Here is a 57671-nt window from a genome sequence, read left to right as displayed (position 1 = left end):
CCTCCACCGCGATGATCAGGCCGGCGCGGCGGCTGCCGGCGGCCGGTTCCGGGCGCACGCTCAGCAGCACCCGCCGGCGCGCCCACTTGAACGCGTTCTCCAGCAGGTTGCCGAGCAGTTCCTGCAGGTCGCCGGGTTCGCCGTGGAAGCGCGCGCTCGGCTCGATGTCGAACTCGCACAGCACGCCCTTGGCCGCGTAGACCTTCTCCAGGCCGCGCACGATCTCCTCGGCGTTGGGCTCGATCGGCAGCGGCGCGGCGAACAGCTTGTGGCCGCTGGAGGCGGCGCGGGCCAACTGGTAGGACACCAGGTTGTTCATGCGCCGCAGCTGCACGTCCAGCTCTTCACGCAGCTCCGGCCCCTGCGCGCCGCTGTCGAGCTGGGTGCGCAGCACCGCCAGCGGCGTCTTCAGGCTGTGCGCCAGGTCGGCCAGGGTGTTGCGCTGGCGGTCCAGGTTCTCGCGCTCGCTCTCGATGAAGGCGTTGATGCTGTCGGTCAGCGGTTCCAGCTCGCGCGGATGGCGATCGCCCATGCGCACCGCTTCGCCGCGCTGCACCTTGGTCAGTTCGTTGATCACCCGCCGCAGCGGGCGCAGGCTCCATTGCAGGATGAAGGCCTGCAGCACCAGCAGGATCAGGCCGGCTCCGCCGAGGTTGAACCACACCCGGCCGCGGAACACACGCAGCTGCGCGCCCAGCGCGCGGGTGTCCTCCATGATGTAGATGGTGACCGGGGTTTCCTTGTCGCGGCGCACGTAGGCCAGGCCGATGCCATAGCGGTAGACCTCGCCTTCGCTGCCGTCGATCTGGGTCATCGGCCAGGGCCCGTCGAAGGTTTCCTGGCGCGGTTCGAGCATGCCGCCGCGCGGCGGCAGCGGGCCTTCGCTGGACATCGAGATCCAGCGCTCGTTGGGCATCACGATCTGCGCGTACAGGCCACTGCCGGGCCGGTCGAAATGCGGGTCCGGCGGCGGCTTGTCGTTGTTGATGTACAGCGAACCATCGCGGGCGACGTCGATGTTGTTGGCGTAGGCCGTGGCGTAGCTCTTCAGGCGCTCGCGCAGGTTGCTCAACGCGGTGTCGGCGAAGGCCTGGTCCAGTGCATAACCTGCGGCGGCCAGGAACGCCAGCAGACTGAGGCTGGCGGCGAGCAGCTGGCGCGCCTGCAACGAACGCGGGCGCCAGCGCTTGTACCACCTGGGTCGTGCCGCCACGCGGTCGCTTCCTCGGTGTGCTCGCCGGCGCCTGCGATCAGCCTTCGGTGCGCGGAATCGCGAACCGGTAGCCGCGGCCGCGCACGGTCTCGATCGGCTTCAACTCGCCGTCCGGGTCCAGCTTCTTGCGCAGGCGGCCGATGAAGACTTCGAGCACGTTGGAGTCGCGGTCGAAATCCTGCTGGTAGATGTGCTCGGTCAGGTCGGCCTTGGAGACCAGTTCGCCGGCGTGCATCATCAGGTACTCGAGCACCTTGTACTCGTAGCTGGTCAGGTCCACGTTGCTGCCACTGACGCTGACGGTCTGCGCCGCCAGGTCCAGCGCGACCGGACCGCATTCCAGGGTCGGCTTGCTCCAGCCGGCGGCGCGGCGCAGCAGCGCGTTGACGCGCGCCAGCAGCTCTTCGACGTGGAACGGCTTGACCAGGTAGTCGTCGGCGCCCTGCTTGAGGCCTTCGACCTTGTCCTGCCAGCTGGAACGCGCGGTCAGGATCAGCACCGGAAACTTCTTGCCTTCGTCGCGCAGCGCCTTGATCAGCTCCATGCCCGACATCTTCGGCAGGCCGAGATCGATGATGCCCACGTCGAAGGGCACTTCGCGGCCCATGTACAGGCCTTCCTCGCCGTCCTGCGCCGCATCCACCGCAAAGCCTTCGCGCTTCAGGCGAGCGGCCAGGGTCTCTCGCAGCGGAGCTTCGTCTTCGACCAGAAGGATACGCATGAACTCTCCCTAGTAACTTACAGGTGGCCGGTGGCCGGGGCGGTGTGTGGAACCTGAACCGAACTATCCGGACTCACGGGTGATCGTCGCGTGGTGGCTCGGGAGGCTCGCCCGAGCGCGGCGCCCGCGGCGGCGCCGTACGGCCAGGCTGCGGGTCGTCCATATAGCGTACCCGCCCGCGGCCATCCATGTACTTGACGCGGTTGATGTCGCGCCCGTCGAACGGCACGCGCTCGGCACCGAGGATCTGCCCACCGGTGGAACGCTGCACCCGGCGCACCGCGTCGGACAGCGAGCTGCCGGCATAGTCGCGGTTGCGGCCCGCATCGCGCTCCGGCGGCGCCATCACCCCCGGCATGGGCGGCTGCTGCGCACGGCCGTGCCCAGCCGCGACCGACGCCAGCGCGAGCGCGAGGACAGCGGCAAAGCGGTAGTGGCGGGAAGCGGAAGAAGTCACGACGGGCATCCTAACGGACTGATCGGAAACGTTCAAAACTTGTGAAGCGCGACACCTCTCGGGAATGAAGACGACCTCGAGAAATCGAGGCAAATTCTTGATTTTTCGGGGTGAATCCGGTCTGAACTTTTCCGGGCGCCACGGGCGACATTCAGTCAAATAAACCTGCGGCGAGCCGATGCAAAGGCCGCGCCAACGGTCTGGAGAGGCCTTCGGCAGGTGCTTCGCGGCGTCTCCCGACGGCTAGAGACTCGTCGCAAGATCCTGAACGGAATCCCTGAACGAGATGCAGAAAGCGGGAGACGAGTCCATCGCCGGTGACGCCTGTGCCGCTCCCGGCCCACCCATAAGGAGACGACGGCGATCGGCCGCCGAGCAGGGCAAACGCGTCCCGCGGCATTCCGGCTGAGCGCCCGCCGGACAGGTCAGGCCGCCGCGCGCGCCGCCCCTTCGGTGACCGCCAACGCCCGCTCCAGCAGCGCCCAGTCCGCGCCCGGCCGGTGCGCGCCTTCGCTGAGCACCTGGCGGAAGGCGCGGCCGCCCGGCTGGCCGTGGAACAGGCCGAGCAGGTGCCGGGTGATGTGCTTGAGCGCCAGACCGTCGGCCAGGCGCGCCTCGACGTAGGGGCGCAGCGCGCGCAGCAGTTCCGCGCGCGGGCGCAGCGCCGCACCGGTCAGGGCCGCGTCCAGGCGGTGCAGGACGTAGGGATCGTGGTAGGCGGCGCGACCCAGCATCACCCCGTCCACCGCCTGCAATTGCGCCTGCGCCGTCTCCACGTCGGCCAGGCCGCCGTTGAGCACCACCTGCAACTGCGGCCGCTCGCGCTTGAGCCGGTGCGCCCAGTCGTAGCGCAGCGGCGGCACTTCGCGGTTCTCCTTCGGCGAGAGGCCCTGCAACCAGGCGTTACGCGCATGCACCACGAACAGCCCGCAGCCGGCCGCGGCGACCTGGTCGACGAACGCCAGGAACACCGCATAGTCGTCGTCCTGGTCCACGCCCAGGCGGCATTTCACCGTCACCGGGATGTCCACCGCCGCGACCATCGCCGCCACGCATTCGGCGACCAGCGCCGGCTCGCGCATCAGGCAGGCACCGAAGCGCCCGGCCTGCACCCGGTCGGACGGGCAGCCGCAATTGAGGTTGATCTCGTCGTAGCCCCAGTCCTGGCCGATCCGCGCCGCCTGCGCCAGCAGCGCCGGCTCGCTGCCGCCGAGCTGCAGGGCAAGCGGATGCTCGGACGCAGCGAAATCCAGCAACCGTGCGCGATCGCCCAGCAACACCGCATTGGCGTGCGCCATCTCGGTGTACAGCCGCGCCGACGGCGCCAGCAGCCGGTGGAACACCCGGCAGTGGCGGTCGGTCCAGTCCATCATCGGGGCAACGGACAGGCGCAGCGAGGCGGCGTAGCGCGCGGGGAAGTCGGCGGCGGGGAGCGGAAGCGTCATCGGCACGGCGGGCTGGCGCCGCCGGCCGTCGGCCACAGCGCCAGGTCATTGGCTTAGGGATCAATAGCTTACACCGTCGCCATGAACGCTGCCGGGATCTGCCGACAAAAACGCCCTGGCGCTTGACCCGCCGCCCCATCCGGCCTATCGTGCGCTCGCCGAAGGTATTTATCGCTTCATTCGGATGAAGGGATGAATTTAAACGGGAATCCGGTGACGGCCGGCGCCACAAGCGCCTGCCCATTCCGGAGCTGCCCCGCAGCGGTGAATGGAAACGACCTCCGTCAATGGCACTGGGCCTGCGCATGCCGGCCTGGGAAGCGACGGACAGTAGGTGCGCAGCCGGCACGGTGCGCGTGTCCATCAGCCCGAATACCGGCCCCGGCCGGAGGACCGTGCGTCCTCCGATTCGACCTGGCGCCTCCGCGGGGAGGCGGCCGGACCGCGACCCGGCCTTGCGCCGCGCCGCGCCGTCCGCCTGCCCGCGCGGTACCGGTTCGCCCGCGGGGGCGAAGGTCGCTGGCGTGGCGGGCGGTCCGTGCGAACGGGACGCGCGGCGCGCGGTTCCTTCGTTCCTCAATGCCCTTGAACGCAATGAGGAAACGCAACATGACGATCGTGACCAACCTGGGCTTCCCGCGCATCGGTGCGCGGCGCGAGCTCAAGCAGGCGCTGGAACGCTACTGGCGCCGCGACATCGACGGCGCGCAACTGCAGGACACCGCACGCGAGCTGCGCCTGCGCCACTGGCAGCTGCAACGCGAGGCCGGGGTGGACGTGCCGCCCAGCAACGACTTCAGCCTGTACGACGCGATGCTCGACACCGCGTTCCTGTTCGATGCCATCCCGCAACGCTACCGCGCGCTGGCCGATGCCGATCCGCTGGCCGGCTATTTCGCGATGGCGCGCGGCACGCAGGAACACGGCCTGGACCTGCACGCGCTGGAAATGACCAAGTGGTTCGACACCAACTACCACTACCTGGTGCCGGAGCTGGCGCGGCGCCAGCACTTCCGCCTGCGCGGCGACAAGCCGGTGGTGGAGTTCCTGGAAGCCAAGGCGCAGGGCATCCAGACCCGGCCGGTGCTGATCGGGCCGGTGACCTTCCTGGCGCTGTCCAAGACCGTGGACGGCAGCGACCGCTGGGCCCTGCTGGACAGCCTGCTGCCGGTGTACGCCGAACTGCTGCAACGCCTGCATGCGGCCGGCGCCGGCTGGGTGCAACTCGACGAACCGGCGCTGGTGCTGGACCTGGACGAGGCCGCACGCGCCGCCTATCGCCGCGCGTATGACGTCCTGGCGCAGGCGCCGCGGCCGAAGCTGCTGCTGACCAGCTACTTCGGCGAGTTGGGCGACAACCTGGAGCTGGCGATGGCGCTGCCGGTGGATGGCGTGCACGTGGACCTGGTGCGCGGCGTGGCGCAACTGGACGCGGTGCTGCAGGCCCTGCCGGCCGGGCGCGTGCTCTCGGCGGGCCTGGTCAACGGCCGCAACGTGTGGCGCACGCCGCTGGACAACGCGCTGACCCTGGCCCGCTACGCCGCCGGCCATGTCGGCCGCGAGCGGCTGTGGCTGGCGCCCTCGTGCTCGCTGCTGCACGTGCCGGTGGATCTGCAGCAGGAGACCAAGCTGGATCGCGAACTGGTGGGCTGGCTGGCGTTCGCCAGGCAGAAGCTGCAGGAACTACGCACCCTGGCCGATGCGCTGGACGATCAGCCGCAGGCGCAGGCGGGGCTGGATGCGGCGCGCGATGCGCTGGCCAGCCGGCGCGCCTCGGCCCGCGTGCACCGCGCCGAGGTGGCGCGGCGGGTGGAAGCGCTGACCGACGACGCCGGCCGCCGGCAGTCGCCTTATGCGCAGCGTCGCCAGGCACAGCAGGCGGCGCTGCGGCTGCCGCTGTATCCGACCACCACCATCGGCTCGTTCCCGCAGACCGAGCAGGTGCGGCAGGCGCGCGCGCAGCACAAGGCCGGCAAGCTCGACGATGCCGCCTACGACGCGTTCCTGGCCGCCGAGACCGAACGCTGCGTGCGTGCGCAGGAGCAACTGGGGCTGGACGTGCTGGTGCACGGCGAGTTCGAGCGCAACGACATGGTCGAGTACTTCGGCGAGCAGCTCGACGGCTTCGCCTTCACCCGGCACGGCTGGGTGCAGAGCTACGGCTCGCGCTGCGTGAAGCCGCCGATCATCTACGGCGACGTGCAGCGCCCGGCGCCGATGACCCTGCGCTGGACCCAGTACGCGCAGTCGCTGACCGAGCGGCCGATGAAGGGCATGCTGACCGGGCCGGTGACGGTGCTGCAGTGGTCGTTCGTGCGCGACGACCAGGAACGCGCGCAGACCTGCCGGCAGATCGCGCTGGCGCTGCGCGACGAGGTGCGCGACCTGGAGGCGGCCGGCATCGGCGTGATCCAGATCGACGAGCCGGCGATCCGCGAAGGCCTGCCGCTGCGCCGCGCCGACTGGCAGGCGTATCTGGACTGGGCGGTGCAGTGCTTCCGCATCGCCGCGGCCGGCGTGCGCGATGCCACGCAGATCCATACCCACATGTGCTACTCGGAGTTCAACGACATCATCGAGGCGGTGGCGGCGATGGACGCGGACGTGATCTCGATCGAGACCTCGCGCTCGCGCATGGAACTGCTTGATGCCTTCGTGCGCTTCCGCTACCCGAACGCGATCGGGCCAGGCGTGTACGACATCCACTCGCCGCGCGTGCCCAGCACGCAGGAGATGGTGGAGTTGCTGGAGAAGGCGCGTGCGGTGCTGGATCCGCAGCAACTGTGGGTCAACCCGGATTGCGGGCTGAAGACCCGCGGCTGGGCGGAAACCCGCAATGCGTTGCAGGCGATGGTGGCGGCCGCGCAGCAGTTGCGCAATCAGCACGCCCAGGCGGCGTGACCCGGCGATGCCCGGCGCCACGTGCGCCGGGCATCACGGCACTCCCGGCATGTCCGGCATCCCAGTTCGGCGTGCATTGCTGCATTGCGTCTTTGTCCGGCAATGTGCGCTGGCTATAACCGCAGGCGAACGCGTGGCGAGGGGGCGCTGCGTCCTCGCCGACGTGCTGCCGGCGGCGCACCGCGCCGCGGTCTTCGGTATGCGCGTGGGCTTCCCAGCACCGCCACGGAGAGCGCGTCATGCCGAAGCTGTCGAACCTGTCCGCCGTCTGCGTCCTGTCTCTCGTCGTCCCCGCCGCCGCGCTGCACGCGGCCGAACTGATTCCCAAACAACTGGCCGGACCGCCGGAGGAGTTCGCGCAGATGCGCGCACCCGCCCCGGCGGAAGCGGCGATCCTGTCCAAGAGCGCGCTGCTTCCGGTGGAATTCTCCGCCGCGCGCAGCGGTGGCCCGGCGCAATGGCAGACCACGCTGCCGGTGGAGAACGGCAAGCTGCGCTTCGTGGTGCTGTCCGGTGAGCACGACTGGCAGCCGCGCCTGAGCGCACCGGCCACGGCCAGCGCACGCGCGGGCACCGCCGCCGCGACGCCGATGCTCGCGCCCAGCGCCAAGGCCACCCAGTTAGGCGCCGGCGGCGCCGCACTGCCGGCCCGCGAGTACCGCGTGGACAGCGCCGCCAACGGCGACTGGACCCTGACCCTGCAGGCAGACGGCAGCCGCACGCCGCAACGTGGCTACGTCCTGATGGAAGGCGATCCGCGCACGCAACTGGCGTCCTATCCCAGCGACCGTGCGCAACTGCAGCGCGGCCAGCGCATCGGCCTGACCGCAATGCTCGGCGGCATCGATGCACAGGGCAACGTGAGCCTGGCACGCAGCGCCGGCAGCGGCCGCATCGACACCGCGCAGCTGCGGGTGATCGCGCCGGACGGCTCCATCCGCCAGTGGCCGATGGCCGACGACGGCCGCCACGGCGACGGCGCCGCGGGCGACGGCGTGTATGCCGGCGACTTCCCGGCGACCGCCACCGGGACCTACATCGCGCAGGTGGTGGTGCACGGCCACGACGCCGGCGGCCAGGCCTTCGTGCGCACCAGCGAGCACGTGCTGCCGGTGCTGGACACCACCTTGCGCATCAACGCCGATGCGGTCGCCGCCAGCGCCCAGCCCGGCACCCGCCTGACCCTGCCGATCCCGGTGCGCATCGGCGGCGGCCAGGCGCCGGCGCATTACCGCGTGCTCGGCGAACTGTGGGGCACCGGCCGCGACGGCAGCGCGGTGCCGGTGGCCTGGCTCGGCGGCATGCTTGCGCCGCAGGATGGGCGCCTGCCGCTGAGCGTGGACGAACGCTGGATCGTCCGCGCCGGCGCGCGTGCGCCGTTCAACCTGCGCAATCTGCGCGTGGAGGATCCGGACAACTTCGTGCCGCTGGCCACGCGCGCGACGCTGCCGCTGACCCTGCCGGCATTGCGCCGCAGCAGCGTGGCGCGCAGCACCGGCGCGATCGACGAGAGCATGCGCATGGGCGAGCGCCCGGCGCAGCTGAGCGCAGCCGCCACCACCGACATGCAGGCGCAGGCCACCGGCAAGCGCCTGGTGCTGGTGCACGGCTACTGCTCGGGCGGGGTGTGGCCGGTGGCGCAGTTCACCAACGCCTCCGCGTTCCTGGACGTCAACCAGAACCGCAGCAACGACCAGTTCGCGCAGCGCCTGGCGCAGTTCGGCAGCCAGTGGAACTCGTTCGGCACCGTGGCGCACAGCCAGGGCGGCATGGCCGCGCTGCATCTGTACGTGTACTACTGGAGCGGCCTGGACAACGCCAGCGGCGGGCGCGTGATGCAGTCGGTGGGCACCCCGTACCAGGGCACCAACCTGGCCGGCATCCTGGCCGCGGTGGGCTCGTGGTTCGGCGTGGGCTGCGGCACCAACAACGACCTCACCTACGACGGCGCCAAGGCCTGGCTGGCCGGCATCCCCAACTCGGCGCGGGCGCTGGTGAACTACTACACCACCTCCTTCGCCAAGACCAACTGGTACACCAACGACTACTGCAACGCGGCCTCGGACCTGGTGCTGAGCGACCCGGAGGACGGCACCGTGGAGCAGGTCAACGGCCAACTGCCCGGCGGCGTCAACCGCGGCCACACCACCGGCGAGTGCCACACCACCGGCATGCGCGATCCGGCGCAGTACCTGGACGCCAGCCGCAACGCGACGATGAACGCCAACGCGGCGCGCTGAGGGGCGGGGATTGGGGAGTCGGGATTGGGGATTGGGGAAGCGCTGCCCGGGCATGTCCGCCTCGTGCAGCGCCGATCTCTCCCCAGTGCCGACGCCGCGGCTGGTGCAATTCGCTCGGCATGCGGTTGTTGTAGGAGCGGCTGAAGCCGTTCCTACGGTGGTGCGGGGAATACGCTAACGCGCCGCATCCGCCACAGACTCGCCGCTCTGCGCATCGGCGCCGCCGCCGAGCACCTTGTACAGGGTGACGCGGTTGCCGGCCTCGGTCAGCCGCAACGTGATCAGGTCCTGCTGTGCCGAATACAGCGAACGCTGCGCGTCCAGCGCGTCCAGATAGCTGTCCACGCCATTGCGATAGCGGGCCTGCGCCAGGTCGTAACTGCGCTGGGTGACCGCGACCAGGGCGCGCTGCGCGTCCATGCGCTCGTCCAGCTGCGCGCGCGTGGCCAGCGCATCGGCCACCTCGCTGAAGGCGCTCTGGATGGCCTGCTCGTAGTTGGCGACGTTGACGTCGCGGGTGATGCGGGCCACATCCAGTTCGGCCTTGAGCGCGCCGGCGCGGAAGATCGGCACGCTGATGCTGGGCACGAACGACCAGGTGCGGTTGCCGGCATCGAACAGGCTCGATAGCGCGCTGCTGCTGCGCCCGGTCGAGGCGGTCAGCGAGATGGTCGGGAAGAACGCCGCGCGTGCCGCGCCGATGTCGGCGTTGGCCGATTTCAGCGTGTGCTCGGCATACAACACGTCCGGGCGCTGCAACAGTACGCGCGACTCCAGCGGCGCCGATAGCGGCGCCAACGCGACGCCGCCCTCCAGCGCACCGGCCTGCGGCAGGGCATCGGCCGCCACCCGAGCGCCGACCACCAGGTCCAGGGCATTGCGCGAGGTGGCCAGTTGCGTGGTGTAGCTGGCCACGTCGGCCCGCGCGCTCTCCACGCTGGTCTGCACCTGCGCCAGGTCCAGCCCGGAGGCGATGCCTTCGCGATGCCGCGCCTCGGTAAGCGCCAGGGTCTGCCGCTGGCTGTCCAGGGTCTGCTGCGCCAGCGCCAGGCGCTGCTGGTCGGCGGCCACGGCCAGCCAGTCGGCGGCGACCTCGGCGACCAGGCTCAGGCGCGTACTGCGCTGGGTCTGTGCGGTCGCCAGGTAGGTTTCCAGGGCTTCGTCCTTGAGGCTGCGAATGCGCCCGAACAGGTCCAGTTCCCAACTGCTGATGCCGACGTCGGCCGCGTAGGTACGCGCCACCTCGGCGCGCCCGCTGGCGCTGGTGGACGCGCTGCTGCGCGAGGCGCTTTGACTGCCGCTTACGCTCACCGACGGGAACAGGTCGGCGCGCTGGATGCGGTACTGCGCACGCGCCTTGTCGATGTCGAGCACGGCCACGCGCAAGTCGCGGCTGTGCTCCAGCGCCTGCGCGAGCACGTGCTGCAGGCGTGGGTCCAGGAACACCTGGCGCCAGTCCAGCGTGGCCATATTGGCCACGGCGTCGCCATTGCCGCTGTTGCCGTCGCCGTTGGCGAAGGTCGCCGGCACCGGCGCGTCGGGGCGCGCGTAGCTTGGCGCCAGGCTGGCGCAGCCGGCGAGCAGGCCGGCGCAGGCCAGCGCCAGCGCCGAGCGGGTCAGGGACATCGGGCTCACGGACTCGCCTCCTGAAGCTGCGCCGGTTCGGCTTCGACGCGCTTGCCGGGGAACAGGCTGCGCACGATCACGTAGAACAGCGGCACGAAGAAGATGCCGAGTGCTGTCGAGACCAGCGTTCCGCCGAGCACGCCGGTGCCCAGCGCGTGGCGGCCGCCGGAGCCGGCGCCGCTGCTGACCACCATCGGCAGCACGCCGAGCAGGAACGCCAGCGAGGTCATCAGGATCGGACGCAGGCGCATGCGCGCCGCGTGCAAGGTCGCTTCGACCAGCGGCTGCCCCTTCTCTTCCAGTTCCTTGGCGAACTCCACGATCAGGATGCCGTTCTTGGCCGCCAGGCCCATCGTTGCCAACAGGCCGACCTGGAAGTAGATGTCGTTGGACAGCCCGCGCAGCCACGTCGCCAGCAGTGCGCCGACGATGCCCACCGGCACCGCCAGCATTACCGAGATCGGGATCGACCAACTCTCGTACAGCGCGGCCAGGCACAGGAACACGAACACCAGCGACACCGCGTACAGCATCCAGGTCTGCGCACCGGCGGCCTGCTCTTGGTAGGACATGCCCGACCAGGCGTAGCCCACGTCCTTGCCGATCTTGCCGACCAGTGCGGCGACGCCGCTCATCGCCTCGCCGGAACTGATGCCGCTGGCGGCGCTGCCGGTGATCTCCATCGACTCGACGCCGTTGAAGCGGCTCAGCACCTGCGGCGCATACGCCCACTGGCTGCTGGAGAACGCCGAGAACGGCACCATCTCCGCGCTGCTGTTGCGCACGTACCAGCGGCCGATGTCGGCGGGCAGCATGCGTGCGGCCGGCTCGCCCTGCACATAGACGCGCTTGACCCGGTTGTTGTTGAGGAAGTCGTTGACGTAGCTGCCGCCCATCACCGTGGCCAGCGTCGCGTTGATGTCCGCAGCGCTCAGGCCCAGCGCGCCGGCCTTGGCGTCGTCGATCTGCACGCGGTAGGTGGGCGCGTCTTCCAGCCCGTTGAAGCGCACCGCGCTCAGCTCCTTGTCGGCGTTGGCCAGTTGCAGCAGTCGCTGCCGCGCGGTGACCAGTGCGTCGTGCCCCTTGCCGGCCACGTCCTGCAACTCCAGGGTGAAGCCGGACGTGGTGCCCAGGCCGTTGATCGCCGGCGGCGACAGCGCGAACACCTGCGCATCCGGCAGCGCGCCCATCATCGCGCCGGTGATGCGGTTGGCGATCTCCTGCGCCGAGGCATCGCGCTCGGCCCAATCCTTGAGCTTGATGAAGCCCATGCCCGAATTCTGGCTGCTGCCGGCGAAGCTGAAGCCGGTGATGGTCATCATCCCGGCCACTTCCGGCTGCTTGAGGATGAAGCCGGACGCCTGGTCGATCGACTGCTGGGTGCGTTGCTGGGTGGCGCCGGCCGGCGTGGTGAACATCACCATCAGCATGCCCTGGTCCTCGTCGGGCAGGAACGAACTGGGCAGGCGCCAGAACAGCAGCGCCATCACCGCGAGCAGCACCAGGTAGACCAACCCGCCGAGCTTGCGGTGGCCGATCAGCTTGCCCACGCCGCGGCCGTAGCCGTCGGCGCCCCGGTCGAAGCGGGCATTGAACCAGCCGAAGAAGCGCCCGAGCGGGCCCTTGCGCGACACGTGCCCGCCACGTGCGATCGGCTTGAGCAGGCTGGCGCACAGCGCCGGACTCAGGGTCAGCGCCACCAGCAGCGACAGCAGCATCGCCGCGGCGATGGTCACCGAGAACTGGCGATAGATCTCGCCGGTGGCGCCGCCGAAGAACGCCATCGGCAGGAACACCGCGGTCAGCACCAGGGCGATGCCGATCAGCGCGCCGGAGATCTGCCCCATCGAGGTGTAGGTCGCCTGCCGCGGCGACATGCCTTCCTCGCTCATCAGGCGCTCGACGTTCTCCACCACCACGATGGCGTCGTCGACCAGCAGGCCGATCGCCAGCACCATCGCGAACATGGTCAGGGTGTTGATCGAGTAGCCGAGCAACGCCAGCACGCCAAAGGTGCCCAGCAGCACCACCGGCACCGCGATCACCGGCACCAGCGTGGCGCGCCAGTTCTGCAGGAACAGATACATCACCAGCACCACCAGCACGATCGCCTCGAGCAGGGTCTTGACCACTTCCTCGATGGAAATGCGCACGAACGGCGTGGTGTCGTAGGCGATCTCGTACTTGAGTCCAGTGGGGAAGTACGGCTTGAGCTGTTCGAGCTTGGCTTCCACCGCCTTGGCCGCATCCAGCGCATTGGCGCCGGTCGCCAGCTCCAGGCCCATGCCGGAGGCGGCCTTGCCGTTGTACTTGGAGCTGGACGCGTAGGACTTGGAGCCCAGTTCGACCCGCGCCACGTCGCGCAGGTACACGGTGGCGCCCCCGGGCTGCGACTTCAGCACGATCGCCTCGAACTGCGCCGGGGTCTTGAGCTTGCTGCGCGAGGTGACCGTGGCGTTGAGCTGCTGGCCCTGCACCGCCGGCAACGCGCCCAGCGCGCCGGAGGAGACATCGGCGTTCTGCGCCGAGATCGCGCTGCTCACGTCCGAGGGCATCAGCGCGTAAGTGCGCAACTTCTCCGGATCCAGCCACACCCGCATCGAATACTCGGAGCCGAACACGTTGACCCCGCCGACGCCATTGAGCCGGCTGATCGGATCCTGCAGCGTGGACACCATGTAGTCGCCGATGTCGGTGCTGTCCATGCTGCCGTCTTCGGAGGTGAAGGCCAGCACCATGAACATGCTGCTGCCCATGGACTTGGTGACGGTCACGCCGTTGCTCTGCACCGCCTCCAGCAGCATCGCCTCGCCTTGCGAGACCTTGTTCTGCACCTGCACCTGGGCGGTGTCCGGATCGGTGCCGGAGTCGAAGGTCAAGGTGATCGAGGCGCTGCCGGCGGAGCTGCTGCTGGAGGACATGTACAGCAGGTGGTCCAGGCCGGTCATCTGCTGCTCGAGGATCTGCGTCACCGAGTTCTGCACGGTCTCCGCCGAGGCGCCGGTGTAGGTGGCGCTGACGTTGATCGACGGCGGGGCGATGTCCGGATACTGCTCCAGCGGCAGCGACAGGATCGAGATCGCGCCGGCCAGGGTGATCACGATCGCGATGACCCAGGCGAAGATCGGACGATCGATGAAGTAACGGGCCATGGCGGTTCCTCAGTCGGCCTTGGGCACCGCAGTCGCGCTCTGCGTGGCCGCCTGTGCGGCGGCGACCTTGCCGGCCGCGATGCTCTCGCTCACTTCCACCGCCTTGACCTCGGCGCCGACCGCCACCTTCTGCAGGCCCTGCACGATGACCCGGTCGCCGGCCTTCAGGCCGTCGCGCACCACCCACTTGTCGCCGATCGCATCGCCGGTGCTCAGCACGCGCTGGGCGACCTTGTGGTCGTTGCCGACCACCATCGCCACCGCTTCGCCCTTGCTGTTGCGGCTGACCGCCTGCTGCGGCACCAGGATGGCCTGCTCGTCCACGGCCATCGGCAGCACCGCCTTGACGTACATGCCGGGCAGCAGCAGATGGTCGGGATTGGGCACCACCGCGCGCAGCTTGACCGTGCCGGTGGCGGTATCGACCGCGGCGTCCACCACCTCCAGCGTGCCGCTGCGGGCGTAGGTGCTGCCGTCCTCCAACTGCAGCTTCACCTCGGCCTTGCCGTCCACCGCCTTGAGCTGGCCGGCGTCGAGCTGGCGGCGCAACTGCAGCAGCTGCGCGCTGGACTGGGTCACGTCCACGTACATCGGGTCGAGCTGGTTGATGGTGGCCAGCACCTCGCTCTGGCCGGCGCTGACCAGCGCGCCCGGCGTGTAGCTGGAGGTGCCGATGCGGCCGGAAATCGGCGCGGTGATGCGGGTGTAGTCGAGATTGATGCGCGCGGTCTGCAAGGCGGCCTTGGCCGCGACCACCGCCGCCTCGTTCGAGCGCAGCGTGGCCAGCGCATCGTCGCCATCCTGCTTGCTGACCGCATCCAGCCCGACCAGGGTCTGGTAGCGCTGCGCCTTGGGTCTGGCCGACAGCACCGCCGCCTCGGCCTGCGCCAGGTCGCCCTTGGCGGTGTCGTACGCGGCCTGGTAGCTGGCCGGATCGATCTCGTACAACACCTGCCCGGCCTGCACGTCCTGGCCTTCGGCGAACAGCCGCTTGCGCAGGATGCCACCGACCTGCGGGCGCACGTCCGAGCTCATGTAGGCCACCGTACGGCCGGAGAGGGTTTGGTCCAAAGCCAGGCGCTGCACCTTGACCGTCTGCACGCCGACCTGCGTCTGCGGCATCTGCGGCGGCGACTTGGAGGAACACGCGGCCACGACCGCGGCGGTGGCGGCGAGCAGGAGCCAGCGCGAGGACGAAACGGGGAAACGACGGGCAACGGGCGACATGCGGCGAACTCGCGGGAGATCCGAACGTGGCCACGCTAGGGCGCGAATGTGCAGCAAATTTGGAGATTGCCGGCGACGGCGTGGATTCGCTTGCTTTCCCCTGCCGCGACGCGGCTAATACGCAGCATCCGCCGTTCCCGCGCCGCGCATTGCCTCTCCGATGAAACTGGGCCTCACCGCCAAGCTGTTCTTCGCCATCCTCGCCGCCTGCGTGACGGTGCTGCTGATCAACGGCTTGGCCGTGCAGGCCTTCGTCAAACGCCAGTTCCTGGACTACCTCAACGAACAGGGCGTGGAACGCATGCTGGAGGCCATGCCGCGGGTCAGGGCCGAGTATGCGCGGCATGGCAACTGGGACTTCGTGCGCGACAATCCCGAGGTCTGGTTCGTGCTGATGCGCCCGGAGCGCGGCCCCGGCCCGCCGCGCAGGGCACCGCCGATTTCCGACCAGACCGGCGCGGTGTTTCGCTTCGCGCTGCTCGACCAGGACTACACGTCGGTGATCGGCAATCCCGATGTCGGGCGCGACGACATCCTGCGCCCGGTGGTGGTCGGTGGCCGTACCGTCGGCTGGATGGCGATGCTGCCGTTCCAGAAGGCGCTTGCGGCGGCGGACGCGCGTTTCTACGCGGCCCAGCAGCGCGCATGGTGGACGATCGGCAGCGCCTCGCTGGTGGTCGCCGCCCTGCTCGGCTGGCTGCTGTCGCGCGCCTTGCTGCGGCGCCTGCGCGGCCTCACCGGCGCCACCCACCGCCTGGCCGCCGGGGACTACGCCACCCGCATCGACGCCGGCGCGCACGACGAACTCGGCCAGCTGGCACGCGACTTCAACCTGCTGGCGCAGGCGCTGGAGCACAACGAACGCGCGCGGCGCGACTTCATGGCCGACATCTCGCACGAGCTGCGCACGCCGCTGGCGGTGCTGCGCGCCGAACTGGAAGCGCTGCAGGACGGCATCCGGCCGATGACGTCGGACTCGCTGGGTTCGCTGCACCAGCAGATCGGCCAACTCGGCAAGCTGATCGAGGATCTGTACGACGTGTCGCTGACCGACGTCGGCGCGCTCGCCTACCGGCGCGCGCCAGTCGACCTGGGGGTGATCCTGGCCACCGTGCTGGACGGCATGCGCGCGCGCTTCGCCACCGCGCGGCTACGGCTGCACGAGCAGATCCAGACCGGCCCGCTGCCGGTGGACGGCGACGAGCGCCGCCTGCAGCAACTGCTCGGCAACCTGCTGGAGAACACGCTGCGCTACACCGACGCTGCCGGCACAGTGCAGGTACGGTGCGCGCGTCGTGACGCGGTGCTGGAACTGGTGGTCGAGGACAGCGCGCCGGGCGTGGCTGCGGACAAACGCGCGCGCCTGTTCGAACGCTTCTATCGCGCCGAGGCCTCGCGCAACCGCGCCAGCGGCGGCAGCGGCCTGGGCCTGGCGATCTGCCGCAACATCGCCGAGGCGCATGGCGGTGCGATCGACGCCGAGGCCTCGGCCCTGGGTGGATTGCGTGTGGTGGTGCGTTTGCCGGCGCTGGTGGCATGAGCGGCCTGGATCCGATCGGGCACGTGCTGATCGTCGAGGACGAACCGCGCCTGGCCGCGGTGTTGGGCGAGTACCTGCACGCGGCCGGCTATTCGCACGACTGGATCGCCGATGGCGCGCAGGCGCTGGGCGCGTTTCGCGCGCAAACGCCGGACCTGGTGCTGCTGGACCTGATGCTGCCCAATCGGGATGGGCTGGAACTCTGCCGCGACCTGCGCAGGGAAAGCGCGGTACCGGTGATCATGGTCACCGCGCGGGTGGAGGAGATCGACCGCCTGCTCGGCCTGGAGATCGGTGCCGACGACTACATCTGCAAGCCGTTCAGTCCGCGCGAAGTGGTGGCGCGGGTGCAGGCGGTACTGCGCCGCCATCGCCACGATCCTAACGGCGCGCCGGCGCCGGGCCTGCAGATCGACGAGGACGCCTGCCGCGCCAGCGTGCACGGCCGCGACCTGGACCTGACCCAGGTCGAGTTCCGCCTGCTGCGCACCCTCGCCGCCGCACCGGGGCGCGTGTACTCGCGCGAACAACTGATGGACCGGCTCTACGTCGACCACCGTATCGTCACCGACCGCACCGTCGACAGCCATGTCAAGAACCTGCGCCGCAAGCTCGCCGACGCCGGCGTCGCGGATTGGGTGCGGTCGGTGTACGGGGCTGGTTATCGATTTGAGCCGTGATTGGGGATTCGGGATTCGGGATTCGCAACAGCGGCTTGGCTGATCACCGTTGCGATTGCAGCGCTGCCGGCTTTGGCGAATCCCCAATCCCGAATCCCCACTCCCGGCCTCACCGAAACACGACCGTCCGATGCCCGTTGAGCAGGATGCGATGCTCGACGTGGCGGCGCACGGCGCGGGCCAGCACCTGCGACTCGGTGTCGCTGCCCAGGCGCACCAGCTCGCGCGGGGTCATGGCGTGGTCCACGCGGGCCACGTCCTGCTCGATGATCGGGCCTTCGTCCAGGTCGCCGGTGACGTAGTGCGCGGTGGCGCCGATGATCTTGACCCCGCGTGCGTGTGCCTGGTGGTACGGCTGCGCGCCCTTGAAGCTGGGCAGGAAGCTGTGGTGGATGTTGATCGCGCGGCCGGCCAGCGCCGCGCACAGCGTCGGCGACAGGATCTGCATGTAACGGGCCAGCACCACCAGGTCGATGTGTTCGCGTTCGACCAACGCCAGCAGCTGCGCTTCCTGTTCGGCACGGTTGGCGGCGCTCACCGGCAGGTGATGGAACGGCACGCCGTAAGAGCCGGCCAGCGCGGCGAAATCGGGATGGTTGGAGGCCACCGCGGCGATGTCCACCCGCAGCTGCCGGCTGTGCGCGCGGAACAGCAGGTCGTTGAGGCAGTGGCCTTGTTTGCTGACCAGCACCAGCAGGCGCGCACGACGACGTGCGTCGTGCAATTGCCAGTCCATCGCGTAGTCGGCGGCTAGGGGTTCCAATTGCAACTTCACCGCGGCGACGACGCCGTCGGCAGGCACGTCGAAGTGCACGCGCAGGAAGAAGCGGCCGCTTTCCTCGTCGCCGAACTGCTGCGCATCGAGGATGTTGCAGCCGTGCTCGAACAGCAGGCCGCTGACGCGGTAGACGATGCCGGTACGGTCCGGGCAGGACAGGGTCAGGATGTAGTCGGGGCGCATCCGCCGATGATAGGGGAAAGGCTGGGATTGGGGATTGGGGATTGGGGACAGCCAATGTCATGCAGCGACGACCGATCCTTCTCCCATCGGGAGAAGGTGCCCCGAAGGAGCGGATGAGGGTGCGGGCGAAGCCTCGCGCAGTCGAAACACACACCGGGTGCGCTGCGCGCCCGTACCCTCACCCCAACCCCTCTCCCGGTGGGAGAGGGGCTAGAGCCATCCAGCCGAAGCGGGCTTCTCCTTCTCCCCTCGGGAGAAGGTACCCCGAAGGGGCGGATGAGGGTTTGGGCGAAGCCTCGTGCAATCGAAACACCGCGTGCGCTGCGCGCCCCTACCCTCACCCCAACCCCTCTCCCGGTGGGAGAGGGGCTAGAGCCATCCAGCCGAAGCGGGCTTCTCCTTCTCCCCTCGGGAGAAGGTGCACCGAAGGGGCGGATGCGGGTGCGGGCGAAGCCTCGCGCAGTCGAAACACACCGGGTGCGCTGCGCGCCCGTACCCTCACCCCAACCCCTCTCCCGGGGGGAGAGAGGCTAGAGCCATCCGGCCGAAGCGGGCTTCCCCTTCTCCCCTCGGGAGAAGGTGCCCCGAAGGGGCGGATGAGGGTGCGGGCGAAGCCTCGTGCAGTCGAAACACGCCGGGTGCGCTGTGCGCCCGTACCCTCACCCCAACCCCTCTCCCGGGGGGAGAGGGGCTCGGCCATGTCCGTATTGGAATCCGGTCGCGGCGGACGCCGCATCCAGGACGTTGCTCACTCGCCTGCGTTCACTCCGGGCGCAGGCGCAGGGCGAGGCGGCGATTGACCTTTTCCAGGCGCGCCAATGAATCCTCCACCGACATGCCGACCGCTTCGTGGGTGGTGATGTGCGCGCGCAGGTGCGCCGGATCGTCCAGGTCGCCGCGCACCAGGAACACGTTCTCGCCATCCTCCACGTCGCCGATCTCGCGGCTGAGCACCACGTGGTCGACCTGGTCGAAGCCGTATTCCTTGGCCAGCGGCAGCAGCCGCGCCACCATGCGCTCGCTGATCGCGTCCGGCGCGCGGCCGCAGGCCGCGTCCAATGCATGCACGCCCTCGCGGATCTGCGCGTACAGCAGGTGGTCGGGATGGTCCGGATGATCGGGCCCGGGCACGGCCTCGCGCACCACCGCGCGCGGCGGCTGGATCGGCACTCTGTCGCCGGGATCGGACGAATTCGGACTCATGGCATCCTCCTGTGATGCGCCAGCAAATCGCCGCACCTTAGCGGCAAGCGCGCGCCAGGCTCAAGCGGGCACGCAGTGTGCCGCAGGCGCCGCCAAGGTCCGCTGAAGATCCGCCGGCGCCGCTCAGGCCTGGCCGGCGCGGCGCGCGGCGACCTTGGCCAGCGCCGCCCAGTCCAGTTCGCCGTCGCCGTGCGCGATCGCCTCGATGAAGGCGTCGCGCAGTACCGCCGCCAGCGGCATCGGCACGTGCCGGGTCTCGCCGGCATTCAGCGCCAGGCGCACGTCCTTCAGGCCCAGCGTGGCCTTGAAGCCGGCCGGGCTGTAGCGCTGCTCGGCGATCATGCCGCCGTAGGTCTGGTAGGCCGGTGCGGCGAACACGGTGCTGGTGAGCATGTCGAGGAAGTCGGCCGCGTCCACGCCGTGCCCGCGCACCAGCGCCGACGCCTCGGCCATGGTGCCGATGGCGCTGGCCAGGCACAGGTTGGCGGCGAGCTTGACCGCGTTGGCCTGTTCCGGTGCGGCGCCGAAATACCAGGTCTTGCGCCCGATGACATCGAGCAAGGGCTGCACCCGCGCCAGGGCCGCGGCGTCGCCGGCGGCAAGCAGGTTGAGCTGGCCGGCCGCGGCCACCTCGACCCGCCCCAGCACCGGCATCGCCAGGTAGGCGACACCGCGCTCGGCATGCAGCGCGTGCAGCTCACGCGCCAACGCCACCGAAATCGTGGCCATGTTGACGTGCACGCTGCCGGCGGTGAGCGCGTCCAGTGCACCGCGCTCGAGCAGGGTCTCGCGCACCGCGGTGTCGTCGGCCAGCATCGAGAACAACACCGGCCCGCGCACCGCATCGGCCGGTTGCGCGGCCTGCTGTGCGCCGGCCTCGAGCAGGGGCTGCGCCGCCGCGGCGCTGCGGTTCCACACTGTCAGTGCGTGGCCGGCGCGCAGCAGGTTGAGCGCGATCGGCTGGCCCATCGTGCCCAGGCCGAGAAATCCAATCGTCGTCATTGCATGCTCCCTGAAGAAATCGAAGTGGAGGCCGCCAACCGTGCGGCGCGTCGGTCAGGCGTCGAACACGCCGCGCGCCGCATGCGGCTCGCAACGCAGGTATTGCGGCGACGGGCGCAACCGCGCGCCCAGCGCGGCGGCCGCGTGCCACGGCCAGCGTGGATCGTAGAGGATGCCGCGGGCCAGCGCGATGGCATCGGCGCGGTCCTCGGCGAGGATGGCCTCGGCCTGCTGCGGCTCGGTGATCAGGCCGACCGCGATCACCGGCATCCGCACCGCGCGGTGCAAGGCCTCGGCGAACGGCACCTGGTAGCCGGGCGCCACCGGGATGCGCTGACGCCGGTCGAGCCCGCCGCTGGACACGTGCAGGTAATCGCAACCCTGCGCCTGCAGCGCCTGCGCCAGCGCTTCGCTCTGCGCCAGGTCCCAACCGCCGTCGACCCAGTCGGTGGCGGAGATACGCACGCCCACCGCGATGCCAGGCGCCACCGCGGCGCGCACCGCCGCATGCACGCGCAGCAGCAGGCGCATGCGGTTCTCCAGGCTGCCGCCGTAGGCATCGTCGCGCTGGTTGCTCAGCGGCGACAGGAACTGGTGCAGCAGGTAACCGTGTGCGGCGTGCAGTTCGATCAGCGCGAAGCCGAGGCGTTCGGCGCGCCGCGCCGACGCCACGAACGCCTCGACGATGGCGTCGATGCCGGCCTGGTCCAGCGCCTGCGGCGGCACGCCGTCGGCGGCGAACGGCTGCGCCGACGGCGCCACGGTCTGCCAGCCGTTCGGCTGGTCGGGCGCGATCGCGCCGCCGCCGTCCCAGGGCTTGTGCGTGGACGCCTTGCGCCCGGCATGCGCGAGCTGGATGCCCAGCGGCATCGGCGACCAGCGCCGCACGGCGCGCAGCACTGTGTCCAGCGCCGCCTCGGTGGCGTCGTCCCACAGGCCCAGGTCGCCGTAGCTGATGCGCCCGCGCGGCTCCACCGCCGTCGCTTCCAGGATCAGCAAACCAGCGCCGGATTGGGCCAGTTGGCCCAGGTGCTGGGTGTGCCAATCGCTGGCACGGCCGTCCTCGGCCGAGTACTGGCACATCGGCGCGATCACGATGCGGTTGGACAACGACAGCGGCCCCAGTGCGAGGGGCGAGAACAACTGACTCACGATGCGGATCCGTGGAAACGCCGCGCGCGGCGCGGGAGGCAGCCATTGCACTCCTGCCGCGCAGCGCGATCAACCACTGCCGGTGGATCAGTTCGTGCCGGGATTCGGAACGCGCGCGGTTGCCGGCAGCAGGAACGCCAGCGCCTGCGCGCAGGGCTGCTCCACCTTCAGGCTCAGCAGGTCGTCGCCGCGGGTGCGGCCCAGGTTGACCGCGGCGATCGGCAGGCCGGCCTTGGCCGCCGCCTGCACGAAGCGAAAACCGGAATAGACCATCAGCGACGAACCGACCACCAGCACCGCGTCGGCGCGTTGCAGGTGCGCGAACGCGCTGGCCACGCGCTCGCGCGGCACGTTCTCGCCGAAGAACACCACGTCCGGCTTCAGCACGCCGCCGCAGTGCGCGCAGGCCGGCACCACGAAGCTGGCGAAATCCTCGCCGTCCAGGTCGGCGTCGCCGTCGGGCGCCGGCGCGGCCTGCAACGTCGCCCACTGCGGGTTGTGCTGCAGCAGGTGCTGCTGGAACGCCTCGCGCGGCATGCGCCGCTCGCAGCCCATGCAGCGCACCACGTCCAGGCGCCCGTGCAGGTCGATGGTGGCGCGGCTGCCGGCGGCCTGGTGCAGGCCGTCCACGTTCTGGGTCAGCAGTACGTCGACCTGGCCGCGCGCTTCCAGCTGCGCCAGCGCGGCATGGGTGGAATTGGGCCGGGCGTGGCCGAAGCGCGGCCAGCCGAGCAGGCTGCGCGCCCAGTAGCGCTGCCGCGTCGCCAACTCGCCCATGAAGGCCTGGTAGGTCACCGGCTGCGCACGCTTCCAGTCGCCGGCGGCATCGCGGTAGTCGGGAATGCCCGAGTCGGTGCTGCAGCCGGCGCCGGTCAGCACGAACAGGCGCCGATGGCGCTCGACGAACGCTTCCAGCGCGGAAGACGCGGCCTGCGCGGACGCGGCGTGATCCTGCAGCAACTGCGACATCGTGAAGATCCCGGTCGTGGTGGAGACGCGCGCACGATGGCGCGACGCCCTCCTATCTTGGGCGCGTGCGGCGGCAACGCAAGCCCGGGCCGACGCGGCCGCTGAAGCGTTGCCGCGCGCATTGAAAGCCCGCAGGAAACTGGCTACTGTCCGGGACGCGGCAGGATGCTCAGCGATCACGGCGTCCTGCGCGCCGCACGCTGCTCCGTGAGGAATGCCGTCCCTTCGCCGATTCCGCCTCGTGAGCCGCGTTCCCGATCCCACCCCGCCCCCGTTCGCCGCCGCCGCCAACACCCCGCTGCGGGTGGCGTTGCTGGAGGACGACGATGTGCTGCGCGACCGCGTGCTGCTGCCGGGCTTGCTGCGGCACGGTTTCGAGGCGACGCCGCTGCGCACCGCGCAAGCCCTGTGGGCGGCGCTGGAGGCGCAGCGTTTCGACCTGATCGTGCTCGACATCGGCCTGCCCGACAGCGACGGCTTCACCCTGACCCAGCAACTGCAGGCACGCCGCCCCGGGCTGGGCATCGTCATCCTCAGCGGCCGCGGCGAGCAGCCGGATCTGGTGCGCGGGCTGGTCCAGGGCGCCGATGCCTACCTGATCAAACCCGTGCAGATCGAGATCCTCGCCGCCACCCTGTTCAGCGTGGCCCGGCGCATGCAGCGGCCGGCGGCGCCGGCCAGCGAGGAATGGCAGTTGCAGGACGACGGTTGGTGCCTGTTCGCGCCGGACGGGCAGGCGGTGCCGTTGACCGCCTCCGAGCGCAAGGTGCTGCAGAGCCTGTGGCAGGCACGCGGGCGGCTGGTCAGCCGCGATGCGCTGATCGGCATGCTCGGCGGCAATGCCGGGCTGGAGATCGACCCGCACCGGCTGGACGCGTTGCTGCACCGCTTGCGGCAGAAAGTGCACGAGCGCACCGGCAGCGCGCTGCCATTGCGCGCGGTGCGCGGCGAAGGCTATCTGCTCATGCCGCAGGAGCGCTGAGCCCGGCCAGCGGCAGGCGCAGCACGAAGCAGGTGCCGGCGCCGGGCGTGCTGCGCACCTGCAGGCTGCCCTGCGCCTGTTGCGCCATCTCCAAGGCCACCGCCAGGCCCAGCCCGGTGCCCTGCCCGGCCGGCTTGGTGGTGAAGAACGGCTCGAAGATGTGCCGTTGCACCGCCTCGCTCATGCCCACGCCGGTATCGGCGATGGCGATGGCGATGGCCTCGCCGTCGCGGCGCAGCTGCAGCGAAAAACCGCCGCCGCCAGGCATCGCATCGCGCGCGTTGGCGGCGAAGTTGAGCAGCGCCAGGTCGAAGCGGCTGCGGTCCAGGAACACCGGTGCCGGGTCGGCGGTGAGGTCCAGGCGCACCTGCACGGTGGCGCCCAACAGTTGCCGCAGCATCGGCTGCAGGCTGCGCAGCGCTTCGCCAGCGTCGAAGCGCTCGGGCACGCTGGCCTCGCGGCGACTGAAGCTGAGCAGCTTGCGGCTGACCGCCACGCCGCGGTGCGCGGCCAGCGCCACGCCTTCCAACGCCTCGGCCAGCACCAGCGCATCGCGCGGCGGGTGATAGTCCAGTTCGTGCACGCAGTGGCGTTGCTCGGTGTAGCCGAGGATCGCACTGAGGATGTTGTTGAAGTCGTGCGACACACCGCTGGCCAGCTGTTCCACCAGCTCGATCTTCTGCAGATGCAGCAGGCGCTGCTGCGCCTGGGCGCGTTCGCGCATCTCCACGCGCAGGCGCGCGGCGCTGCGCCGCGCACGCCACAGGCTCTCGCGCAGCGCCGCGACGGTGCGGTCCAGCACCAGGGTGATCATCAGGTAGCTCAGCGCCAGCGAGGGCAGGTTCTGGAACGGGCTGCGGGTGCCGTGCGGGTCCTGGCCCCAGGGGCTTTCCATGCCCAGCCAGAAGATCAGCGGGATGCACAGGTAGACCAGCCACAGCGCACGGCGCCCGATCACCAGCGCGGCCAGGGTCAGCATCATCATCGGATACGGATCGAAGGCCTGCAGCTGGTAGCCGAACGCCAGGTTGGCGGCGACCGCCGAGCACAGCACCACCGCGATGAACATGGCCGTGGCGTGTTTCAGCAGGCCGCGGCGGATCATCCAGACCGCGGCCCAGGCCGCCGCGGCGATCGCCGCATCGGTGCCGACGTCCACCGCCAGTTGCACCGTGCCCATCTCGATGCGCGGTGCGGTCAGCAGGTGATAGAGCTTGTTGAGCGGAATCTCGCTGCCCAGGAACACGAACAGCACCTGCAGCGCCGGCGCGTTGCGCCGGTCCAGCGGGTCGGCGATCGGCACCCGGCGCAGCCACAGCGAGAGGCGCCGCCACAGCCGCGCGGCGAGCGCGACCGGCGGAGCGTGCGCACCCCATCTCACCCGGACTCCCATGACGGTGAGTCTACCGTGAGGAAGCGGTGAATCTGCGTGCATTGAAGGGCCGCAGGGCTTGCGGCCTTAATCGGGCCTGACTCGTTGTCGGGACGACGCTCCCGGCCCCAGCCCCGGAACCGACCATGCCTTTTCTGCCCAACGCCCTGCGCGCCGGTGCGCGCCCGCTGTCGTCGTCCTCGTCCATCCTCCCGCAGGCGTCTGACCGATTGTTGACCGCCGCGTTGCTGCTCGCGCTGAGCCTGCCCGCCAGCGCCTTCGCCGCCGCGGCCGCGCAGACGCCACAACGCGCTACCGGCGCCGCAAACCTCGGCGCCGAGACCGACAGCGCTGACGCCGCCGACACCACGCCGCAGGACGCCACCGCCCAGGACGTGCAACCGGGCAGCCAGAACACCACCCACTACTTCCTGGCCGAAGGGCTGAACGACGGCAGCGACTACGCCAGCGCCGCCGGCTTGCGCGCGGTGGCGATGGGCGCACGCGCCGATGCCTCCGGCGCCTTCGCCATCGCCATCGGCCACCACACCGTGGCATCGGACAGCGCCGCCATCGCCATGGGCGACGGTGCGGTGGCCAGCGGCACCTCGGCCATCGCGATCGGCGGCAGCTTCTTCGGCAGCGCCAACGGCGATTCCGCCGGCGCGCAGAGCACCGGCTTCGGTGCGCTGGCGATCGGCACGGCCGCCGCAGCCACCGCCGGCAACGCCAGCGCACTGGGCTGGAACGCCAGCGCCGATGGCGACAGCGCCACCGCGGTGGGGTCCACCTCCGCGGCCAGCGGGATCTATGCGACCGCCGTCGGCGGTTCGTCGCGTGCCGAGAGCGAACAGGCCAGCGCCTTCGGCTACGCCGCCCTGGCGTCCAACGTCGGTGCCACCGCGGCCGGCGGCTACAGCACCGCCTCCGGCTATTTCGGCACCGCGATGGGCTACACCGCCACCGCCAGCGGCGACGGCAGTGTGGCGATCGGCGAAGGCGCCTCGGCCTTCGGCCAGCAGAGCGTGAGCATCGGCGCCAGCAACAGCGGCGTTCCCGCCCAAGCCAACGGCCTGGGCGCGGTGAACGTGGGCGCCGGCAGCTGGGCGCTGTCGGATTACGGCGTGGCGCTGGGCTTCGACAGCCATGCCGATGCCATCCACAGCGTCGCGCTGGGCGCGCAGGCGCTGGCGACCAGCGAGAACGCCATGGCGGTGGGTGGTCAGGCCTACGCCGACGGTGTCGATGCCAGCGCCTTCGGCAGCATCGCCAGCGCCAACGGCAACGGCGCCACTGCACTGGGCAGCGGTGCGACCGCGATGGGCGCGAGCACCGTCGCACTCGGCTACAACAGCGCCGCCACCGGCACCAACAGCGTGGCGATCGGTGCAGGTGCGATGGCCGACCGCGACAACGCGGTCGCCTTCGGCAACGACGGCGCGCTGCGCCAGCTCACCTACGTGGCCGCCGGCACCGCCGACACCGACGCGGTCAACGTGCTGCAGTTGCGCAGCATCGCCAGCGCGCTCGGCGCCGGCAGTGCGGTCGGCGGCGATGGCAGCTTCAATGGCGGCAGCTACCTGATCCAGGGCCACAGCTACGGCAACGTCGGCTCGGCGCTGTCGGCGCTGGACGGCGCGCTGTCGGCGCTGGACACCCGTGTCGGCAGCCTGTTGCAGAGCGGCGGTGGCGGTGTGGCGGTGGGCAGCGGCGCCGAGGGTGGCCCCAGCGTCGGCGCCGGCACCAATGCGGTGGCGGTCGGCGCGCAGGCCACCGCCAACGGTCAGAACGGCACGGCGATCGGTTCCAATGCGCTGGCCTACGGGCCCAACGACACCGCACTGGGCGGCAACGCGCAGGTCAATGCCGACGGCAGCACCGCAGTCGGCGCCAACGCCAGCATCAGTGCCAGCGCCACCAATGCCGTGGCGGTGGGCGAAAGCGCCACGGTCACCGCCGCCTCCGGCACCGCCGTGGGCCAGGGCGCCTCGGTATCGGCGAACAACGCCGTGGCGATCGGCCGGGGTTCGTCCGCCACCCGCGCCAACACCGTCTCGGTGGGCAGCGCCGGCAACGAACGCCAGATCAGCAATGTCGCCGCCGGCAGCGCCGCCACCGATGCGGTCAACGTCGCGCAGATGCAGGCCGGCGACAGCGCCACGCTGAGCAGCGCCAAGGCCTACACCGACAGCCGCATGGCCGGCTGGGACGACAACCTGACCCGCCTGCGCAACGACACCGACCAGCGCTTCCAGCACCTGGACCGGCGCATCGACCGGATGGGCGCGGTCAGTGCCGCCTACGCCGGCATGGCGACCAACACGTCCGGCCTGGCCGGAGCCAACCGGATCGGCGTCGGTGTCGGTTCGCAGGGCGGCGAAAGCGCGCTGGCGGTCGGCTACCAACGCGCGATCGGCAACCGCGCCAGCGTCTCGCTCGGCGGCGCCTTCTCCGGCAACGAGAAGAGCGTGTCCGCCGGCGCCGGCTTCAGTTGGTGACACGGCCGACACGGCCGCCCCTTTCGTGCGTTCCACGCCCTCATCGATCTTTCCAGAGACATCGCCATGACCCATGCCACCCCGCTGTCCCGCAACCTGCTCGCCCTGTCGCTGGGCCTGGCGCTCGCCGGCACCGCACAGGCGCAGAGCGCCCGGCGCTTCTCGGTCCTGGCCCAGGCCGCGCCTGGGCAAGCCACCGTCTACGACGGCCTGATCGTGACCTACCGCGACGGCAGCAGCGCCGTCCGTGATGCGCGCGCGGCCAGCGCCACGCTCAACCAGATCATGGCCGCGCGCAGCACCACCAGCACCTGGACCCGCACCTACCGGCAGACCGCCCCGGCCTTGAACCGGGTGCGCCGGCTCGCCATCGGCGCCGACCTGGTGCGGCCCAACCGTGCGCTGACACCGTCGCAACTGCAGACGCTGATCGCCAGCCTGAAGGCCGACCCCGCCATCGCGCACGTCGAACCCAACCTGCTGCTCAAGCCGGTGCGCAGCACCGCCCAGGCCACGGCCACGGCGACCGCGCCGAACGATCCGGGTTATTCCGTGCAGTGGCACCTGCGCACGCCCGATGGCCACCTGGAAACGCTGGCGCCGGACACCACCGGCTATCCCAACCGCGGCGGCATCGACCTCGTGCCGGCCTGGCAGTACGGCACCGGCCAGGGCGTCGTGGTAGCGGTCATCGATACCGGCATCACCGCGCATCCGGATCTGGACACCGCGCTGGCCAACGCCGGCTACGACTTCATCAGCGATGCGCTGCTGTCCGGCCGTGCCAGCAACGGGCGCGTGGCCGGCGGCTGGGATACCGGCGACTGGACCACCGACGACAAGTACCTGGTGGCCAATGGCGGCTGCGCACAGCCGGAGGAGCAGAAAACCAGTTCCTGGCACGGCACCCACGTCGCCGGCACCATCGCCGCGCGCACCAACAACGGCATCGGCATGGCCGGCGTGGCGCCGGATGCGAAGATCCTGCCGATCCGCGCGCTCGGCCACTGCGGCGGCACCACCGCCGACATCGCCGATGCCATCGTCTGGGCGTCCGGCGGCCACGTCGACGGCGTGCCGGACAATCCGAACCCGGCCGAAGTCATCAACATGAGCCTGGGCGGCGGCGGTTCCTGCGCGCAGGATTCGGTGACCTCCAACGCGATCGCCAGCGCGATCGCGCGCGGCAGCGTCGTGGTGGTGGCCGCCGGCAACGACAACGCCGATGCCGCGGGCTACTCGCCGGCCAGTTGCGCGGGCGTGATCAACGTGGCGGCCAACGGCATCACCGGCGGCCGCGCCTACTACTCCAACTACGGCTCCACCATCACCCTGTCGGCCCCGGGCGGCGGCGTCTATGCCAACGATGCCGCGAGCGGATCGGGCTCGGTGCGCACCGGCCTGATCTGGTCCACGCTCAACACCGGCGAGAAGGGCCCGGACCAGCCGGCCTACGCCGGCTATGCGGGCACCTCGATGGCCTCGCCGCACGTGGCCGGCGTGGTCGCGCTGGCGATCAGCGCCGCGCTCAACGCCAACCGCCCGATGCCCTCGCAGGCGCAGTTGCGCGACATCCTGACCCAGACCTCCAACCCCTTCCCGAGCAAGCAGACGCCGTACATCGGCGCCGGCATCCTCAACGCCGCCAAGGCCGTCGCCCGTGCCGCCGGCGCCAGCGGCGGCGGCGACGAGGCCACGGCGATCAGCGTGGGCCGCGGCTCCGTCGCCAAGCTGTCGGCCGCGGCCGGCCAGGGGCCGCTGTACCGCCTGGACGTGCCGGTCAATGCCCGCAACCTGCAACTGCGCACCCTCGGCGGCAGCGGCCAGCTCAAGCTGTACGTGCGCGCGGTGCGCGCGCCCGGCGCCGACGGCAGCAATGCCGACTACAGTTCGCTGCGCAACGGCACCACGCAGAACGTGCAGATGGCGTTGCCGGCCACCGGCAGCTACTTCTTCCGCCTGGTCGGCGGCAGCGGCGGCTACGCCAACGTCACCCTGTCGGTCAGCTATTCGGAATGACCGCGCCGTGCAGGCGCTTCGGCGCCTGCGCTCACAAGGGATTGGCGATCTCGATCAGGTTGCCGTCGGGATCGCGCAGGTACACCGACAGGATCGGGCCGCGGGCGCCGGTGCGCTGCACCGGACCCTGCTCGATCGGCACGGCGGCGGCACGCAGTTCCTCGACCACCTGCCCCAGCGGCGTGGCAGTGAGAAAGCACAGGTCGGCCGACCCCGGCGTGGGCACGCGCGCCTTGGGTTCGAACTCATGGCCACGCCGGTGCAGGTTGATCTTCTGCGCGCCGAAGGCCAGCGCCTTGCGACCTTCGCCGAAGGTCACCACGCGCATGCCCAGCACCTGCGCATAGAACGCGCAGGTCGCCTCGATGTCGGCGACGGTGAGGACCAGATGGTCGAGGTGGTCGATCTGCATCGCGGCATCCTCGTTGGCTGATGGCGGCGCGGCTCACTCGCCGCGCGGCGGATGCGGCCCGAAGCGTCCGTAGGGACGGCTGTCGTCGGCGCCGCGGTGTAGCACCTGCGCGGCGACCAGGCCGATGCCCAGCAAGACCAGGCAGCAGGCGACCAGTGCGTTCCAGCCACCGTGCTGCCAGGCTGCGCCGCTGAGCGAGCCGATCACACTGGCGCCGGCGTAGTAGGCCAGCAGGTACAGCGAGGCGGCATGGCTCTTGTGCTGGCCGCCCAGGCGTCCGACCCAGGCGCTGGCCGCCGAATGCGCGACGAAGAAGCCGATGGTCAGCAGCACAATGCCGGCGATGATCGGCACCAGCGCATGCGCCAGGGTCAGCGCCACGCCCAGCGCCGCGGTGACGAGGCCGGCCAGCACCACCGGGCCGCGGCCGAAGCGGTCCGACGCCGCGCCCGCCACCGACGAAGACACGATGCCGAACACGTAGGCGCTGAAGATCAGGCCGAGCTGGCTCTGGCTCAGCCCGAACTCCGGCCCGCCCAGGCGGAAACCGGCGTAGTTGTAGACGCTGACGAACACGCCCATCGCCAGGAACGGGATCGCGAACAGCCACGGCAGATGGCGATCGCGCAGATGCCCGCCCCAGGCGCGCAGATGAAAGCGCAGATTCACGCCCTGACGGCGCACGAAGTGCCGCGACGGCGGCAGCAGCAGCACGAAGCCGACCGCGACCAGCAGGTCGACCGCGCTCAGCGTGGCCAGCGCGATGCGCCAGTCGAAGTGATCGGTGAGCATGCTCATGCCGATCCGGCCGACCATGCCGCCGAAGGCATTGCCGGCCACGTACAGCCCGGTCGCCGCGCCGAGCCGGCTCGGCGGCAGTTCCTCGGCCAGGTACACCATCGCCACCGCCGGCACCCCGCCCAGGGCGATGCCGGACAGCGCGCGCACCACCACCAGGGAACCCCAGTGCGGCAGGCACGACGCCAGCAGGTTGAGCAGCGCCGCCAACGCGATCGACACGAACATCAGCCCGCGCCGGCCCAGCGTTTCCGACACCGCGCCGGCGCAGAAGATCGCGATCGCCAGGCCGCCGGTGGCCAGCGACAGCGGCAGCGAGCTGGCGGCGGCGCTGACTCCGAATTCGCGCGCGAACGCGGGCAGCAGCGGCTGCACGCTGTACAGCAGCGAGAAGGTGGCGAAGCCGGCAAGGAACAGGGCCAGGCGGATGCGCAGCAACGGCGCGTCGTCCACGGCATGCACCGGCGGGCATTGGCTGGAGGCGTTCACGGTGTGGGGGGTGGCGGGAAACGGAGGGTCAGTATTCGCCTGCCATCACCCGGCGTCCAATATATGATCGACCGACCTTCCATATGTTCTGGATATGACATGGAACTGCGCCATCTGCGCTACTTCCTGGCCGTGGCCGAGGCCGGACACTTCACCCGCGCCGCCGCGCAACTGGGCATCCAGCAACCGCCGCTGAGCCAGCAGATCCGCGCGCTGGAGGAGGAACTGGGCACGCCGCTGTTCGTGCGCACGCCGCGCGGTGCCGAGCTCACCGATGCCGGCCGCGCCTTCCGCACCGAAGCGCGGCGCGTGCTCGCCGACCTGGAACGCGCCGGCGACGCCGCGCGCCGCGCCGCGCGCGGCGAGAGCGGCGTGCTGCGGCTCGGCTTCACCGCCTCGGCAGCGTTCAACCCGATCGTGCCGACGCTGGTGCGCGGCTTCCGCCGCGGTTGGCCGGCGGTGACGCTGGCGCTGGAGGAGACCAACACCGCCGGCCTGCTCGCCGCGCTGCTGCAGGGACGGCTGGATGCGGCCTTCATCCGCTACAGCGTGGCCACGCCCTCGGAATTGCAGTTGCTCAAGTTGCCCGACGAGCCGATGAAGATCGCGGTGCCGGCCGCGCACCGCCTGGCCAAGCGCCGCCGCGCGCCACTGTCGGCCTTGGCCGGCGAACCCTTCATCCTGTTCCCGCGCAGCTTCGGCACCAGCCTGTACGACGAGATCCTCGATGCCTGCCGCCAGGCCGGCTTCGAACTGAAGATCGAACAGGAAGCGCCGCAGATGTCCTCCATCGTCAACCTGGTCGCCGCCGAACTGGGCGTATCGGTGGTCCCCGCCTCCACCGCGCAGGTGCAATTGCCCGGCGTGCGCTACCTGGACATCGAAGGCCGCGTACCGATGGCGCGCCTGGCGCTGGCCGCGCTGCCAGCTACCGCGCAGGCGATGCCGATCGTGCGCCACCTGTGGCAGTTGGCGCAGGGGCATGCGGCGGGCAGGCGTGGGTAGGGATTGCAGTACATGGCTACGCTCTGTATGCATGAACGAATCAATTGCCGGGCAGCCGCGACGAACAACGCTGCCAGGTACCCAACCTCAACGCGTCGGGACTGAAGTCCCTCCCACAGTGCACCCATCCGACTTATCGCAAGCCCCGGCGAGAGGCGTTAGGCATGCCTCGTACCATCAGGCGCGATAGAGGTTTCCAAGGTAAAACCTGTCGCGGCTGAAGCCGCTCCTACGCTGGGTTCACCGGGTTACGAGGAACACGCCGCCGCATCACGCCACACGCAACCCCTGGACGCTTGCCGCCCACGATACCTGCACGCCACGCGCAGCGCATTCGCTGGCGGACGCTGCAATGACGCGGACATGCGCTGCAGCGGCAGTTGCTCGGGCTTTTGCTGTTGCTTTAGCTTTTGACTTACCGGGTTCCCTTCCACAGCGGCGGCCATCGCGGGGAAACACCCGAAGGGCGGCGCACATGGATGTGCGCCGTCCGCGGCAGGGGCAGGATGCCCCTTCCGCGGATCCCCGTTATGGATGCGGACCCGGAGCGCGCTAGCGCGGAGGGCGCAAGGCAGGGCGCGCTTGACCAGCCTTCGGCTGTGGTAAAGCGCTTCTTTTGGTTACCTTTTCTTTGCGCGAGCAAAGAAGTGCTTCTCAGCAGCCGAAGGCTGATCAAAGTAACTCGCCCGAAAGGGCGAAAGCCTTTGCTGTTGCTTCCAAGCTTTCGTGTCGGACAAGAAGAACCGTAGGAGCAGCTTCAGCCGCGACAGACGCTATGGGAAAGCCCGTCGCGGCTGAAGCCGCTCCTACGAGATACGAGGTGCGAGGAACGCGCCGCGCTCAGCCCAGATGCGTGCGCACCGCTTCGTCGATCTTGGCCGGCGGCACGAAGCCGGGCACGCGCGCCACTTCCTCGCCCTGGCGGAACAGCATCAGCGTCGGCGTCTGCCGCAGCCCCTGAGCGCGGAAGAAGTCCTCGCCCACGTCCTCCATCTTCACCTTGAGCAGGGTCACGCCCTGCGCCGTGTCGCTCTCGGCGAAGCGCTCCAGCGACTTGTCGAGCATGCGGCAACCGGGGCAGTTGTCCTTGTTGAAATCGGCCAGCACGCGCGGGTGCGCGGCAAGCGCATCGGCGAACTGTTCGGCACTGGAGACGGTGATGGTGGTGAGCATGGAACGGAACCTTGTCTGATGTCGGAGGAAACACGGCGTGCGATGACGACGCCGGTGCTACCAGGAAAACGGATGGACGACGGCGTCAGCCGCTGCCATGCAGCGGCAACCCCATCGCAGCGAACCCGCCCGCACCGGTGCACGGGGGCTCGGCAGCGGCCGCCGGCACCGCGCCTGCCGACGACGCCCGCGCCGCGCGCAACGCCAGCACCTGCGCACACCAGGCGTCGATCGCCGCGTTGTCGCGGTCGCCATGCGGCATCTGCTCGATCTCCAGCAACGGATAGACGCTGTCGAAGAACCGTGCGATGCGCTTGACCGCACCGCAGTAATACTCCAAGCCCCACTGCGTCTCGCCGGTGCCGAACGCCGCCACCTCGATCGTCTTGCCCACCGCCTCGACCAGTTCGGCGATGTAGCGCTTCATCTCCGACGGCGTGCGCCCGGCGTTGTCGGTCCAGCTGCCGAGCAGATGCAGATCGAACTGCGCCGCGTGCGCGGCATCGCCGAGCGCACCCTGCAACGTCTGCAGGTCGGTATGGATCCAGGTCACCGCGTGCCCCGCCGCCTCGCACTGCGCATGCACGCGGCGGGCGACGTCGCGGGTATTGCCGCTGAGCGAAGCGTAGGCGAGCAGGATACGCATGGGGCGGGGATTGGGGAGTGGGGATTCGGGATTCGTCAGAGCAGGATGGCGGTGCTTCACCAATCCCGAATGCCCGGCTTTTCAGCAGCCGAACGGCTGATCATCCCGAATCCGGCCCTTCAGAGATCGTCGAAGCCGTTGTCCGAGTTGGTCTTCTTGTAGCTGGCGTTGCGCATCTCGAAGAAGTCGGTCTTGGTCTCGGTGAAGTTGTCGGCGTAGGCCTTGATCCACGGCATCACGTTGTCGCTGGCGCCGCTGTACAGCTTCTCGATGCCGAGCATGCCGGACATCTTGTTGGCGCGGTACTTCACGTACTGGATCATTTCGTCCACGTCGATGCCCTCGATGCCGTCGAGCACTTCCGAGGACCACTCGGTCTCCAGGCGGATCGCGTGTTCGAAGGCCTGGTGCACGTAGTCGGTCAGCTCGTTGGTCTGCAGCTCGGCATTCTCGCCGATGATGGCGCGGATCAGCTCGCTGATGAACTTGGTGTGGGCCAGCTCGTCGCGGTTGATGAAGCTGATGATCTTGCCGGTGCCGGTCATGCGGTTCTGCCGGACCAGGTTGTAGAAATACGCGAAGCCGGAATAGAAGTTGATGCCTTCCAGGATCGAGGACTGGATCAGCGAGCGCAGCAGGGTCTCTGCGGTCTTCTCGCGCATGAAGTCGTCATAGGCCTGCATGATCGGCTGGTTGCGCGCGATGATGGTCGGATGCGTGCGGGCGATCTCGAACACGCGGTTCTGGTCGGCCAGGCCGGCGATCGAGGCCAGCACGTACGAGTAGCTCTCGTTGTGGATCACTTCCTGCTGGCCGATGATCGCGGCGTTGGCGTGCGCGGCCGGGTCGGTGATGTATTCGGCGACGTTGTAGATGAAGCGCGTCTGCGGCGAATCCAGCGTGGCCAGCAGACCGATGATCGAGTCGTAGGCGTTCTTCTCGCGCGCCGACAGCTCCCCGTACTGCTTGGCATCGCCCTTCATGTCCACTTCGTCGGGGATCCAGAAGTTGGTCGACAGCTCCTTGTACGCCCGGTAGAAGGACGGGTACGGGATGTCGTTCCAGTTGAGGATGCCGCTGGTGGTGCCGTTGATGATGCCGGTGGAGCGGTTGGGGTGCAGCGGTTCGAGGATCTTGATGCGGTCGAGCGCGATGGCCATGGATGTGCTTCGGTAGTCGGGTGAACGGCGCCGGCGGGCGGCGCGGGAATGCGGGACGCGCGCGGCAGGGGCGGCCTGCCGCGCGGCGCTGGGCTCAGGCGCCCGCGATCAGCTCGAGCACCACTCGCACTCGCTGATGTCGATGTCGTTGGAGCGCACGTAGTACGTGGTCTTCAGGCCTTCCTTCCACGCGGTCATGTGCAGGTCCAGCAGGGTGCTGGCGCGGATGCCGCTGGGCACGTAGAAGTTGAAACTGATCGACTGGTCGACGTGACGCTGGCGGCGCGCGTTCTGGCGCACGCTGGCGAACTGGTCGACCTTGTAGGCGCCCTTCTCGTAGTACGGATAGGTGTCCACGGTCAGCCCCGGCGCCACCACCGGGCGGCGGAAGTCCTTCTTCTCTTCGTAGTAGAACGCGCTGTAGATCGGGTCGATCGACGCAGTGGAGCCGGCGATCTGCGCGGTGCTCATGTTCGGCGCCACCGCCACCATCCAGGCGTTGCGCACGCCGTGCACGCTTACCTGCGCGGCCAGTTCCTGCCACTCGGCGCTGTCGTAGCCGCGCTTGGTGAAGTACTCGCCGTTCTGCCAGTCGCTGCCCTTGAACACCTTGTACGCGCCCTTCTCCTTGGCCAGCGCCAGGCTCGCCTGGATGGTCAGGTAGTTGATGCGTTCGTACAGCGAATCGCTGTACGCCTCGGCGTCCGGCGAATTCCAGTCGATGCCCTTCTGCGCCAGCAGGTGGTGCCAGCCGAAGGTGCCCAGGCCGATCGCGCGGTACTTCTGGTTGGTGATGGTGGCCTGCGGCACCGGCAGTTCGTTGAGGTCGATGACGTTGTCGAGCATGCGCACCTGGACGCGGATCAGCCGCTCCAGGATGTCCGGCGACAGCAGGTCCGGCTGCGCGGTCACCGCACGGCCCAGGTTCACCGAGGACAGGTTGCACACGACGAAGTCGCCGGCCTGCTTGGTGGTGACGATCTGGTCGCCGCTGATCATCTCCTGGATGACCCGGGTTGGGCTCATGTTCTGCAGGATCTCAGTGCACAGGTTGCTGGAATAGACCATGCCCTGGTGCTTGTTCGGGTTCATGCGATTGACTTCGTCGCGGTAGAACATGAACGGGTTGCCGGTCTCCAGCTGGCTGACCATGATGCGCTTGAACATGTCGATGGCCTTGACCACCTTGCGGCCGATGCGCTCGTCGGCCACCACTTCCTCGTAGCGGGCGCGGAAGCTGCCTTCGCCGCGCTTCTCGTCGAAGAAGTCCTGCAGGTACCAGCCCTTGACCTCCTTCACCTCGTGCGGGTCGAACAGATACCACTCGCCGCGGCGTTCCACCGCTTCCATGAAGATGTCCGGCACGCACACCGCGGTGAACACGTCGTGCGCGCGCAGGCGCTGGTCGCCGTTGTTCAGGCGCAGGTCCAGGAACGCCTCGATGTCGCGGTGCCAGATGTCCAGGTACACGGCGATGGCGCCCTTGCGCTGGCCGAGCTGGTCCACCGACACGGCGGTGTTGTTGAGCTGCTTGATCCACGGCACCACGCCGCCGCTGGAGTTCTTCACCCCGCGGATCGCCGAACCGGAGGAACGCACGTAGCCCAGGTAGGCGCCGACGCCGCCGCCGTGCTTGGACACGCGCGCCACGTCGGTGTTGGAGTCGTAGATGCCCTGCAGGCTGTCGTCGACGGTGTCGATGAAGCAGCTCGACAGCTGCCCGCCGATCTTGCCGGCGTTGGCCAGGGTCGGCGTGGCGACGGTCATGTACAGGTTGGACAGCGCCCAGTAGGCCTCGCCGACCAGCTGCATGCGGCGCTCGCGCGGCTTCTCGTCCTGCATCAGGTACAGGGCGATGGTCAGCCAGCGCTCCTGCGGCAGTTCGTACACCTTGCGCGAGTTGTCGGTGGCCAGGTAGCGCGTGGCCAGCAGGTACAGGCCGTTGTAGGCGAACAGCTTGTCGCGCTCCGGATCGATCATGCGGCCGGCTTCGGCCAGTTCGTCCTTGGAGTAGTTCTTGAGGATGTCGATCGAGTACACGCCGCGGTCGGCCAGGCTTTCCTGCAGGCCGACGTAGGAGCCGTACTTCTCGCCGGCATCGTAGAAACGGTTCTTGCTGGCGCGCTTGTACAGGCGGTCCAGGTACAGGCGCGCGGCGAAGTACTCCCACTCCGGCGTGGCGATGTCCACGCGCGACTCGGCCTCGCGGATCAGGTAGTCGACCATGTCGTCGGCCGACAGGCTTTCCTTCTTCTCGATGAAGGCGAAGGCCTTGCGCTCGTAGTCGCTCACGTCCAGCTGCGGGAACTCGGCGTGGATCCGGTCCAGGGTGCGCTGCAGGCGCGAGCGGTCGAAGGCCATGCGGCGGTTGCCGCCGTCCTTGACGATCCAGGTCACGGCGCGCTGGTCGTTGCTCGGCTCGCTGCTGGCCGGTTCCGGCTGGGCAGTGGCGGCAGCGGTCGTGGGGTCGACGGCGGCGTCGACGGACGCGGTGGCCGGCAGGCTGTGGGTCTGGCTCATGAAGGTCTCCAAGCGTGGTGCACGCGGCCGCCCGACCCTCGCAGGCAGCGGTCCGACCGGATCGGCAGGTGGGCGGGCGGTGTCGCGAAGACTGCAAACGGCGCAGGCACCAGGCCTGCGGGCGGTCCACGCTGCACCGACCCTCTCCCCCCGGAGATCGCACGGTCGGCGCCGCGCGGTGTGCTTCGCGCGGCTGTCGGCAGGTCTTCGGGCTGATGGGCGACGGCCGCGTGGCCGGTTCCTAGCCCGTCGCTTCCCAAGGCGGGCGCCTCAGTGCGGATGACGGGTTCGTTCCCAATTACCGCTGCGGGGCAGCGCCGGAATTGGCGTTGGCACGCCGCACCGGCTTCCCTTTTGATCCCGCGGCTTGGGGCCGCAGGAACCGACCACCCCAAGATAGTGTGGTCGGCCAACGGCGTCAACGCTAAATATGGGTCAAATTACGAAAACCTAAGCCTGGCAACGGTTTGCCGATTTCCGGCAGTGCCGGCCCGTCCGCGCAGGCCATTCTCGGCCGTGATCGGGCCGTGAAGCCGGCCGCTGGCGGAGACCTTCCGCCCCCGCCGACACCTCGCGCCGCGCCGATGCTTACGGGCGGCACGGCACCACCGTGCCGCCCGCGTCGGTGCAGGTGCCGGTGTGGACGACACTGCCGTCCTGCACGCTGGTACTGCCCTGGTAGCTCCCCTGCGCGCCGTCGACACTGCTCTGGCGGCTGCCGCTGAGGGTGCCGTCGGCGGCCCGGACCAGGCTGCCGCTGCTGCTGGCACTGGCGCCGTCGGCGCGCTGCACGCTGGCACTGCCCTGGCGGCCGGCGCTGCCGTCGGCATCGCGGTACGCACTGCCCTGGCGCGTGGCGCTGCCGCCGGCGGTCGTCGCGCGGGTGGCGGCACTGCTTGCGCTGGCGTTGCCCTGGCCGTCGGCCTGCCACTGCCGGGCCCGCTGCACGCTGCCGTGGGCGCTGCTGGCGCTGGCCTGGACGGCGGCGTGGCGGACACCATCGGTGGTGCCGGCGCTGCGTGTGCGGGTGTGCTCGCGCGCGTGGGCGATGGGCGCGGCCAGGACGCCGGCAGCGAGCGCCAGCAGCAAGCAGGTGGTGCGAGGGGACAGTGACATGGCGTACTCCGGTGACAGCAGCGGCATGCTGCCGAGGTCACCGTAGCCACGGCGCCGGCGCGCGGGGCACCGCATCGGCCAGCAGATGTTGCCGCAGGCCGCGGCGGAAACATCCGCTTACAGTTGCGCCGCGGCCGCCGTTGCCGCAAGGCGCCGGCGCAGCCGATAGTGGCATCCATGCACGATGCCGCGCCCGCTCCCCGCCTGCTGCTGGTCGACGACGACGACCGCCTGCGCGCCCTGCTGTGCCGCTACCTGGAGAGCCAGGGCTTCGCGGTCAAGGCGGTGGCCGACGGCGTGCAACTGCAGCAGGCGCTGGCGCGCGGCCACTACGACCTGGTGGTGCTGGACCTGATGCTGCCCGGCGAGAACGGCCTGGAGATCTGCCGACGCCTGCGCGGCCAGGGCGACGCCACCCCGATCGTGATGCTGACCGCCAAGGGCGACGAGATCGACCGCATCGTCGGCCTGGAGATCGGCGCCGACGATTACCTGCCCAAGCCGGTCAACCCGCGCGAGTTGCTGGCGCGGATCCGCGCGGTGCTGCGCCGCACCCGCCCGGGCGGCGCCGGCGCGCCGCAGCCGGACGGCGGCGAGATCGGCTTCGGCCGCTTTCGCCTGCACCTGGGACGGCGCGAACTGCGCCGCGACGACGCACCGCTGAAGCTGACCACCGCCGAATTCGCGGTGCTGTCGGTGCTGCTGCGGCACCCGCAGCAGCCGCTGAGCCGCGACCGCCTGTCCAGCCTGGCGCACGGCCGCGAGCACGAGCCGCTGGGCCGCAGCATCGACGTGATCGTCGCGCGCCTGCGCAAGCTGCTGGAGGACGACGTGCGCACGCCACGGCTGATCCAGACCGTGTGGGGCGTGGGCTACGTGTACGTGCCGCCGGAACCGCAGGCATGAGCGCGCCTGCCTCCCGCGCCGCCGGCTGGCCGCGCAGCCTGTTCGGGCAACTGGCCCTGGTGATCGCGCTGGTGCTGGCCGGCGCCGGCCTGCTGGCGCTGCTGCTCGGCCGCGAACTGGCGTTGCGGCCGGCGGCGCAGCAGCAACTGCGGGTCTTGCACGGCTTCGCCAATGTCGCCGAGGCGCTGCAGCGTTCGCCGGCCGCCGCCGCGCTGGCGCCGGCGTTGCGCGAGGCCGGCCTGCAGCTGCGCACCGCGCCGCCCACGGCCAGCGCCGTCGGCCCGCTGGCCGACGCCGTGCAGCGCCGCGCGGCCGACCAGCTCGGCCCCGGGCGCGCGCTGCGCCGCGACGCCGACGGCACCCTGTGGCTGCAGCTGGCCACGCCCACGCCGCTGTGGATCGCATTCTCCAGCCAGCCGCGCGGACACGGCCTGCGCCGATTCTCGGTGGCGATGCTGGCCGCCTGCACGCTGCTGGTCTGGCTCGCCGCTGCGCTGGTCGCGCGGCGGCTGGTGCGACCGCTGCGGCAACTGGCGCAAGCCGCGCCGCACCTGGTGCGCGGCGAACAGGCCGCACCGATCGCCACTGGCGGGCCGCGCGAAGTCGCCGCGCTGGCGCAGGCGCTCACCGAAGCCAGCGCCGAGGTGCGCCACGCCGCGGCCGAGCGTGCGCTGCTGCTGGCCGGCATCTCCCACGACCTGCGCACGCCGCTGACCCGATTGCAGTACGCGCTGGCGCTGCTGCCGCAGGTGGAGCCGGCGTTGCGCGAGGGCATGGAGCGCGACATCGGCGAGATCGACGCGATCCTGGCGCAATTCATCGCCTACGCCCGCGACGGCCGCGACGAACCCGCCGTGGCCCTGGACCTGGCCGACCTCTGCCGGCAGGCGCTGGCCGCGGCGCAGCCCGGCTGGGACTGCGAACTGCCCGCACAGGCGCCGCTGCACGGGCGGCCGCTGGCGCTGCAGCGCGCGCTCGGCAATCTCATCGGCAATGCCGAGCGGCACGGCGCCGCGCCGTTCCAGCTGCGCCTGCACGGCGACGGCGGCGATGGCTGGCGCATCGAGGTGCGCGATCACGGCCCCGGCCTGGACCCGGCGCTGGCCGCGCGTGCGCTGCAGCCGTTCGTGCACGGCGGCCACGGCGGCAGCGGACTGGGCCTGGCGATCGTCGAGCGGGTCGCGCGCCAGCATCGCGGCCTGTTGCTGCTGCAGCCCATCGCCCCGCACGGCCTGTGCGCCACGCTGCACCTGCGCCCGGCATGACCCGGCGCGTACCGGCGCCCACATGGGCCGGCCGCGCCACGACCTCCCTCGCCGTCTTTCAAGGAGTGCTCCGCCCATGCGCCTGTCCCGCCCCTCGCCCGCCCATGGCCTGCTCGCCCTGGCGCTGCTGCTGCCCTTGCTCGCCGCCGCCCCCGGCCAGGCCCAGGACGGGCGCCTGCGCACACGCCTGCTGCAGCGTCTGCAGGGCGACCGCGCCCACACCGCGCCTGCGCCACTGCCAGCCGGGGCGCAGGTGCTGCGCGACGTCGCCTACGGCCCGGACCCGGCGCAGCGCATGGACGTGTACCTGCCGGCCGGCGCGCGCCAGGCCCCGCTGATCGTGATGGTGCACGGCGGCGGCTGGGCCGACGGCGACAAGGACAACCCCGGCGTGGCCGCCAACAAGGTCGCGCACTGGCAGCCGCAAGGCCAGGCGCTGGTGTCGGTGAACTACCGCCTGCTGCCGCAGGCGACGCCACTGCAGCAGGCGCAGGACGTGGCGCGCGCGGTGGCGCGGATCCAGCACCTGGCGCCGCAGTGGGGCGCCGATCCGGCGCGGCTGGTGCTGATGGGGCACTCGGCCGGCGCGCACCTGGTGAGCCTGCTGGACCTGTCGCCGGACCTGCTGGCGCAGGCCGGGGCGCGCCGACCGCTGGGCACGGTGGCGCTGGACAGCGCCGCGATGGACGTGGAGCAGGTGATGCAGCAACGGCATCTGCCGCTGTACGACCGCGCGTTCGGCAGCGCACCCAGCGACTGGATCGCCGCCTCGCCGTACCACGTCATGGGCGCCAGCGCGCCGCCGCTGCTGGCGGTGTGCTCCAGTCGCCGCGCCGATGCCTGCGCACAGGCGCGGCGCCTGGCCACCAAGGCCAACGCCCGCGGCATCCGTGTCGAGGTGCTGCCGCAGGATGCAAGCCACGCCGAACTCAACCGCGACCTGGGCCTGCCCTCGGCCTATACCGCGGCGGTGGACGCGTTCCTGCGCACGCTGCGCTGAGCGCGGCGCACGGCCCCCGCGACACCGGGCTCAGGTCACCATGCACTGCTGCAGCAGCAACGGCAGCGCCATCGCGGCGCTGTCGCGCCAGTGCAGGTCGGCGCGCGCCGACAGCGCGCTGGGTTCGGGATTAATCTCGACCACGCAGGCGCCGCGCTCCTTGGCCTGCAGCGGCAGGCCGGCGGCCGGATAGACCAGGCCGGAACTGCCGATCACCAGCACCAGGTCCGCGGCGTCCGCCGCGGTCTGCGCCCGCGCCCACTCCGCCGGCGGCAGCGCTTCGCCGAACCACACCACGCCTGGGCGCACCGTGCCGCCGCAGGCCGCGCACACCGGCGGCGGCAACCGTTGGCTGGGCGTCTGCGCGTCGATCGGCGGCAGCAGCCCGCGCCAGGGCTGGCCGCAGTCGCTGCAGCGCAGCGCCGACAGGCGGCCGTGCACGTGCGCGGCGACCTCGCTGCCGGCACGCTCGTGCAGATCGTCCACGTTCTGGGTCACCAGGGTGGTGTGGCGGATCTCGGCCAGGCGCGCCAGCGCCAGGTGCCCGGCATGCGGCTGCGCCTGCGCCACGATCGCCATGCGCCAGCGGTACCAGCCCCAGACCAGGGCCGGGTCGGCGCGCCAGGCGTCCTCGGTGGCCAGTTGCTCGGGATCGAAGCGCGACCACAGGCTGTCATCCTGGCCGCGGAAGGTCGGCACCCCGCTCTCGGCGGACATGCCGGCGCCGGTCAGCACCAGCACACGGCGCGCGCCCTGCAGGAAGGCGGCGACGGTCTCGGCGTTGTAGGCGGAACTGAGCATGGCGCGCCCGATTTGATGAAGCGCACACTATTGCATTGACGCAAGGCAGCCTCAATGTGCGCGGCAACACGCGCGGGCCTGCAACGCGAACGGGCGGCCAGTGGCCGCCCGTCGCGTGTCGCCATGGACCGGCGCAGGCGCCGGCCAGGACATCCGCTGGCTCAGTCGAGCACGACCAGCTTGACGTCGATGTTGCCGCGGGTGGCGTTGGAGTACGGGCACACCTGGTGCGCCTTCTCCACCAGCGATTCCAGCGTGGCGCGCTCCAGGCCCGGCACCGCGATGCGCAGTTCCACGGCGATGCCGAAGCCGCCCGGGATCTGGCCGATGCCCACGTGGCCCTCGATGCTCGGCTCGGCCGGCAGCTTCACCTTCTCCTGGCCGGCGACGAACTTCAGCGCGCCGATGAAGCAGGCCGAGTAGCCGGCCGCGAACAGCTGCTCCGGATTGGTGCCGTCGCCGCCGGCGCCGCCCAGCTCGCGCGGGGTCGACAGCTTGACGTCCAGCGCCTTGTCCGGGGTGGCGGCGCGGCCATCGCGGCCCCCGGTGGCGGTGGCAGTGGCGGTGTAGACGATGGTGGTCGGTGAAGCCATGGTGGTTCTCCTAGCAGGGCGGCGCCGCGGCGCCATGGGGTAGAGGGGAATGGGGGGTGAGGGAATGCGCGATCGGGCGGGATTCGCTCAGGCCGCAGCCTGCAACTTGCCGCGGACCTCTTCCAGGTCGTGCTTGAGCCGGGTCAGTTGCTGCAGGTCGCAGGCGACCGCGCACAGCACGCCTTCCGGCACCGCCTGCGCACGCGCACGCAGGGCCTGGCCCTCGCCAGTCAGCGCGATCAGCACGCGGCGCTCGTCGGCGGCGGCGCGACTGCGGGTCAGCAGGCCGACCGCCTCCAGGCGCTTGAGCAGCGGGGTCAGCGTGGCCGAGTCCAGGAACAGGCGCTCGCCGATGTCCGAGACGCTGCGCTGGTCCTGCTCCCACAGCACCAGCATCACCAGGTACTGCGGATAGGTCAGGCCGAGGTCGCGCAGCAGCCCGCGGTAGAGCTTGTGCATCGCCAGGTTGGCCGAATACAGCGCGAAGCACAGCTGGGTGTCCAGCTTCAGCAGGGCGGTGGCGTCGGGGGGAGAAGTGCGGTCCATGGGCGGTAAATTACATCGCACACTATTCAATAGCAAGCGATATTTTGCCCAGCACTAACTCCCTGCTGAAGCGAGCGCCGCGTCCTGCCACCTGCCGCCGCCGGCGCAGGACTACGCTGCCGCGCATCCCCGAGGAGCTTCCGCATGCGCGCATCGTTCCTGCTGCTGGCCGCGCTCGGCGCTGCCCCCATCGTGCCCAACACCCTGCCCCGCGGCCCGGTGCTGGTCGGTGCCGGCGCCGACGCACTGGCCCGCGAAACCCGCCGCCAGTGCCCCGACGTGCCGACCGACCGCTTGACCCCCGCCGACCTGCTCGATGCCGAGGAGCGCTTTCGCGACGGATTGGCCGCGGCGCAGCGCCAGGCGATGGATCGGCAGTTGCCGCAGGACGGCGCGTCCGGGCCGGCCCGCTGCGCACACCGCGAGGGCGGCGCCAGTTGCCTGGCGGCGACCTATCTGGAAGAGATTGCAGGCGCGGGCCTGATGCCGCGCTTCGTCGCCGGGCTGTGCCGGCCCGGCGCGGTGCGCTGAGCGCGCGTGGCCGCTGTCGCGCTCAGACCCGATGCGCGGCCGACAGGTACTCGGCGCTCTGCATCTCGATCAGCCGCGAGGCGGTGCGCTCGAAGGCCCCGGCCAGGCGCTCGCCGGTGTAGAGCAGCGGCGGCGGATCCTGTGCGGTGCAGACCAGGTTGACGTGGCGGTCGTACAGCTCGTCGATCAGGTTGACGAAGCGCCGCGCCGCGTCCTCGTTCATGCGGTCGAAGTGCGGGATGCCGCCGAGCAGCACGGTGGTGAACTCGTGCGCGATCTCGATGTAGTCGCTGGGACCGCGCGGGCCTTCGCACAAGGCGACGAAATCGAACCAGACGATGCTCTTGCCGCGCGCACGCACCGGGATCTTGCGCCCTTCGATCTCGATGTTGCCGCGGCGCGCCTCGGCCTTGCCGGTCAGCGCGCCCCAGCGTTCCCCCAGCCAGGCGTCGCTGTCCTCGGCCAGCGGCGCGCGGTACACCGGCGAACGGGTCAGCGCGCGCATGCGGTAGTCCTCGGTGCCCTCGGCGTACAGCTCCACGCAGTAGGTCTGCAGCAGCGCGATCGCCGGCAGGAAGCTGTCGCGCTGCAGGCCGTTGAGGTACAGGTTCTGCGGCGCGGTGTTGGAGGTGGTGACCAGGGTCACGCCCTCGGCGAACAGGCGCTCGAGCAGGCGCGAGAGCAGCATCGCATCGCCGATGTCGGTGACGAAGAACTCGTCCAGCACCAGCACGCGCAGCCGGCTGCGCCACTCCTGCGCGATCTTCGCCAGCGGATCGCTCTGCCCGGCATGCTCGCGCAGGCGCTCGTGCACGCCGCGCATGAAACGGTGGAAATGCGTGCGGTACTTCCGCGTGATCGGCAGACCGTCGTAGAACAGGTCGACCAGGAAGGTCTTGCCGCGGCCGACCCCGCCCCAGAAGTACAGGCCGCGCACCGGCTCGGGCTTCTTCCAGAACGCCGACAGGCGGTCCAGCCAGCCCTCCTGGTCGCCATCGACGATCGCGACGTGGATGCGGTCCAGTTCGGCCAGCGCCGCATGCTGGGCCGGATCGTCGCGCCAGTCGCCGCGCGCCACGCCCTCGGCGTAGCGCTGCGACGGCAATGTCGCCGCGCTCACGCCTGCGCCGCCGGCAGCCAGGCCTTGACCGCGTGCTGCAGCGCGCCGCGCAGGTCGATCAGCTTGCGATGGAAGAAATGGCTGGTGTCGGGCATGCGCACCAGTTGCGGTTGCGCCTCCAGGGTTTCGAGCCAGTCGTACACGGCCTGCGGATCGACGATCTCGTCGGCCTCGCCTTGGATCACCAGCCACTGCGGCGGCGGCGCCATGTCGGAAAAATCCCAGCGCCCGGCCGGTGGCGCGATCGAGATCAGCACCTGCGGCTGCAGCGCCGCGCTGGCCCGCAGCGAGACGTAGGCGCCGAAGCTGAAACCGGCCAGCCACAGCGCGTCGTGCGGACGTTGCGCGCGCACCCAGGCGGCCACCGCGGCCAGGTCCTGCTGCTCGCCGTCGCCGTGGTCGAAGCTGCCGGCGGAGGCGCCGACGCTGCGGAAGTTGAAGCGCACCACGCGCACGCCCAGTTCGCGCAGCGCGCGCGCGACCATGGTCACCACCTTGTTGTGCATGCTGCCGCCCTCGGTGGACAGCGGATGGCAGACGATGGCGGTGACCGGCAGCGCGGCCACGTCGGCGTCGGGCAGATCGACCGCGGCCTCGATCGGGCCGGCGGGGCCTTGCAGCGTCAACGCGCCGGAGGCGGTGGGGAAAGCGGGAGAGGTCATGCGGTCATAATACCGGGGCTGGGTCGCGGCCACATGCCGAAGCGGTGCACGCAGCGTTCTTTTTCCTCCCGATCCGGATGCTGCGCGTGGTCTTCGTCCTGTTGAGTGTGGTGTGCAGCGTGCTGGTCTCGGCGCTGCTGAAGCTGGCGCCGCAGCGGCGCATCGACCTGGCCCAGGCGGTGACCTGGAATTACCTGGCGGCGCTGGCGCTGTGCGCGGCCCTGCTGCACCCGCCGCTGGCCGCGCTGAAAGACGCGCATACGCCATGGGCGGCGCTGCTGGCCCTGGGCGTGCTGCTGCCGGGCATCTTCCTGGTGCTGGGCCGCGCGGTGGCCAGCGCGGGCATCGTGCGCACCGACGCCGCGCAACGGCTGTCGCTGCTGCTGTCGCTGGCGGCGGCCTTCCTCTGGTTCGGCGAACGCGGCAACGCCGCCAAACTGGCCGGCCTGGCGCTGGGCCTGCTGGCGATCGCCGGCATCGTGCGGCGGCCTGCGCCGGCACCGCACGGCGCCGCACGCACCGCGCCGTGGCTGCTGCTGGTGTGGGTCGGCTTCGCCACGATCGACGTGCTGCTCAAGCGCATCGCCCAGGCCGGCACGCCGTTCGCCGCCTCGCTGCTGGTCGCCTTCGCGCTGGCCTTCGTGCTGCTGCTGGGCGTGCAGCTGTGGCGCCACCTGCGCGGCACCGCGCCGCTGGCCTGGCGCAACCTCGGCGCCGGCCTGCTGCTGGGCGCGCTCAACTTCGGCAACATCCTGTTCTACGTGCGCGCACACCAGGCCCTGCCGGACAGCCCGGCCAGCGTGTTCGCGGCGATGAACCTGGGCGTGATCGGCCTGGGCACCCTGCTCGGCGTGGCCGTCTTCGGCGAACGCACCAACCGCTGGAACCGCCTCGGCCTGCTGCTGGCGGTGCCGGCGATCGTGCTGATCGCGCTGGGTGCGCGCGGCTAACCTGCAGCGCGCGCCTGCGCGTCCCAGGTCCGGCTCCCGAATTCCAGGCCGCTCACCGCGAATCGTCGGCCCTGGCGCAGGCAACCATCCCTCAGCGCCCGCAGCCCGCTCTTACGATTCCCCACTCCCGATTGCCTATTCCCGGCCCCTCAACGCCTCCACAACGGGAAGGGATCCTGCAACTCCTGCCAGGCCACCGGACCCTGCCGCAGCTCGGCATCGTCGAGCAGGCAGGCATCGAGTTCGGCGCGCACCCGCGCCGTGTCCAGGCCGACGCCGATCACCGCCAGTTCCTGGCGGCGGTCGCCCCACAGCGGATGCCACATGGCGCGCAGCGCCGCATACTCGCGCGCATCGCCGACCTCCTCGGCCTGCGGCGGCGGCGCGTTCCAGCACGCGGTCTGCTGCCGCTGCCAACCCAGTTCGGTGTACGGCAGCGGCGACGGCGGCAGCACCAGCGGCGTGTCCAGCAGGCCGCGGTCCACGCGCTCGCGTGCCGCGTACCAGAAGCCGGCGGCCTGGGTCTGGGTGGCCGCGCCGACGATGGACAGTTCGCCGACCCAGTCCATGCGGCTGGCCAGCCAGAAGAAGCCCTTGCTGCGGATCACGTCGCGCAGGCCGCGCTGCGCCAGCCGCGCGAAGCGCAGCGGATGGAACGGACGGCGCGCGCGATAGACGAAGCTTTCGATGCCGAACTGCTCGGTCTCCGGCGCGTGCTCGCCGCGCAACGCCTGCATCCAGCCCGGCGCCAGCTGCGCGCGCACGAAGTCGAAACGGCCGGTGTCCAGCACCAGCTCCAGCGGCAGGTCGCCTCGGCTGGCTTCGACGATGTGCGCATCGCGGTTGAGCGCGCGCAGCACCGCGCGGGTGCGGTCGAGGGTGGCCGCATCGGCCAGGTCGGCCTTGCTGATCACGATCACGTCGGCGAACTCGATCTGCTCAACCAGCAGGTTGACCAACCCGCGCTCGTCGTCGGCCCCGGCCTGCAGACCGCGGTCGGCCAGGCGCTCGGCCGAGCCGAAGTCGCGCAGGAAGCTGACCCCGTCGACCACGGTGAGCATGGTGTCCAGGCGCGCGACATCGGCCAGGCCGCGGCCGTCGGCATCGCGGACGGCGAAGGTCGCCGCCACCGGCATCGGCTCGGAGATGCCTGTGGATTCGATCAGCAGGTAGTCGTAGCGCCCGCTCTCGGCCAGGCGCTGCACCTCCTGGCGCAGGTCGTCGCGCAGCGTGCAGCAGATGCAGCCGTTGCTGAACTCGACCAGCGTCTCTTCGGTACGGCTGAGCGCGGCGCCGCCGTCGCGGATCAGCGCCGCGTCGATGTTGACCTCGCTCATGTCGTTGACGATCACCGCCACCCGGCGGCCATCGCGGTTGTGCAGCACGCGGTTGAGCAGGGTGGTCTTGCCGGCGCCAAGGAAGCCGGACAGGACGGTGACGGGGAGGCGGCGATCGGAAACGGCGGCAGTAGGCATGGCGGGCATCGGCGCGGAGGCGTGGCGGGCTAGAAATGTTACTATATAACACTTGATGCATTGGAGTGATCGTCCATGAAATCCCTGCCGCAATCCTTCTTCGACGCCTCGGCGATGGTGTTGTCCGGGCTGTGCCTGCTGCACTGCTTGGCCTTGCCGTTGCTGGCCGCGGCGTTGCCGCTGTTCGGCGTCTGGGCCGAGGCCGAGTGGGTGCACGTGGTGTTCGTGGCGATCGCCGCGCCGTTGGCGGGGTTGGCGCTGTGGCGCGGGCACCAGCGCGATGCGCTGCCCTGGCCGCTGTGGACGCTGGCGGCGCTGGGGCTGCTCGGTCTGCTGGCCGGCGCCTTCGGCATTCCCGACGAGGCCAGCGAAACCGCGATGACGGTCAGCGGCAGTCTGGCCCTGGCCAGTGCGCACCTGTGGAACTGGCGGCGGCATCGGCAGCGTTGCCAGCATTGAGTGCAGGCGCGGGCGCGGGACATGCTGCATAGCGTGCGGTCGCCGAGCGGCAAGTAGGGTCGAGGCGCAGCTTGCTGTCGCTGTCGCCTTGGCAGTTGCCGTTGCCTCTGTTGTTGCTGACGCTTTGGCAGTTGCCGCTGCTTCTGCTGTTGCTGTTGCTCGGGCTTTTGATTTGCCGGGTTCCCTTCCGAAGCGGCGGCCAGCGCGGGGAAAAACCCCGAAGGGGCGGCGTACATGGATGTACGCCGTCCGCGGCAGGGGCAGGATGCCCCTTCCGCGGATCCCCGGGCTGGACGCGGACCCGGAGCGCGTTAGCGCGGAGGGCGCGTAGGCAGGGTGTGCTTTCTTTTGGTTACTTTTCTTTGCACAAGCAAAGAAAAGTAACTCGCCGCAAGGCGAAAGCTTTGCTCTTGCACTTGACTGCTACGGTGGCGACCACTGGATCGTAGGAGCGGCTTCAGCCGCGACAGGCACTGTCGATTGCATCGGTCGCGGCTGAAGCCGCTCCTACGGTTCTTCTTGTCCGACACGAAAACTTGAAGCAACAGCAAAGGCTTTCGCCCTTGCGGGCGAGTTACTTTTCTTTGCTCGCGCAAAGAAAAGTAACCAAAAGAAAGCGCGCCCTGCCTTGCGCCCTCCGCGCTACGCGCTCCGGGTCCGCGGATGCACCGGGGATTCGCGGAAGGGGCATCCTGCCCCTGCCGCGAACGGCGCACATCCATGTGCGCCGCCCTTCGGGTGTTTCCCCGGTCCATCCGCCGCTGCGGAAGGGAACCCAGTAAATCAAAAGCCAGAGCAACGGCAACAGCAGAAACAACAACAAAAGCAACTACCAAAGCAACAGCAACAGCAACAGCAACAGCGACAGTCGATGCTGTCGTGCTATCGAGCAAAAGCACGGCATCTACCGGCTTCGGTCGGCACCGCGGCAACACGCGACCAACGCCACAAGGGACAAGCGATCCTCAAGAGCCGCTGGTGACACGCAAGACAAGACGCGCAGCGAGCGCCGCCTGAAGCACAGCACTCACGCATGACGGCAGTCGTGCGCTCACGCATGACATCAGTTCCGGCGGTACGCCCCGTACATCGAGGCTGGGAAAGGAAAGCGACAACCGGTTTTCCCGATTCCCCATTCCCATTTCCCCATTCCCACCCCTACAGATCAAACCCCAGCAACAACGGATCGTGGTCCGAACTGCGCCACGGACCGGGCAGATCGCGCTCGCGGTAGCCGTCCCTGTCGGGCAGGTCGGCGTTGACGTGCCATTCGGCGGCGCCGCGCAACCGCGCTGCCAGCGCCGGGCTCAGCAAGGCGTGGTCGAGGCGGCCGCTGAGGCCGCGGTAGACGAAGCTGTAGGGCTGCGCGACATGCGCCTCCTGCAGTGCATCGCGCCAACCGGCGTCGCGCAGCAGGCGCAGCGGATCTTCCATCGCGTAGGCGTTGAAATCGCCGAGCAGCACGCTGGCCGTGCTGCCGGCGCCGGTGGGATCGCTACGCAGCCACGCGTCCAGGCGGCGCGCCGACGCGGTACGGGTTGCGTTCCAGCAGCCCTGGCCGTCGCCGCGGTCGGCGTCGGCGCCACTGGCTTCGCCGCAGCCCTTGGACTTGAAGTGGTTGGCCACCACCACGAACGGCGCGCCGCTGCCGCGGCGGAAGGCCTGCGCAAGCGGCACCCGGCTGTGCTCGGCGAACGGCCCACCTTCCAGCACCGCCGGCTTGCCCACCGGGCTGACCCGCGAGGCGCGGTAGATCAGCCCGACCCGGATCGGGTTGTCGCCGGGACCGTGCCCGGCATCGACGAAGCGCCAGTCGCCACCACCGGCATTGAGCGCGTCGACCAGGCTGGCGATCGCCGAGGTCGGGCCGTAACCGTCGTTCTCCAGTTCCATCAGCGCGGCGACGTCGGCCCGCAGCGGTCGGATCGTCGCCACCAGCTTGCGCAGCTGCGCCTGGAACTCGGCGGCCGTGCGCGCGCCGCGCAGGGTCGGAAACCCACCGCCGCGGCCGTCGCCGTTGAAGAAGTTCTCCAGGTTGAACGCGGCGATGCGCACGGTGCCGTCGACCTGTGGCGGCGCCGGCTCCGGCGGCGGGGTCAGCTGCAACGCGGCGGTCGGGTACAGCCGCGCGACGCCGTCGATCACCCCGCCGACGATGCCCTCCACGTCCTGCACCCTGCTGCCCGCGCGCGGCGGCACAGTGGCACTGCCCAGATAGTCCGGGAGTTTTGCCGTTGCCGTTGCCGTTGCCGAAGTCGGAGTCGGAGTCGGGGTCGATGCACCGAGCGTGCCCAGCCGCAGTCCGCGCCGCGCATTGTCGGCGACGACCGCCGCCTGCTCGGCGCTGCCGGGCGCGGCCACTTCGCTGGGCTGCCACAGGCGCCCGCCGAAGGCCACGCCGAGTTCACCGGTCTTGCCCAGCGCATCGTTGTCGACCACGGTCAGCGGCGCGGCGATGCGCACGCGCATGCCGGCCAGCGCCGACCAGTCGGCCGGTGCCGCGTCGAGCACCTGCAGCGGCAAGGGCTGCGCCCGCGCCAGCACGGTGTGACCCTGCTCCAGCACGCTGCGCCCGACGAAGGCGGTGCCGGCCTTGGCGGACGCCGCGGACTGCGGCGCCAGTTCGCCCCACACCCGCACGCGGTCGCCCGGCGCCAGGCTGCGCTCGACATCGCCGCGTACCAGCAGCGCGTCGGCGGTGAGCGGATCGTCGTCGCCGGCATCCTGCACCAGGTAGCCGCTGCCGCCGGCCTCCACCCGCGCGGTGACCACGCCCTCGAATACCACGCCCTGCGCCTGCGGACCCGGGCGCAACTGCCCGATCGGCAGCAGCGTCGGCGGCGTCAGCGCCTGCGCGGCGGGGGCTGCGACCAGCAGCAGCAACGACAACAACGATGGCGGCGGCATGCGCATGCGATCACTCTCCTTGTTTGGCGCCGGCACGCGACGGGCGCGGAAACGACTGCGCCGCCCGAAGGCGGCGCAATGGCGTGCGGGAGGCGCAAGGTTACTTCAGGTTGGCCAGCATCCAGTCCACGGTGGCGTGGATCTGCTCCTCGGTCAGCCCGGGATTGCCGCCCTTGGGCGGCATGATGCCGCCGTCGGGGCCGGTATAGCCTTCGATGGCGTGCTTGTAGAGCGTGTCCTTGCCCTGCGCGATGCGCTTATCCCAGTGCGCATGGTCCAGCGTCGGCGCCTTGCCCACGCCGGTGGTGTGGCAGGCGGTGCACAGGTTGTTGAAGATGGTCTTGCCGTCGGTGGTGCCGCCGTAGGCCGCCTGCGCCGAGGCCTTGGCCAGTGCCGCCGCCTGGGCGGCGGCCTGCGCCGCGGCGCCGGTGCTGCCGGCGTAGACCGCGCCGACCGGGGCGATGCGCTCCTCTGTGCGCTTTTGCGCAATCGGCGACACCTCCGGCGGGATGGCCCGCTGCAGGTAGTGCGCGAACACGATCAGGCCGAGGGTGATCAGCACCAGCAGGCCGATCACCATCGAGAAGCGCTTGAGAAATTCGAGGTCGTAATTCCGCACATCACACCCCTTTGGCACGTGGTAATCCGGACCACCGCTACGCGGCCGAGTATAGCCAGCGTTTGCGCCGCGCGGCACGCCGCGATGGCACGGAATCGCAGGCGATGCGTGCTGCATCGCAGCAGTTCGGCGCAGGCGACGCGGTCGGTCGCGCTCAGCTGCTGCCCACCGCGCGCAGGCAGAACCCGCACACCGCCTCGACCAGGCGCTCGCTGTCGCGCGGGCCGTCGCGGCTGGGCGCGGTCGGGCCGACCAGGGCCTCGGTGTAGGCGCCGACCAGGCACGCGGCCGCCGCCTCCAGGTCCTGCGCGGGGAACTCGCCGGCGGCCACGCCGTCGGCCAGGATGCCCTTGAACACGTCGCCGAGCAGACGCCGGCAGCGGATGCGCTCGGCGTCCACCTCCGGTTCCACCGGCTCGGCGATGAAGGCGTAGGCCAGGCCAGGGCCGGCCAGGGCGCGGCGCACGAACGAGGCGATGGCATCGCGCAGGCGCTGCGCCGCCGGCGCCGGCGCGGCGGCGATGGCGCGCAGGATGGTCAGTTCGTGCTCCACGGCGGCGGTCAGCACCTCCACGAACAGTTCGGCCTTGGACGGGAAATGCCGGTAGATCAGCCCGGTGGAGACCCCGGCCTCGGCCGCCACCGCGGTCACCGGGGCACCACGGAAGCCGTCGGCGGCGATCAGCCGGCGCGCCGCCAGCAGGATCCGCTGGCGGTTGCCGGCGAGGCGTTCTTCCATCAGGGCGGAGCGTTTGTAGGCCATGGCGTGATTCTAAGTTCAATTAATGAATTTCTGTTCACTTCTTTGCCGTTCCCGGCTACGCTGGGTGCTCTTGCCCGGCGCGGGTCCGATTCTAGGCGCCGCCGGCCACCTGCCATCCCCGGAGCTGCCGCCATGCTGATGCCGTCGTTGAATTTCGAGTTGGGCGAGGAGGTCGACCTGTTGCGCGACAGCGTCGCCGCCTTCGCCGCGCGCGAGATCGCGCCGCTGGCCGAGCAGGCCGACCGCGACAACGCCTTCCCCGCGCCGCTGTGGCGCAAGCTCGGCGAACAGGGCCTGCTTGGCCTTACCGTGGAGGAGGAGTACGGCGGCAGCGCGATGGGCTACCTGGCGCACGTGGTGGCGATGGAAGAGATCTCGCGCGCCTGCGGTGCGATCGGCCTGTCCTACGGCGCGCATTCGAACCTGTGCGTGAACCAGCTGCGCAAGAACGCCAGCCCGGCGCAGAAGGCGCGCTACCTGCCCAAGCTGTGCAGCGGCGAGCACGTCGGCGCGCTGGCGATGAGCGAGCCCGGCGCCGGCTCGGACGTGGTGTCGATGAAGCTGCGCGCCGAGGCCCGCGGCGATCGCTACGTGCTCAACGGCAACAAGATGTGGATCACCAACGGCCCGGACGCCGACGTGCTGGTGGTCTACGCCAAGACCGACCCGAGCGGCGGCGCGCGCGGCATCACCGCGTTCGTGGTCGAGAAGGGCATGCCCGGCTTCAGCACTGCGCAGAAGCTGGACAAGCTCGGCATGCGCGGCTCCAACACCTGCGAACTGGTGTTCCAGGATTGCGAAGTGCCGGCCGAGAACGTGCTGGGCGAGGTCGGCGGCGGCGTGCGCGTGCTGATGTCGGGCCTGGATTACGAGCGCGTGGTGCTGTCGGGCGGGCCGCTGGGGCTGATGGCGGCGGCGCTGGACGTGGTGCTGCCCTACGTGCACGAGCGCCGCCAGTTCGGCGAACCGATCGGCAGCTTCCAGTTGATGCAGGGCAAGCTGGCCGACATGTACGTGGGCCTCAACGCCTGCCGCGCCTATGTGTACGCGGTGGCGCGCGCCTGCGACGCCGGCCGCACCACCCGCCAGGACGCCGCCGGCGCGATCCTCTACGCGGCCGAGAAGGCGACCTGGCTGACCGGCCAGGCGATCCAAGTGCTGGGCGGCAACGGCTACATCAACGACTATCCGACCGGGCGCCTGTGGCGCGACGCCAAGCTCTACGAGATCGGCGCGGGCACCTCCGAGATCCGTCGCATGCTGATCGGCCGCGAGTTGTTCGAGCGGACCAAGTGATGCGCGGCGAAAAAGGTATCGGCCGACAGGCCGTTCCGGCGCCATCGCGTCGGGGCTGATCCCGCAACAGGGACAAGAGCCCTCCCACAGTCGCCGCCCACCCTTCCCTCCTCCCTCCACGGCCCAGCCATGAGCGCGATCCAGACCCAGTTGCAACCCGGCAGCGACGCCTTCGCCGCCAATGCCGCCGCGCTGCGCGCGGTGGTCGACGACCTGCACGCCACCCAGGCGCGTATCGCCCTGGGCGGCAGCGAGGCCGCCCGCGCCAAGCACCAGGCGCGCGGCAAGCTGCTGGTGCGCGAGCGCATCGACGCCCTGCTCGACCCGGGCAGCGCGTTCCTGGAGATCGCGCCGCTGGCCGCGCTGGGCCTGTACGACGACGAGGTGCCGTGCGCCGGCGTGGTCGCCGGCATCGGCCGCGTCTCCGGCGTGGAATGCGTGATCGTCGCCAACGACGCCACGGTCAAGGGCGGCACCTACTATCCGATCACGGTGAAGAAACACCTGCGCGCGCAGGAGATCGCCCAGCAGAACCGCCTGCCGTGCATCTACCTGGTCGATTCCGGCGGCGCGTTCCTGCCGCTGCAGGATGAGGTGTTTCCCGACCGCGACCACTTCGGCCGGATCTTCTACAACCAGGCCAACCTGTCGGCGCAGGGCATCGCCCAGATCGCCTGCGTGATGGGCTCGTGCACCGCCGGCGGCGCCTACGTGCCGGCGATGAGCGACGAGACGGTGATCGTGCGCGAGCAGGGCACCATCTTCCTCGGCGGCCCGCCGCTGGTGAAGGCCGCCACCGGCGAGGACGTCAGCGCCGAGGACCTGGGCGGCGCCGACGTGCACACGCGCATCTCCGGCGTGGCCGATCACTTCGCCGACAACGACCTGCAGGCGCTGGCGCGGGTGCGCGCGATCGTGGCCCAGCTCAACTGGCGCAAGCCGGCTCCGCCGCTGGCGCTGCGCACGCCGGAGCCGCCGCTGTATCCGGCCGAGGAACTGTACGGGGTGATCCCGGCCGACCCGCGCAAGCCGTTCGATGTGCGCGAAGTCATCGCGCGGGTGGTGGACGGCTCGCGCCTGGACGAATTCAAGGCGCGCTACGGCACCACCTTGGTCACCGGCTTCGCGCACGTGCACGGCTATCCGGTCGGCATCGTCGCCAACAACGGCATCCTGTTCTCCGAGTCGGCGCTGAAGGGGGCGCACTTCATCGAGCTGTGCGCGCAGCGCGGCATTCCGCTGGTGTTTCTGCAGAACATCACCGGCTTCATGGTCGGCCGCAAGTACGAACACGGCGGCATCGCCAAGGACGGCGCCAAGCTGGTGATGGCGGTGGCCTGCGCCAAGGTGCCCAAGTTCACGGTGGTGATCGGCGGCTCGTTCGGCGCCGGCAACTATGGCATGTGCGGCCGCGCGTATTCGCCGAACTTCCTGTGGATGTGGCCGAATGCGCGCATTGGGGTGATGGGCGGCGAGCAGGCCGCGAGCGTGCTGGCGACGGTGCGCCGCGACGGCATCGCGGCCAAGGGCGGGCAGTGGTCGGACGCGGAGGAGGCGGCGTTCAAGGCGCCGATCCGCGATCAGTTCGAGCGCCAGGGCCATCCGTACTACGCCAGCGCGCGGCTGTGGGACGACGGGGTGATCGATCCGGCACAGACGCGGCGGGTGTTGGGGCTGGGGCTGTCGGCGGCGTTGAACGCACCGGCGGAGCCGAGCCGGTTCGGGGTGTTCCGGATGTGAGCGGGCGCATGCGCTCGCGGTGGCAGGCGCGCGTGCGCCGGGATCGGCGGCGGCCACGCAGGTGGTCGCAAGCGATGCGTGGGGCAGCGTGCCCGGCAGTGGCCCGTTTGATCGGCTCTGCGGCAGCGGCCGATGCGGCGGCCTTCGCTTTTGCTCCCGCTTTTGCTCCCGCTTTTGCTCCCGCTTTTGCTCCCGCTTTTGCTCCCGCTTTTGCTCCCGCTTTTGCTCCCGCTTTTGCTCCCGCTTTTGCTCTCGCTTTTGCTCCTGCGGTTGCTCCTGCGGTTGCTCTTGCTTTGCCTTTGACTTACCGGGCCCCCTCGGCGCGGCAGCCACGGCGGGGAAAAACCCGAAGGGCGGCGCACATGGATGTGCGCCGTTCGCGGCAGGGGCAGGATGCCCCTTCCGCGAATCCCCGTCGTGGCTGCGAACCCGGAGCGCGCAGCGCGGAGGGCGCGCTGCGGGGTGTGCTTTCTTTTGGTTACTTTTCTTTGCACAAGCAAAGAAAAGTAACTCGCCGCCAGGCGAAAGCTTTGCTCTTGAACTTGCTTCCACGGTGGCGGCCGCTGAATCGTAGGAGCGGCTTTAGCCGCGACAGCGAGAGTCCATTCTGCCTGTCGCGGCTAAAGCCGCTCCTACAGACCTTCTCGCCTGATACGCAGACATCAAGCAACAGCAAAAGCTTTCGCCCTTGCGGGCGAGTTACTTTTCTTTGCTCGCGCAAAGAAAAGGTAACCAAAAGAAAGCGCGCCCTGCCTCGCGCCCTCCGCGCTGCGCGCTCCGGGTCCGCGTCCAGCCCGGGGATCCGCGGAAGGGGCATCCTGCCCCTGCCGCGGACGGCGCACGTCCATGTGCGCCGCCCCTTCGGGGTTTTTCCCCGTGCTGGCCGCCGCTTCGGAAGGGAACCCGGTAAGTCAAAAGCCGGAGCAACAGCCAAAGCCAAAGCACGGCAACAGCAACTTCAACCGCTGAAGCTGCTCCGGCTGAACACCTACGACGTAACTCTTGCGCACGTCTGCGCACCGCAAGCGCGACACCTCTAACCTTCTCCAGGCACCCGACCATGGCCACCCCCGACCTGCCGACCTTCGACAAGATCCTGATCGCCAATCGCGGCGAGATCGCCTGCCGGGTGATCGCCACCTGCCGCACGCTCGGCATCGCCACCGTGGCCGTGTACTCCGATGCCGATCGCGACGCCCGCCACGTGCGCCTGGCCGACGAGGCCGTGTACATCGGCGCCGCGCCGGCACGCGAGAGCTACCTACGCGTTGAGCGCATCCTCGACGCCGCGCAACACAGTGGCGCGCAGGCCATCCATCCCGGGTACGGCTTCCTGTCCGAGAACGCCGAATTCGCCGA

General features: G+C 70.2%; 46 protein-coding genes and 2 riboswitches (2 of these 48 cut by a window edge). Of the genes, 17 read left to right on the top strand and 29 right to left on the bottom strand.

The features are described 5' to 3' along the window. From Q7W82_RS04170 to dusA, 4 genes are all read right to left on the bottom strand, one after another. Window positions 1-1168 carry the 5' portion of a sensor histidine kinase gene (locus tag Q7W82_RS04170; protein ID WP_184502808.1) on the bottom strand. The gene continues 203 nt to the left of window position 1, outside the view, so only the first 1168 of its 1371 coding nucleotides appear in the window; it begins with the start codon at window positions 1166-1168; its stop codon lies beyond the left edge, outside the window. 82 nt (window positions 1169-1250) lie between these two features. After that, window positions 1251-1934, bottom strand: a complete 684-nt coding sequence (locus Q7W82_RS04165; RefSeq protein ID WP_003469280.1) for a response regulator transcription factor — start codon at window positions 1932-1934, stop codon at window positions 1251-1253. A 73-nt stretch (window positions 1935-2007) separates the two neighbouring features. Beyond that, complete coding sequence (locus Q7W82_RS04160) at window positions 2008-2391, bottom strand: hypothetical protein (protein ID WP_242160151.1); 384 nt, start codon at window positions 2389-2391, stop codon at window positions 2008-2010. Between the two features lie 425 nt (window positions 2392-2816). Then, window positions 2817-3836, bottom strand: a complete 1020-nt coding sequence (gene dusA, locus Q7W82_RS04155) for a tRNA dihydrouridine(20/20a) synthase DusA (RefSeq protein WP_242160150.1) — start codon at window positions 3834-3836, stop codon at window positions 2817-2819. 145 nt (window positions 3837-3981) lie between these two features. Then, window positions 3982-4235: riboswitch (cobalamin riboswitch) on the top strand. A gap of 210 nt (window positions 4236-4445) precedes the next feature. On the opposite strand from dusA, the gene metE reads away from it, so the two are divergent. Next, entirely contained in the window at window positions 4446-6737 is a 2292-nt protein-coding gene (gene metE, locus Q7W82_RS04150) for a 5-methyltetrahydropteroyltriglutamate--homocysteine S-methyltransferase (protein WP_242160149.1), read from the top strand. Window positions 6738-6976: 239 nt separating this feature from the next. Next, window positions 6977-8977 carry a choice-of-anchor X domain-containing protein gene (locus Q7W82_RS04145; RefSeq protein ID WP_242160148.1) on the top strand — a complete coding sequence of 667 codons (2001 nt, stop codon included), beginning with the start codon at window positions 6977-6979 and terminating at the stop codon, window positions 8975-8977. Between the two features lie 174 nt (window positions 8978-9151). On the opposite strand, the gene Q7W82_RS04140 is transcribed toward Q7W82_RS04145, so the two are convergent. Genes Q7W82_RS04140 through Q7W82_RS04130 form a run of 3 tightly spaced genes read right to left on the bottom strand, consistent with a single transcriptional unit; the run spans window position 9152 to window position 14982 of the window. Further along, a complete protein-coding gene (locus tag Q7W82_RS04140) occupies window positions 9152-10603 on the bottom strand; it encodes an efflux transporter outer membrane subunit (RefSeq protein ID WP_242160257.1) in 1452 nt (483 codons plus the stop codon). A 5-nt stretch (window positions 10604-10608) separates the two neighbouring features. Then, entirely contained in the window at window positions 10609-13755 is a 3147-nt protein-coding gene (locus Q7W82_RS04135; RefSeq protein WP_242160147.1) for an efflux RND transporter permease subunit, read from the bottom strand. 9 nt (window positions 13756-13764) lie between these two features. Continuing rightward, entirely contained in the window at window positions 13765-14982 is a 1218-nt protein-coding gene (locus Q7W82_RS04130) for an efflux RND transporter periplasmic adaptor subunit (protein WP_242160146.1), read from the bottom strand. 160 nt (window positions 14983-15142) lie between these two features. Between Q7W82_RS04130 and baeS the strand changes: the two genes are divergently transcribed. Together baeS and Q7W82_RS04120 are read left to right on the top strand one after the other, a co-directional pair. Beyond that, window positions 15143-16522, top strand: coding sequence for a sensor histidine kinase efflux regulator BaeS (gene baeS / locus Q7W82_RS04125; RefSeq protein WP_242160145.1), 1380 nt, complete (start codon window positions 15143-15145; stop codon window positions 16520-16522). Beyond that, entirely contained in the window at window positions 16519-17202 is a 684-nt protein-coding gene (locus Q7W82_RS04120) for a response regulator (RefSeq protein WP_242160144.1), read from the top strand. The genes baeS and Q7W82_RS04120 overlap by 4 nt, the downstream gene beginning before the upstream one ends. Window positions 17203-17311: 109 nt before the next feature. Here Q7W82_RS04120 and purU read toward each other — a convergent pair whose 3' ends face one another. From purU to Q7W82_RS04095, 5 genes are all read right to left on the bottom strand, one after another. Next, window positions 17312-18163: a formyltetrahydrofolate deformylase gene (gene purU, locus Q7W82_RS04115; RefSeq protein WP_242160143.1), complete on the bottom strand. Its 852-nt coding sequence runs from the start codon at window positions 18161-18163 to the stop codon at window positions 17312-17314. Between the two features lie 762 nt (window positions 18164-18925). Beyond that, the gene (locus Q7W82_RS04110) at window positions 18926-19366 is read right to left on the bottom strand and encodes an XVIPCD domain-containing protein (RefSeq protein WP_160958188.1); all 441 of its coding nucleotides are present in this window, start codon (window positions 19364-19366) and stop codon (window positions 18926-18928) included. Window positions 19367-19489: 123 nt separating this feature from the next. Beyond that, window positions 19490-20335, bottom strand: coding sequence for an NAD(P)-dependent oxidoreductase (locus tag Q7W82_RS04105; RefSeq protein ID WP_242160256.1), 846 nt, complete (start codon window positions 20333-20335; stop codon window positions 19490-19492). A gap of 87 nt (window positions 20336-20422) precedes the next feature. Continuing rightward, the gene (locus Q7W82_RS04100) at window positions 20423-21520 is read right to left on the bottom strand and encodes an NADH:flavin oxidoreductase/NADH oxidase (protein WP_242160142.1); all 1098 of its coding nucleotides are present in this window, start codon (window positions 21518-21520) and stop codon (window positions 20423-20425) included. An 87-nt stretch (window positions 21521-21607) separates the two neighbouring features. Further along, window positions 21608-22489, bottom strand: a complete 882-nt coding sequence (locus tag Q7W82_RS04095; protein ID WP_242160141.1) for an NAD-dependent protein deacetylase — start codon at window positions 22487-22489, stop codon at window positions 21608-21610. 241 nt (window positions 22490-22730) lie between these two features. On the opposite strand from Q7W82_RS04095, the gene Q7W82_RS04090 reads away from it, so the two are divergent. Next, window positions 22731-23471, top strand: coding sequence for a response regulator transcription factor (locus tag Q7W82_RS04090; protein ID WP_242160140.1), 741 nt, complete (start codon window positions 22731-22733; stop codon window positions 23469-23471). Here Q7W82_RS04090 and Q7W82_RS04085 read toward each other — a convergent pair. Continuing rightward, entirely contained in the window at window positions 23452-24852 is a 1401-nt protein-coding gene (locus Q7W82_RS04085; protein WP_242160139.1) for an ATP-binding protein, read from the bottom strand. The two genes, Q7W82_RS04090 and Q7W82_RS04085, sit on opposite strands and share 20 nt — an antisense overlap. A gap of 137 nt (window positions 24853-24989) precedes the next feature. Here Q7W82_RS04085 and Q7W82_RS04080 point away from each other — a divergent pair, with 137 nt between their 5' ends. After that, window positions 24990-27341 (top strand): YadA-like family protein, encoded by a 2352-nt coding sequence (locus Q7W82_RS04080; RefSeq protein WP_242160138.1) that lies wholly within the window; start codon window positions 24990-24992, stop codon window positions 27339-27341. A 66-nt stretch (window positions 27342-27407) separates the two neighbouring features. Continuing rightward, window positions 27408-29360 (top strand): S8 family serine peptidase, encoded by a 1953-nt coding sequence (locus Q7W82_RS04075; RefSeq protein ID WP_242160137.1) that lies wholly within the window; start codon window positions 27408-27410, stop codon window positions 29358-29360. 31 nt (window positions 29361-29391) lie between these two features. Here the strand turns inward: Q7W82_RS04075 and Q7W82_RS04070 are convergent, their stop codons facing one another. After that, the gene (locus tag Q7W82_RS04070) at window positions 29392-29772 is read right to left on the bottom strand and encodes a VOC family protein (protein ID WP_242160136.1); all 381 of its coding nucleotides are present in this window, start codon (window positions 29770-29772) and stop codon (window positions 29392-29394) included. Between the two features lie 33 nt (window positions 29773-29805). Next, window positions 29806-31059 (bottom strand): MFS transporter, encoded by a 1254-nt coding sequence (locus tag Q7W82_RS04065; RefSeq protein ID WP_242160135.1) that lies wholly within the window; start codon window positions 31057-31059, stop codon window positions 29806-29808. 99 nt (window positions 31060-31158) lie between these two features. On the opposite strand from Q7W82_RS04065, the gene Q7W82_RS04060 reads away from it, so the two are divergent. Next, complete coding sequence (locus tag Q7W82_RS04060) at window positions 31159-32064, top strand: LysR family transcriptional regulator (RefSeq protein WP_017912252.1); 906 nt, start codon at window positions 31159-31161, stop codon at window positions 32062-32064. An 840-nt stretch (window positions 32065-32904) separates the two neighbouring features. Here the strand turns inward: Q7W82_RS04060 and Q7W82_RS04055 are convergent. The 5 genes from Q7W82_RS04055 to Q7W82_RS04035 form a co-directional block, all read right to left on the bottom strand. After that, window positions 32905-33237 carry a thioredoxin family protein gene (locus Q7W82_RS04055; RefSeq protein ID WP_019798422.1) on the bottom strand — a complete coding sequence of 111 codons (333 nt, stop codon included), beginning with the start codon at window positions 33235-33237 and terminating at the stop codon, window positions 32905-32907. Between the two features lie 85 nt (window positions 33238-33322). After that, window positions 33323-33883, bottom strand: coding sequence for a flavodoxin (locus Q7W82_RS04050; RefSeq protein ID WP_242160134.1), 561 nt, complete (start codon window positions 33881-33883; stop codon window positions 33323-33325). A 119-nt stretch (window positions 33884-34002) separates the two neighbouring features. Next, a complete protein-coding gene (locus Q7W82_RS04045; protein ID WP_010340146.1) occupies window positions 34003-35043 on the bottom strand; it encodes a ribonucleotide-diphosphate reductase subunit beta in 1041 nt (346 codons plus the stop codon). Between the two features lie 108 nt (window positions 35044-35151). Beyond that, window positions 35152-37563, bottom strand: a complete 2412-nt coding sequence (locus Q7W82_RS04040; protein ID WP_160946994.1) for a ribonucleoside-diphosphate reductase subunit alpha — start codon at window positions 37561-37563, stop codon at window positions 35152-35154. A gap of 180 nt (window positions 37564-37743) precedes the next feature. After that, window positions 37744-37965: riboswitch (cobalamin riboswitch) on the bottom strand. 186 nt (window positions 37966-38151) lie between these two features. Continuing rightward, window positions 38152-38679 (bottom strand): hypothetical protein, encoded by a 528-nt coding sequence (locus Q7W82_RS04035; RefSeq protein ID WP_242160133.1) that lies wholly within the window; start codon window positions 38677-38679, stop codon window positions 38152-38154. A 177-nt stretch (window positions 38680-38856) separates the two neighbouring features. Between Q7W82_RS04035 and ompR the strand changes: the two genes are divergently transcribed. The 3 genes from ompR (at window position 38857) to Q7W82_RS04020 (ending at window position 41850) form a co-directional block, all read left to right on the top strand. Further along, complete coding sequence (gene ompR / locus Q7W82_RS04030; protein ID WP_242160132.1) at window positions 38857-39585, top strand: two-component system response regulator OmpR; 729 nt, start codon at window positions 38857-38859, stop codon at window positions 39583-39585. After that, a complete protein-coding gene (locus tag Q7W82_RS04025) occupies window positions 39582-40850 on the top strand; it encodes an ATP-binding protein (protein WP_242160131.1) in 1269 nt (422 codons plus the stop codon). The genes ompR and Q7W82_RS04025 overlap by 4 nt, the downstream gene beginning before the upstream one ends. 76 nt (window positions 40851-40926) lie before the next feature. Next, a complete protein-coding gene (locus Q7W82_RS04020) occupies window positions 40927-41850 on the top strand; it encodes an alpha/beta hydrolase (RefSeq protein ID WP_242160130.1) in 924 nt (307 codons plus the stop codon). A 30-nt stretch (window positions 41851-41880) separates the two neighbouring features. On the opposite strand, the gene Q7W82_RS04015 is transcribed toward Q7W82_RS04020, so the two are convergent. The 3 genes from Q7W82_RS04015 to Q7W82_RS04005 all read right to left on the bottom strand — a co-directional run bounded on the left by Q7W82_RS04015 (window position 41881) and on the right by Q7W82_RS04005 (window position 43790). Beyond that, window positions 41881-42651 carry an NAD-dependent deacylase gene (locus Q7W82_RS04015; RefSeq protein WP_242160129.1) on the bottom strand — a complete coding sequence of 257 codons (771 nt, stop codon included), beginning with the start codon at window positions 42649-42651 and terminating at the stop codon, window positions 41881-41883. 161 nt (window positions 42652-42812) lie between these two features. Beyond that, window positions 42813-43244 (bottom strand): organic hydroperoxide resistance protein, encoded by a 432-nt coding sequence (locus Q7W82_RS04010; protein WP_019800967.1) that lies wholly within the window; start codon window positions 43242-43244, stop codon window positions 42813-42815. 87 nt (window positions 43245-43331) lie between these two features. Continuing rightward, the gene (locus Q7W82_RS04005) at window positions 43332-43790 is read right to left on the bottom strand and encodes a MarR family transcriptional regulator (protein WP_242160128.1); all 459 of its coding nucleotides are present in this window, start codon (window positions 43788-43790) and stop codon (window positions 43332-43334) included. Window positions 43791-43934: 144 nt separating this feature from the next. Between Q7W82_RS04005 and Q7W82_RS04000 the strand changes: the two genes are divergently transcribed. Then, entirely contained in the window at window positions 43935-44321 is a 387-nt protein-coding gene (locus Q7W82_RS04000) for a hypothetical protein (protein WP_242160127.1), read from the top strand. Window positions 44322-44343: 22 nt separating this feature from the next. Here the strand turns inward: Q7W82_RS04000 and zapE are convergent, their stop codons facing one another. Both zapE and Q7W82_RS03990 read right to left on the bottom strand, forming a co-directional pair. After that, window positions 44344-45441 carry a cell division protein ZapE gene (zapE, locus tag Q7W82_RS03995; RefSeq protein ID WP_242160126.1) on the bottom strand — a complete coding sequence of 366 codons (1098 nt, stop codon included), beginning with the start codon at window positions 45439-45441 and terminating at the stop codon, window positions 44344-44346. Next, a complete protein-coding gene (locus tag Q7W82_RS03990) occupies window positions 45438-46103 on the bottom strand; it encodes an alpha/beta family hydrolase (RefSeq protein ID WP_242160125.1) in 666 nt (221 codons plus the stop codon). The genes zapE and Q7W82_RS03990 overlap by 4 nt, the downstream gene beginning before the upstream one ends. 86 nt (window positions 46104-46189) lie before the next feature. Between Q7W82_RS03990 and Q7W82_RS03985 the strand changes: the two genes are divergently transcribed. After that, window positions 46190-47053, top strand: a complete 864-nt coding sequence (locus Q7W82_RS03985; RefSeq protein WP_242160255.1) for an EamA/RhaT family transporter — start codon at window positions 46190-46192, stop codon at window positions 47051-47053. A 149-nt stretch (window positions 47054-47202) separates the two neighbouring features. On the opposite strand, the gene Q7W82_RS03980 is transcribed toward Q7W82_RS03985, so the two are convergent. After that, window positions 47203-48528, bottom strand: coding sequence for a GTP-binding protein (locus Q7W82_RS03980; protein ID WP_242160124.1), 1326 nt, complete (start codon window positions 48526-48528; stop codon window positions 47203-47205). A 75-nt stretch (window positions 48529-48603) separates the two neighbouring features. Here Q7W82_RS03980 and Q7W82_RS03975 point away from each other — a divergent pair, with 75 nt between their 5' ends. Next, entirely contained in the window at window positions 48604-48987 is a 384-nt protein-coding gene (locus tag Q7W82_RS03975; RefSeq protein ID WP_242160123.1) for a MerC domain-containing protein, read from the top strand. 1158 nt (window positions 48988-50145) lie between these two features. On the opposite strand, the gene Q7W82_RS03970 is transcribed toward Q7W82_RS03975, so the two are convergent. From Q7W82_RS03970 to Q7W82_RS03960, 3 genes are all read right to left on the bottom strand, one after another. Next, window positions 50146-51900, bottom strand: a complete 1755-nt coding sequence (locus Q7W82_RS03970; RefSeq protein WP_242161600.1) for an ExeM/NucH family extracellular endonuclease — start codon at window positions 51898-51900, stop codon at window positions 50146-50148. 94 nt (window positions 51901-51994) lie between these two features. Next, the gene (locus tag Q7W82_RS03965) at window positions 51995-52513 is read right to left on the bottom strand and encodes a c-type cytochrome (RefSeq protein ID WP_160946985.1); all 519 of its coding nucleotides are present in this window, start codon (window positions 52511-52513) and stop codon (window positions 51995-51997) included. A 154-nt stretch (window positions 52514-52667) separates the two neighbouring features. Beyond that, on the bottom strand, window positions 52668-53276 hold the full coding sequence (locus Q7W82_RS03960) for a TetR/AcrR family transcriptional regulator (protein ID WP_242161602.1): 609 nt from the start codon (window positions 53274-53276) through the stop codon (window positions 52668-52670). A gap of 132 nt (window positions 53277-53408) precedes the next feature. Here Q7W82_RS03960 and Q7W82_RS03955 point away from each other — a divergent pair, with 132 nt between their 5' ends. From Q7W82_RS03955 to Q7W82_RS03945, 3 genes are all read left to right on the top strand, one after another. Further along, window positions 53409-54572 (top strand): isovaleryl-CoA dehydrogenase, encoded by a 1164-nt coding sequence (locus Q7W82_RS03955; RefSeq protein WP_010341368.1) that lies wholly within the window; start codon window positions 53409-53411, stop codon window positions 54570-54572. A gap of 129 nt (window positions 54573-54701) precedes the next feature. Then, window positions 54702-56312, top strand: a complete 1611-nt coding sequence (locus Q7W82_RS03950) for a carboxyl transferase domain-containing protein (protein WP_242161604.1) — start codon at window positions 54702-54704, stop codon at window positions 56310-56312. A 1060-nt stretch (window positions 56313-57372) separates the two neighbouring features. Continuing rightward, window positions 57373-57671: the 5' portion of an acetyl/propionyl/methylcrotonyl-CoA carboxylase subunit alpha gene (locus tag Q7W82_RS03945; protein WP_242157016.1), read on the top strand. Its footprint extends 1711 nt past the window's final position; the window shows 299 of its 2010 coding nt (coding positions 1-299); the start codon lies at window positions 57373-57375; its stop codon lies beyond the right edge, outside the window.

Origin of the sequence: Xanthomonas indica (assembly GCF_040529045.1) — a bacterium.
Lineage (GTDB): Bacteria > Pseudomonadota > Gammaproteobacteria > Xanthomonadales > Xanthomonadaceae > Xanthomonas_A > Xanthomonas_A indica.
Note: the sequence above shows the minus strand (reverse complement) of the source record. Positions and strands in the feature narration are given on the sequence as shown.

What these genes read in the sequence shown, in the direction of transcription:
- Q7W82_RS04165 (WP_003469280.1), bottom strand. Translation starts at nt 1,934, where the DNA reads ATGCGTATCCTTCTGGTCGAAGACGAAGCTCCGCTGCGAGAGACCCTG.
- dusA (WP_242160150.1), bottom strand. Translation starts at nt 3,836, where the DNA reads ATGACGCTTCCGCTCCCCGCCGCCGACTTCCCCGCGCGCTACGCCGCC.
- metE (WP_242160149.1), top strand. Translation starts at nt 4,446, where the DNA reads ATGACGATCGTGACCAACCTGGGCTTCCCGCGCATCGGTGCGCGGCGC.
- Q7W82_RS04145 (WP_242160148.1), top strand. Translation starts at nt 6,977, where the DNA reads ATGCCGAAGCTGTCGAACCTGTCCGCCGTCTGCGTCCTGTCTCTCGTC.
- Q7W82_RS04140 (WP_242160257.1), bottom strand. Translation starts at nt 10,603, where the DNA reads ATGTCCCTGACCCGCTCGGCGCTGGCGCTGGCCTGCGCCGGCCTGCTC.
- Q7W82_RS04135 (WP_242160147.1), bottom strand. Translation starts at nt 13,755, where the DNA reads ATGGCCCGTTACTTCATCGATCGTCCGATCTTCGCCTGGGTCATCGCG.
- Q7W82_RS04130 (WP_242160146.1), bottom strand. Translation starts at nt 14,982, where the DNA reads ATGTCGCCCGTTGCCCGTCGTTTCCCCGTTTCGTCCTCGCGCTGGCTC.
- baeS (WP_242160145.1), top strand. Translation starts at nt 15,143, where the DNA reads ATGAAACTGGGCCTCACCGCCAAGCTGTTCTTCGCCATCCTCGCCGCC.
- Q7W82_RS04120 (WP_242160144.1), top strand. Translation starts at nt 16,519, where the DNA reads ATGAGCGGCCTGGATCCGATCGGGCACGTGCTGATCGTCGAGGACGAA.
- purU (WP_242160143.1), bottom strand. Translation starts at nt 18,163, where the DNA reads ATGCGCCCCGACTACATCCTGACCCTGTCCTGCCCGGACCGTACCGGC.
- Q7W82_RS04110 (WP_160958188.1), bottom strand. Translation starts at nt 19,366, where the DNA reads ATGAGTCCGAATTCGTCCGATCCCGGCGACAGAGTGCCGATCCAGCCG.
- Q7W82_RS04105 (WP_242160256.1), bottom strand. Translation starts at nt 20,335, where the DNA reads ATGGGCCAGCCGATCGCGCTCAACCTGCTGCGCGCCGGCCACGCACTG.
- Q7W82_RS04095 (WP_242160141.1), bottom strand. Translation starts at nt 22,489, where the DNA reads ATGTCGCAGTTGCTGCAGGATCACGCCGCGTCCGCGCAGGCCGCGTCT.
- Q7W82_RS04080 (WP_242160138.1), top strand. Translation starts at nt 24,990, where the DNA reads ATGCCTTTTCTGCCCAACGCCCTGCGCGCCGGTGCGCGCCCGCTGTCG.
- Q7W82_RS04075 (WP_242160137.1), top strand. Translation starts at nt 27,408, where the DNA reads ATGACCCATGCCACCCCGCTGTCCCGCAACCTGCTCGCCCTGTCGCTG.
- Q7W82_RS04070 (WP_242160136.1), bottom strand. Translation starts at nt 29,772, where the DNA reads ATGCAGATCGACCACCTCGACCATCTGGTCCTCACCGTCGCCGACATC.
- Q7W82_RS04060 (WP_017912252.1), top strand. Translation starts at nt 31,159, where the DNA reads ATGGAACTGCGCCATCTGCGCTACTTCCTGGCCGTGGCCGAGGCCGGA.
- Q7W82_RS04055 (WP_019798422.1), bottom strand. Translation starts at nt 33,237, where the DNA reads ATGCTCACCACCATCACCGTCTCCAGTGCCGAACAGTTCGCCGATGCG.
- Q7W82_RS04050 (WP_242160134.1), bottom strand. Translation starts at nt 33,883, where the DNA reads ATGCGTATCCTGCTCGCCTACGCTTCGCTCAGCGGCAATACCCGCGAC.
- Q7W82_RS04045 (WP_010340146.1), bottom strand. Translation starts at nt 35,043, where the DNA reads ATGGCCATCGCGCTCGACCGCATCAAGATCCTCGAACCGCTGCACCCC.
- Q7W82_RS04040 (WP_160946994.1), bottom strand. Translation starts at nt 37,563, where the DNA reads ATGAGCCAGACCCACAGCCTGCCGGCCACCGCGTCCGTCGACGCCGCC.
- Q7W82_RS04035 (WP_242160133.1), bottom strand. Translation starts at nt 38,679, where the DNA reads ATGTCACTGTCCCCTCGCACCACCTGCTTGCTGCTGGCGCTCGCTGCC.
- ompR (WP_242160132.1), top strand. Translation starts at nt 38,857, where the DNA reads ATGCACGATGCCGCGCCCGCTCCCCGCCTGCTGCTGGTCGACGACGAC.
- Q7W82_RS04025 (WP_242160131.1), top strand. Translation starts at nt 39,582, where the DNA reads ATGAGCGCGCCTGCCTCCCGCGCCGCCGGCTGGCCGCGCAGCCTGTTC.
- Q7W82_RS04020 (WP_242160130.1), top strand. Translation starts at nt 40,927, where the DNA reads ATGCGCCTGTCCCGCCCCTCGCCCGCCCATGGCCTGCTCGCCCTGGCG.
- Q7W82_RS04015 (WP_242160129.1), bottom strand. Translation starts at nt 42,651, where the DNA reads ATGCTCAGTTCCGCCTACAACGCCGAGACCGTCGCCGCCTTCCTGCAG.
- Q7W82_RS04010 (WP_019800967.1), bottom strand. Translation starts at nt 43,244, where the DNA reads ATGGCTTCACCGACCACCATCGTCTACACCGCCACTGCCACCGCCACC.
- Q7W82_RS04005 (WP_242160128.1), bottom strand. Translation starts at nt 43,790, where the DNA reads ATGGACCGCACTTCTCCCCCCGACGCCACCGCCCTGCTGAAGCTGGAC.
- Q7W82_RS04000 (WP_242160127.1), top strand. Translation starts at nt 43,935, where the DNA reads ATGCGCGCATCGTTCCTGCTGCTGGCCGCGCTCGGCGCTGCCCCCATC.
- Q7W82_RS03990 (WP_242160125.1), bottom strand. Translation starts at nt 46,103, where the DNA reads ATGACCTCTCCCGCTTTCCCCACCGCCTCCGGCGCGTTGACGCTGCAA.
- Q7W82_RS03980 (WP_242160124.1), bottom strand. Translation starts at nt 48,528, where the DNA reads ATGCCTACTGCCGCCGTTTCCGATCGCCGCCTCCCCGTCACCGTCCTG.
- Q7W82_RS03975 (WP_242160123.1), top strand. Translation starts at nt 48,604, where the DNA reads ATGAAATCCCTGCCGCAATCCTTCTTCGACGCCTCGGCGATGGTGTTG.
- Q7W82_RS03970 (WP_242161600.1), bottom strand. Translation starts at nt 51,900, where the DNA reads ATGCGCATGCCGCCGCCATCGTTGTTGTCGTTGCTGCTGCTGGTCGCA.
- Q7W82_RS03960 (WP_242161602.1), bottom strand. Translation starts at nt 53,276, where the DNA reads ATGGCCTACAAACGCTCCGCCCTGATGGAAGAACGCCTCGCCGGCAAC.
- Q7W82_RS03955 (WP_010341368.1), top strand. Translation starts at nt 53,409, where the DNA reads ATGCTGATGCCGTCGTTGAATTTCGAGTTGGGCGAGGAGGTCGACCTG.
- Q7W82_RS03950 (WP_242161604.1), top strand. Translation starts at nt 54,702, where the DNA reads ATGAGCGCGATCCAGACCCAGTTGCAACCCGGCAGCGACGCCTTCGCC.